Consider the following 54,214-nt stretch of genomic DNA (forward strand, 5'->3'; position numbering starts at 1 on the left):
CCGAGGAGCGCAGCGTTTCGCGGATCAGGGCTCGCAGCTGTTTGAGCGAAGCGAGTTCTGCGAGACCCCGCGAAACGTGAGCACCGCAGGTTGCCCCGTAGCGAAGCGAAGGGGTCGCAGACAGTGGGGTCGCCTTTTCTTTGCTTACTTTCTTTTGGCGAAGCAAAAGAAAGTAAGTCCGCCGCCGGGCGGAACTCCCGGCCTCGGAAAGCAAACCCACGCGCCAAGTTCAACGAGCCAGCAAGGCAGGCAAAGCCGAAGCCAACATAGCAACCCCAGACAACGTCAACAAGCTCAACACGATCTTGCGAAACGCCCCTTCACTGATCCCGATATACAACCGAGCCCCCAACAACACCGGCACCGCAACAGCCGCAGCGACCAACACCAGCAACGGCAAAACCGACCGCCCAATGCTCCCGCTCGCCACGTGCACAGCAAATGCCACAGCCAGCATCGAGAGGTTGAAGTTCTGGATCACAGCGCGCTGCGTGTCACGCTGGAAACCGCGCAGCGTGCACCACAACGTAGGCACGACACCCGAGAAGCCCCCGATGCCCGCCATCACACCGCCAATGGCACCCGCCACGCCGTCCGCCGCGCGACCGCCAAAAGTGATCTTCGGCAAGTGCTGCGACATCAGCATGGCCGGGCACCACAGCACCAGCAGCGTACCCAGGCATACCTTGAACAGCACGATGTCCAGGTGCGGCAGCAGCCAGACACCGAAGGGCACGCCGACCAGTCCGCCAAGCACGAAGGGCCAGAGGATGCGTTTATCGAAAGTCCGCCGCACCGTGAGCGCTGCAATCACCTGCCCCGTGAGGGCGCCGAACAGCGCGAGCACGGCGGCCAGCTGCGGCTCCAACGTCCAGGCCCACACAGACATCGCGACCATGCCGAAGGCAAAGCCCGACAGGCCCTGCACGAACCCCGCCAGCACAGCGCCGACGATCACATAGACATACAAGGCTTGCATGCGGCCGATGATAGGGGCCGCATGCAGGAGCTCTCACGCCCGGAGGATATCTATGCCGATGCAGGCACCAGCGCCGTGCGCCGCACGCGCCGCACATTGAAGGCGCTGGCGATCAGCACGCCCTGCACCAGCGCCAGCCCGACGATCACGCTCGTGTACTGGCCGGCGTCCATAAGGCGACCGAACACCAGCGGCGCCACGGCCTGGCCGATGTCCAGGCCCGCATACACCACGCCGTAGACGCGCCCGGTCGCATTGGGCGGCGTCGACTTCTTCACCAGCAGGTCGCGCGACGGCCCGGCGATGCCCGAGACGAAACCCATCGCGCCGAACAGCACCGGCACCATCACGGGCGGGAACTGCGCAAAGGCCAGCACCAACGCCAGCGCCGCCGCCACGCCGAAGCCCGCGCCCACGATGCGCTCGCAGCGCGAGGGGTCGGAGGCCAGGAAGCCGCCCACCACCATGCCGGCCGCACTCGCCACCATGTAGACCGTGAGGCACACCGCCACCAACGCCACGGGCACCGCGTGCAGATGGCCAGCCGCCACGGGCGCGAAGGTCTGCACCACGCTGATCACGGCGGCGTAGAAAAAGAAGAAGCCGAAGCACATCCACACGGCCGGGATGCGCAGGAAGTCGAACTCGCCGCCCACCGGCGCGGGCTCGCCGTGCCCCGTGGCCTTGTGCACGGCCGCAGCATCGAGCGCCAGCACGCTGCGGTAGATCCACAGGATCAGCAACACCACGATCGCCACCACGCCGGCCGAGGCCAGCGCCACGCGCCACGAGAACGCAATGGCGATCGGCACCACGAAGGCCGGCGCCAGCGCCCAGCCCAGGCTGCCGGTGATGCCGTGCACGCTGTAGGCATGGCCCAGGCGCGTGGGCGCGACCTTGCGGTTGAACAGCGTGTAGTCGACCGGGTGGAACACGCCGTTGCCGATGCCGCCGACCACGGCGCAGGCCAGCAGCATCCAGTAGCTCTGCGCCATGGCATAGCCGAAGGCCGCGAGCCCCAGCGCGCCCAGCCCGACGAACAGCACCGGGCGCGGGCCCAGCTTGTCGACGATGAAGCCCGAAGCCGCCTGCACGATGCACGAGACCACGAAGAACACCGTGAGCACCGCGCCCAGCTCGGTGTAGCTCACGTTGAACGCGTCCTTCAGCCACGGGAACAGCGGCGCCAGGATGAGCTGGCTGAAATGGCTCACCGCATGCGCCAGGCCGACCAGCCCGATCAGTTGGGCGTCGGTGCGCAAAGTGGTGGCGGGAACGGCTGTCGAGGAAGTGGATGACATGGATTGCTACAAAAAACCGGTGCGGGCACCGATGCTATGCGGCACCGACGCGGCAGAATGGCGATACAGCGACAACATTTGTCGAAACCATGCCAAGCGCCGTTCCCCCTCACGCTCCGCCCGCTCCCGAGCCAGCCACTCCCGCCAAGGCGCGCGGCACGCCCACCGCGCCGACCAACAGCGTGGGCCCGCTCACGCCGCACCTGTACGCCCCCGACGCGGTGCGTCCGCTGCGCGCCAAGGAACACTTTCTGAGCGCCGACACGCTGGTCGAACTGCACGAGCACCCGTGGCCGCAGCTCACGTTCTCGACGCGCGGCGTGATCCGTTTGAGCACACAGGATGGCAGCTACATCGTGCCGCCGTCGCGCGCGCTGTGGGTGCCGGCCAACATGCCGCACAGCATCACGCTGATCGAAGACGCCGAGCTGCGCACCGTCTACCTGCACGCCTGGATCGCGCCCACCTGGGAGAAGTGCGAGGTGCTCGAGATCAGCCCGCTGCTGCGCGCCCTGATGCTCGCGCTCGACACCACGCCCGATGGCCTGCCCCCGGCCGACCCGCACGCGCCGCAGCGCGAACGCATGATCGCGCCGCTCCTGGTCGACGAGGTCGAGCGCGCCACGCAGATCCGCATCGACGTGCCGCTGCCCTCCGACAAGCGCCTGCGCCAGCTGTGCGAGACGCTGCTGCGCAACCCGGCCGACCGCGCCACGCTGGCCGAGCGCGCCGCCGCCATCGGCGCCAGCGAGCGCACGGTGGCGCGGCTGTTCCGCGACCAGCTCGGCATGAGCTGGCAGCAATGGCGCCAGCAGGCCGTGATGGCGCACGCGCTGCCGCTGCTGGCGCGCGGCATGGCCGTGAGCCAGGTGGCGTCGGCCAGCGGCTACGCCACCGACAGCGCCTTCTGCGCCATGTTCAAGGCGGCCACCGGGCGCTCGCCCACCTCGTTCCAGCACCGCAAGCGACCGGCCACCCTTTGATGCCGCAGGGCATGGACCGGGCACGCCACGGTGCTCTGGCAAGATCGGCGACCGACACCGACACCATGCACTCACCGATCCCCCTGCACATCGCGGCCGAGGCCAGGCCTGCAACGTGGACCGCCGACATCTGGCTGCGCATCCGCCGCCATTTCCTGCTGAAGGCGGTCGGCACCACGGCCTTCACCTGGCTGTTCTTCATCGGCTACTTCCACCTGCTGCGCAACCCGGCCTTCCCGGTCACGGTGATGCCGCTGACGCCGCTGGACCACCTGATTCCGTTCCAGCCCTACACGCTCGGCGCCTACCTGTCGCTGTGGGTGTACGTGGGCTTCGCGCCGGGGCTGCAGCTCACGTTTCGCGAGCTGGTGGTCTACGGGCTGTGGATCGGCGCGCTGTGCCTGAGCGGCCTGGGCCTCTTCTACTTCTGGCCGACGCAGATCCCGCCGCTGGACATCGACGTCTCGGGCTACCCCGGCTTCGCGATGCTGCAGGGCGTGGACGCGGCGGGCAACGCCTGCCCCTCGATGCACGTGGCGGTCGCCATCTTCACCGCCGTGCGCCTGGCCGACGTGCTGCGCGCGGCGCGCACGCCGTGGCTGTTGCAGGCGATCAACTGGGCCTGGTTTGCCGCCATTGCCTATTCCACGCTGGCGGTCAAGCAGCATGTGGTGCTCGACGCGGTGGCCGGCGCGCTGCTCGGGCTGGCCTTCGCGCTGCCCTCGTTGCGCTGGCGCCCCGGCCCCCGTTGATCCTGGGCCGCCCCGAGGATTTCCCTAAGGTCGAAGCGGATATCATCAATCACCATTGATCACATTCAACACAGGCCGAACGAGGAAGGGATCGACCCCGTGGCCCGCCACCCGCAAGGGACAGGCAGCCCATCGATCAACGGCGGCACAAGACGACAGGCATCGCAGATGAGTTCGCTGAAGGAATTGCAGGACCTGATCCACGAGAAGTACGGCATCGAACCGTCCAAACTCGATCCGCACGCCTCGATGCGTGAAACCGGCGGACTCGATTCGCTGGCCCTGGCCGAATTCCTGTTCGCCATCGAAGACCATTTCGGCATCACCATGCCCGACGACGACGCGAGCATCGACACCTTGGCCGAGCTCGCGCAGCTGGTCGACAAGGTCCGGGCCGCCAAGACAGCGTGAGCACGCACGAAGTCGCCGTCACCGGGCTGGGCGTCATGGCGCCGCATGGCGACGCACCCGACGCGCTGTTCGACGCGCTGCTGCAGGGCCGCTCGGCCATCGCCCCGGTCTTTCCCGAACTCCCCAAACCCGCCGCCGCCGCCACGGTCGCCTTCGACGAAACGCGCTGGTTCACCAAGCTGCAGCTCGCGGGCGTCGACCGCGTGAGCCAGCTGGCCGTGGCCGCCGCCGACCTCGCCCTGCGCGATGCGGGGCTGACCCTGAGCGATGCCGGCATCGATGCCGAGCGCGTCGGCGTCTACGCCGGCTGCGGCATGGGCGGCGCCGCCGCGCTCGAAGCCGCCTACCGCGGCAACGGACGCGTCTCGCCGCTCACCATTCCCGCCTTCATGCCCAACGCGCCGGCCGCCCACGTGGCGATGCGCAACGGCGTGCTGGGCCCGGTGCTCACGTACTCGGTCGCCTGCGCCTCGTCGTCGGTGGCCATCGCCGAGGCCGCCAAGGCGGTGCAGCGCGGCGAGGTCGACATCGCCATCGCGGGCGGCAGCGAAGCGCTGATCGTCCCGGGCGTGGTGCTGGCCTGGCAGGCCATGCAGACGCTGGCTGGGTTCCAGCCCGGCGAAGCGGCCGGCGCGGTGCGCCCCTTTGCCACCGACCGCAGCGGCTTCGCACTGGGCGAAGGCTCGGCCTTCCTCATTCTCGAATCGGCCGAACGCGCCCGCGCGCGCGGCGCCCGCCGCTACGCCACGCTGGCCGGCTGGGGCCTGAGCAGCGACGCCACCCACCTCACCAAGCCCGACGCACCGGGCCAGGCCCGCGCCCTGCGCGCCGCACTGCGCCAGGCCGGCCTGCAGCCGCGCGACGTGGGCTACTGCAACGCCCACGGCACGGCCACGCGCATCGGCGACGTGGTCGAGCGCAACGCGCTGGCCGAGGTCTGGGGCGCCGACTTCGACGCCCTGCGCGTCAGCTCGACCAAGGCGCTGCACGGCCACATGCTGGGCGCGGCCGGGGCCATCGAGGCGCTGATCACCGTGCTGGCGCTGCACCGGCGCGAGCTGCCACCCAACGCGAACTGCGCCGAGGTCGACCCCGACTGCCGGATGAACCTCGTCGCCCCCGGCGACAGCGCCGCCCCCTCGCTCGAGGCCGCCATCAGCAACTCCTTCGCCTTCGGCGGCACGAACTCGGTGCTGCTGTTCCGCCGGGGCTGAACTGCGTGCTCTTGCGGGCCGTGCGCACCCTGCGGCGCTGTGCCCCGCGCGATAGAGACATTCCGGGCTCTCCGGTATGCTGGTGGGCGCTTCTCCCCCCATGTCCGTCCAAGGAGGCCACCATGCACGTTCGCTCCACATTCGTCGCCCTTGCCCTGCTCGCCGCAGGTGCCTCGGTGCAGGCCAACAACCTGCTCGACCAGCTGAAAGAACAGGCCGGCGCGGCGGTCAACTCGCAAGGCAGCGGCAACAGCGGCGCAGGCGGCTCCGCGCTCAGCAACCTCAGCCTCGGCGGCTTCAAGATGCCCGCCATCGGCTCCAGCACCATCGGCAGCGCGGCCGGCGTGCTCGAGTACTGCGTCAAGAACAACTACCTCGGCGGCGATGCCGCCTCCGTCAAGGACAAGCTGCTGGCCAAGATCACCGGCCAGAAGAAACAGGAAAACGACTTCGCGAGCGGCGCCAAGGGCCTGCTCAAGGGCGGCGACGGCAAGTCGCTCAACCTCAAGGGGCTGTCGTCGAAGGTCAAGGAAAAGGCCTGCGACTATGTCCTCAAAAACGCGACCTCACTGATCTAGGCTCTTTCTCTCTCTCCCGCTCTCCGCGCGCGGCGTGCCCGCCGTGCGCGCGCCCCGCTTCATGAATCCGGCTTCCCCTTCCTCTTCCCCCGCTCCGTCTCTTCGCCAGCGCCTCGCACGCTGGGTTCCCTGCCTCGGCTGGCCCCGCCCGTCCGCCGCGCTGCTGCGCAACGAGGCCATGGCCGGCATCACCGTCGCGCTGATGGTGCTGCCGCAGGGCGTGGCCTATGCGGCGCTGGCCGGCATGCCGCTGGTCACGGGCGTGTACGCGGCGCTGTTCCCGGCGCTCATCGCCGTGATGTTCAGCTCGTCGCAGCGGCTGTCGGTGGGGCCGACCGCGCTCACCAGCCTGCTGGTGGGCGCGTCGCTCGCGCCGCTGGCGGTGGCGGGCAGCGACGAATGGGTGGCGATGGCGGTGTGGCTCACGCTGATGTCGGGTGCGATCCAGATCGTGCTCGGCGCGGGGCGCTTCGGCTGGCTGCTGCGACTGGTCAATTCGCCGGTGCTGATCGGCTTCACGCAGGGCGCGGCGGTGCTGATCGCGATCTCGCAACTGCCCGCGCTGCTGGGCTTCACGGGCCGCACCATCCCGCAGGTGCTGCAGGGCGGACCGCTGCCCGACCTCACGGCCATCGCCTTCGGCCTGGGCAGCATCGCCGTGCTGTGGCTGGGCAAGCGCTGGGTGCCGCGCTTCCCGACCACGATGGCGCTGGTGGCCGGCGCGGCCGCCATCAGCTGGAGCATCAACTACGCGCTGCGCGGCGGCGCCGTGGTGGGTGCCCTGCCCTCGGGCCTGCCCTCGTTCTACTGGCCCGGGCTGCTGCCGGCGCACACCTTCAGCGCGCTGGTGCTGCCCGCGCTGATGATCACGCTGGTGAGTTTTCTCGAAACCGCGTCGAGCGCCAAGGTCGACAACGGCCGCGCCGGCACGCTGTGGAACGAAAACCAGGACCTGATCGGCCAGGGCCTGGCCAAGCTGGCCTCGGGCTTCACGGGGTCGTTCCCCACCAGCTCGTCGTTCTCGCGCTCGGCCATCACGCTCTACGCGGGCGCGCAGACCGGCTGGGCGACGCTGTTCAGCGTGGCGGTGGTGGCCGGTGCGCTGCTGTGGTTGATGCCGCTGCTGTACCACGTGCCGCAGGCGGTGCTGGCGGCGGTGGTGGTCACGGCCATCCTCGGGCTGGTGAAGCCGTCGAGCTTCACGGCGCTGTGGCGCATCTCGAAGTTGGAGGCCGGCATCGCCTTCGGCACTTTCGTGCTCACCATCGCCACCGCGCCGAGCATCTACTGGGGCGTGCTGGGCGGCCTGCTCGCCAGCCTGGCGCACTACATGTACCGCCACCTGCACCCGCGCATCATCGAAGTGGGCCTGCACCCCGACGGCAGCCTGCGCGACCGCCACCTCTGGAAGCTGCCGCCGCTCGCGCCGCAGCTGTATGCGGTGCGCATGGACGCCGAACTCGACTTCGCCTCCGCCTCCACGCTGGAGCGCGCGCTCACGGTCGCACTGGCCGAGCGCCCCGACCTGACCGACGTGTGCCTGTTCGCGCAGCCCATCAACCGCATCGACATCACCGGCGCCGAAGTGTTCGGCTCGATCCGCCGGATGATGGAATCCAAGGGCGTGCGCCTGCACCTGAGCGGCATGAAGCTGCCGGCCATGCAGGTGCTGGAACGCGCCGGCCTGCTCGCACCGGGGCCGATGCTCTTCAGCTACCGCACCGACGCCGAGGCGCTGGCCGCGCTGATGCCGCGCATCGACATGCCCGAAGAAGCCGAAGCCGCGGCCTGACCGCGCGCGCCTCTTCCCCCACACGGGCGCCATGAAAACCACCATCGAAGAACTGGTCGCCTTCCGCGCCGTGGTGGACACCGGCTCGATCACCGCCGCGGCCGACCAACTGGGCCAGACCGTGTCGGGCATCAGCCGCGCGCTGAGCCGGCTCGAGCAGAAGCTCGGCACCACGCTGATGCGCCGCACCACGCGGCGGCTCGAACTCACCGAGGAAGGCGCCGCCTTCCTGCAGCGCACGCGCGCCATCCTCGACGCGATCGACGACGCCGAGGAGCACATGGCCGCGCGCCGCCAGCAGCCGGCCGGCCGGCTGCGCGTGAACGCGGCCTCGCCTTTCATGCTGCATGCCATCGTACCGCTGGTGCCGGAGTTCCGCCGGCTCTATCCGCAGATCAGCCTGGAGCTCGACACCGACGACCTGCCCATCGACCTGCTGGAGCGGCGCACCGACGTGGCGATCCGCATCGGCCCGCTGCGCGATTCCACGCTGCACGCGCGCCCGCTCGGCACGCACCGGCTGCGCGTGCTCGCAAGCCCCGCCTACCTCGACGCCCATGGCAAGCCGCGCAAGGTCGACGAACTGGCCGGCCACGCGCTGCTGGGCTTCACCCAGCCCGAGTCGCTCAACCGTTGGCCGCTGCGCGGCGTGCATGGCGACGAATGGACCATCGCGCCCACCGTGGTCGCGTCGAGCGGCGAGACGCTGCGCCAACTGGCGCTGGCCGGCGTGGGCATCGTCTGCCTGTCGGACTTCATGACCGCCGCCGACCGCGCCAGCGGCGCGCTGGTGCAGGTGCTGCCCAAGGACACGGTCGACGTGCGCCAGCCGGTCAATGCGGTGTACTACCGCAACACGCAGCTGTCGGCGCGCATCACTTCGTTCCTCGATTTCCTGTCGCAGCGCATGGGCTGAGCTCAGCCCGGCGGCATCCGCTCGAACTTCGGCAGCGCCGGGTCGAGAAAGTCCCAGGCGTGCCCGCGCACCGCGTACGTGACCGCCTGCGGCCGGTAGCGCCCGGGGTCGTCCAGGCTGGCGGCATGCACGGTGAAGACGCCGGGCATCGCCGCGAAGGTCATGTACACGGGCGAGCCGCAGGTCGGGCAGAACGCGCGCGTCTTCATGTTGCCGCTGTCGCCCTTGAGGCTCCACAGCGTGGCCGCGCCGGTCTGCTTCACCTCGGCGCCTGCGAAGCTGAGGTACGAGCCGTGGCCCGTGCCGCTCTTGCGCTGGCAGTCCAGGCACTGGCAGTCGTTCTGGAACACGGGTTCCCCTGAAATCTCGTAGCGGATGGCGCCGCATGCGCAACCGCCGGTGTAGGCCGGGTTCATGGTTCTTGTCCTTTTCGAAGTGGTGCAGGGCAATCTAGCCGCGCGAGGGCTGGAGCGGGGAGTAACAAGATCGTCGTGAATCCGGAGCGGGCCAGAATCCGGCAGTCACGCAGCCCCATCCGAAGGAAATGCCATGCACGTCGATCTGGTGTCCGAAGCCCAACACGATTCGCTCATCGAGCTGCTGACCGAACTGCACGCCTTCTACAACGAAGGCGCGCGCGTGCCGCGCGAGCTGGTGCGCGAACACCTGCTGGGCAATCTCCTGGCGCCCGGCTCGCCGCACCAGCTCGTGGTGGCATCGACAGACGCGCGCACCGTGGTCGGGCTGGCCGCGATCACCTGGGTCTTCTCGCTGGTCGACTTCGCACCGGAACAACGCAGGCACTGCCAGCTCAAGGAGCTCTATGTGAAGTCGGGCCACCGCAGCGGCGGGGCGGGCCGCGCCCTCATGGCATGGGTGGCCGCGCACGCCGTCGCGCAGGGGTGCCACCGCATCGACTGGCCCGTGAAAGCGACGAATGCGCGGGGCATCGCGTTCTATGAAGGGCTCGGCGCGTTCCAGGTGGCCGAGCGGCTGAGCTACCGGCTGCTGCAGCCGGCCCTGGGCGAACTGGCGGCCTTCACGGCCCCTGCGTGACCGCCACCCGCTCGACCGCCGCCGACGCGATCTCGTAGCCGCTCACGCCCATGTCGGCCGATGCGTAGCGCGCCGCCTTGAGCGTGCCGCTCACGCGCACCGTGTCCATCGCGTGCAGCCCCTTCACGGGCGCAGGCGCGATCACGTGGACGATCTGGTTGGCGGGCGGCGGCGGGGTGTGGATGCAGGCGCCGAAGTACGGCACCAGCAAAAACTCGCGGATGCCGTCTTGCGTGGCATCGAGCGGCACCACGAAGCCCGAGAGCGTGGCGGGCTTGCCGTCGAGCGCGACGTTGACCGGCGCGTTGTCCCAGACGGCCCGCATCTCGTCGAGCATCTGGATCGCGCGCGGGTCGTTGTCGCGCAGCGCCTCGAGGCTGATGTTGCGGTAGCGCTGGGTCGGGTCCCACTCCTTGGGCACCAGCGCGTCCCAGGCCATCTCCTGCGCGGCCGGCGCGCTGGCCGCGCCCTGCCCCTGGGCCGCGTCCGGGCTGCAGGCGGACAGCAGGCTGCCCGCGACAGCCATCAGCAGCACCATTCCCGTGCGACGAACAAAAACACTCATGGCCCCGATTGTGCTTGCCGAAGGTGACACAGCGCTCGGGGCGGGCCGGAAGACCTGCCCTGAAACGAATGGGCACACATGGCAAAAAGGCGAGCGCCGCGCCAGAATGCCGCACCACGACCACGAGGAGATCCGCATGGCACCCACAGGATGGCTTGGATTGACGTCACTCGGCACGGTTCACACCGCGATCAGCCTGATCGCCGTGTTCGCAGGCATCTGGGCCCTCCTGCGCTACAAGGAAATCACCCTGCGCACCGGCCTGGGCCAGGTCTTCGTCTGGACCACGGTGCTGACCTGCCTCACGGGCTTCGGCATCTTCCAGCACGGCGGCTTCGGCAAGCCGCATGCGCTGGGCATCATCACTTTGGTGGCGCTGGCCGTCGGGGCACTGGCGGGATACGGACGGCTCGGGGCCAAGTCGCGCTACATCGAGGCCGTCGCCTATTCGGCGAGCTTTCTCTTCCACTGGATTCCGGCGTTCACCGAAACGCTGACGCGGTTTCCGCTGGGCGCGCCGCTGCTGCCCAACGCCGAGGCGCCCGAACTGAAGGCGATCACCGCGGTGCTCGGCGCGCTGTACGTGGTCGGCGTGACGCTGCAGATCAAGCGGCTGCGCGGCGACAAGCCCGTCAGTCCTGCACCCGCCCGCGCAGGCTCTTGATCTGCGAGCGCTGGCTCTTGCCTTCGAGCCGGCGCTGCTTCGAACCGTAGGTGGGCTTGGTGGCGCGCCGCACGCGCGGCGGCGTGGCCACGCTGTCGATCACCGCCTGCAGCCGCGCGAGCGCGTCGGCGCGGTTCATCTCCTGCATGCGGTGCTGCTGTGCCTTGAGCACGAACACGCCCTCCTGCGTGATGCGGCTGTCGCGCAGGGCGAGCAGCCGTTCCTTCACGTCCGCGGGCAGCGAGCTGGCATGGATGTCGTAGCGCAGGTGCACCGCGCTCGACACCTTGTTGACGTTCTGCCCACCCGCCCCCTGCGCACGGATGGCGCTGATCTCGACTTCGTCGGGGTCGATCAGGAGCGGGGGGCGGAGCATGCCCGCGAGTGTGCCTTCAAACGCGTTCAAACACGGCGGCAATGCCTTGCCCGCCGCCGATGCACATCGTCACCAGCGCGTAGCGGCCGCCCGTGCGGTGCAGCTCGGCGATCGCCTTCGTCGTGATGATCGCGCCGGTCGCGCCCACCGGGTGGCCCAGCGAAATGCCCGAGCCGTTCGGGTTCACCTTGGCGGGGTCGAAGCCCAGCTCCTTGATGACCGCGCAAGCCTGCGCGGCAAACGCTTCGTTCGACTCGATCACGTCGAAGTCGCCGACCTTCAGGCCCGTGCGCTCCAGCACCTTGCGCGTGGCCGGCACGGGGCCGATGCCCATGTACGCGGGTTCGACGCCCGCATGCGCGTAGCCGACAAGGCGAGCCAGCGGCTTCAGGCCCAGCGCCTTCACGCGGCCACCTTCGGCCAGCACCACGGCGGCGGCGCCGTCGTTGATGCCCGAGGCATTGCCGGCGGTCACGAGGCCGTCCTTCTTGAAGGCGGGCTTCATCTTCGACAGCGTGTCGACGGTGGTGTCGGCGCGCACGTGCTCGTCGGTGTCGAACAGCACGACGCCCTTGCGCGTCTTCACCTCGACCGGAACGATCTGATCCTTGAAGCGGCCCGCGGCAATGGCGGCGGCGGCGCGCTGCTGGCTGGTCACGGCCAGTTCGTCCATCTGCTCGCGCGTGATGCCGTAGCGCGCGGCCACGTTCTCGGCCGTGATGCCCATGTGGATCTTCTCCCACGGGTCGTGCAGGATGCCCAGCATGTAGTCGACCAGCACCGCGTCGCCCATGCGTGCGCCGTAGCGGGCCGAGGTGTCGAAGTACGGGCCGCGGCTCATCGATTCGGAGCCGCCGCCGATGGCGATGTCGCAGTCGCCCAGCGCAATGGCCTGCGCCGCCGACACGATGGCCTGCAGGCCCGAGCCGCACAGGCGGTTCACGTTGAAGGCCGGCGTCTCGATCGGGCAGCCCGCGTCGATGGCGGCCACGCGGCTCAGGTAGGCATCCTTCACGTCGGTGGGGATCACGTTGCCCATGACCACATGGCCGATGGCGTCGGCGGCCACGCCGCTGCGCTCGATGGCGGCCTTGACGGCGGTGGTGGCCAGCTGGGTGTTGGGCACGTCTTTCAGTGCGCCGCCGAAGGTACCGATGGCGGTGCGGGCGGTGCCGACCACGAAGATGTCGCGTTGGGTCATGGGATGGATCTCCTGGATTGAAAAAACGAAAACAGCGAATTCTTCAGCGGCCCGTGAAGGCCGCGGGCTTCTTGCCGAAAAAGGCATCGAGGCCGATGCGGAAATCGGCGGTGGCCGCGCACGACTGGAACGCGGCCGACTCGGCATCGAGCTGGCTCGCGAGGTCGCGGTCGAGCGAGCCGCGCATCAGCCGGCGCAGGTGGCCCAGCGCCACGGTCGGGCCCTTGGCCAGCCGCTGCGCGAGGGCCATGGCTTCGGACTCGAGGTCGGCGGCAGGCACCACGCGGTTGATGAGGCCCAGGCGTTCGGCGGCGGCGGTGTCGTAGGTGTCGCCGAGCATCGCGATCTCCAGCGCGCGGCGCATGCCGACCAGGCGCGGCAGCGCCCACGAGGCGCCGACGTCGCAGCTGGTGCCGACATTCACGTAGGCCAGGTTGAAACGCGTGCCCTCGGCCGCGAGCACGAAGTCGGCCTGCAGCATCAGGCTCAGGCCTGCGCCGGCCGCCACGCCGTGCACCTGCGCGATCAGCGGCGCGTCCATGGCGTCGAGCACGGTCAGGGCCTCGTGCAGCGGGCCGATGAGGTCGGCCGCGCCCTGCTTCGGGTCGGCGCTCAGCACGCCGAGGTCGCCGCCGGCCATGAAGCCCTTGCCCGCGCCGCTCAGCAGCACGGCGCGCACGCTCTTGTCGGCAGCCAGGGTGCGTGCGGCGGCGAGGAAGGCGGTGGCCATCGGCACGTCGATGGCGTTGAGCGCGGCCGGCCGGTTGAAGCGCAGCGTGGCCACCGCGCCTTCGCGGCCCACCAGCAGGGGCGAAGAAGAAGTCTCTGAAGTCATGGGTTCGCTTTCGTCGGGGCGCGCTGCAGCACGCCGTTGAGCAGCAGCTCGATGCCCTGGTCGGCGATCTGGTCGGGCGTGAGGTCGCCGTCGGGGCGGTACCAGCGGCCGATCCAGCTCAGCGCGCCGGCCAGCATGAAGGCCGCCATCTTCGGGTCACAGGGCGCCAGCGCGCCTTCGGCCACGCCCTCTTCGATGAGGCGGCGGAAATGCCCGTCGATGCCGGCCTTGAGGCGGCGCAGTTCCTTCTTGAGCGGATCGGGCAGCGGGTCTTCGCCGATGCGGATCACGCACATGCCGAAGTCCTGCGTGACCACGCCCGAGTAGATGCGCATGCAGGCCTTGAGCTGGTCGATGGCGCTGCCGCCCGCGGCGCGCACCTCGCCGATGCCGGTCTGCATGAGATCGAGCGCCATCTTCACGCACTCGAGCAGGATCTGGTCCTTGTTCTCGATGTAGTAGTACAGCGTGGGCTTGCTCACGTTGAGCCGCTCGGCAATGTCATCGAGCGAGGTCGCGTGGAAGCCGCGCTCGTTGAAGAGCTGGGCGGCCGTGCGCAACACGGCCATGCGCTTGACCTCGCGCTGCTGCGCACGGCGGTCGGCAGGCGCCCACGGGGAGGCTGAAGCAGGAACGGCGGTGGAACGGGGCATGGGGTTTGTGCGGGCGGGGAAAGTCCCGATGCCGCGAACTGCGGCGAACACGGACATTACCGGCCAGTAGGAATTTTACGGGCCAGTAGCATTTCGCTGCTGGACACAAACCCTGACCTTGCGGCGCGCCCCTTAGCCATGCCTGACGAGACTCGACGGGATACCTCCATGTCCGCACCTTCCGCCACGGCCCCGGTGCTGCAGGCCGAGGCGTTGACGCTGGCATTCGGCGGCGTGAAGGCGCTCACCAACGTCGGCTTCAGCGTGGCGCCCGGCTCCATCACCGCGGTGATCGGGCCCAACGGCGCGGGCAAGACCTCGCTGTTCAACACCATCTCGGGCTTCTACAAGCCCTCGCAGGGTCGCGTGCTGTTCGAGGGCGCCAACATCACCCGCCTGCCCGCCCCGAAGCGCGCCGCGCTCGGGCTGGCGCGCAGCTTCCAGAACATCGCGCTGTTCCGCGGCATGACCGTGCTCGACAACATCAAGCTCGGCCGCCATACCCACCTGAAGAGCAATGTGTTCGACGCCCTCTTCTACCTGGGCCGCGCGCGCCGCGAAGAGGCCGAGCTGCGCCGCGACGTCGAAGAACGCATCATCGATTTCCTCGAGATCGACCACATCCGCCACGCCTCGGTGGCCGCCCTGCCCTACGGCCTGCAAAAGCGCGTGGAAATGGCGCGTGCGCTGGCCATGCAGCCCAAGGTGCTGATGCTCGACGAACCCGTGGCCGGCATGAACCGCGAAGAAACCGAAGACATGGCGCGCTTCATCCTCGATGTGCGGCGCGAGTGGGGCATCACGGTGCTGATGGTGGAGCACGACATGGGCATGGTGATGGACCTGTCGGACCACGTGGTGGTGCTCAACTTCGGCCAGGTGATTGCGCAAGGCACGCCGGCGCAGGTGCAGGCCGACCCGGAAGTGATCCGCGCCTACCTCGGTGCAGGCGACGTGGGCGAGCTGCGTCGCCGGCTGCGCGGCGAAGCTGCCGTGGGAGCCGCCTGATGGATTGGGCCTACCTCTTCGAGATCGCGCTCACCGGCATCGCCGGCGGCGGCCTGTACGCGCTGGCGGCGCTGGCCTTCGTGCTGGTCTACAAGGCGACGCGCGTGGTCAACATCGCCATCGGCGAGATGCTGATGGTCGGCGCCTACCTGTTCTTCACCTTCGCCGCGAGCTTCTCGCTGCCGATCTGGATGGCGGTGCTGGGCTCGGTGATCGGCACCGGCCTGCTGGGCGCGGTGATCGAGCGCACCATGATCCGCCCGCTGCTGGGCGAGCCGCCGATCTCGGTGTTCATGGTGACGGTGGGGCTGGCGTCGATCCTCGTCGGGCTGGTCGAGATCATCTGGACCGCCGACCAGCGCCGCCTGCCCGAGTTCCTGCCCAACACGCCCGTGATGATCGGCGAGGCCTTCCTGGCGCCCAAGATCGCCTACGGCGCGCTGATCGCCGTGGCGCTGATCGGGCTGGTGCTGCTGCTGTTTCGCTTCTGGCGCGGCGGCGTCGCGCTGCGGGCCACGGCCTCGGACCAGGCCGCCGCGTACTCGATGGGCATCCACGTGCCGCGCGTGTTCTCGCTGGCCTGGGTGGCCTCGGCCATGATCGCGGCGGTGGCCGGCATCATCGTCGGCGCCATCGGCGGTATCTCGTCGTCGATGGGCGTGTTCGGGCTGTCGGTGCTGGTGGTGGTGATCGTCGGCGGGCTCGACAGCGTGCTCGGCGCGCTCGTCGGCGGCGTGCTCATCGGCCTCATCGAAGCGCTGGCCGGCTCTTACCTGGGCGGCGAATACAAGCTGCTCGCCACCTTCATCGTGCTGGTGTTCGTGCTGATGGTGCGGCCGTACGGGCTCTTCGGCACGCACGAGATCGAGAGGCTCTAGCCATGCGCATCGGCACCCTCAAGCAGACGTACATCGCCGACGCGGCGCTGTTCGATTCGCGCACGCAGAAGGTGTGGCTCGCGATCGGCGCGGCGCTGCTCGTGCTGTTCCCCTTCATGGCCAGCGACTACTGGCTGTACCTCGCGTGCCTCGTCGCCATCAACGTCGCGAGCGCCACGGGCCTGAACATCCTCACGGGCTACACGGGCCTCGTGAGCCTCGGGCAGGCTGCGTTCATGGGGCTGGGCGCCTACACCGTCGCGATCATGCAGACGCGGCTGGGCACGCCCTTCCTGCTGAACATCCTTGCGGGCGGCGTGGTCGCGATGCTCGGCGGGCTGGTCGTCGGCATCCCGTCGCTGCGCGTGAAGGGCCTGTACCTGGCCATCGCGACCATCGCCGCGTCGTTCATCACCCACTTCCTGTTCGCCAACCTCAAGCTCACGGGCGGCACCACGGGCATCTCGCTGCCGCCCGCGCAGCTCTTCGGCCTGCCGCTGGACACGTCGTTCCGCCTGTACTGGGTGATCGTTCCGGTGATGGTGCTCATGGTGCTCGGCGCGGCCAACCTGTTTCGCACGCGTGTGGGGCGCGCCTTCATCGCCATCCGCGACCGCGACATCTCGGCCGAGGTGCTGGGCATTCCGCTCTTGCGCTACAAGCTGCTGTCGTTCGGGCTGTCGTCGTTCTACGCCGGCGTGGCAGGCGGGCTGTGGGCCTACTTCTTTCGCGTGGTCACGCCCGAGAGCTTTCCGCTGCTGATGTCGATCTTCTTCCTGGCCGCCATCATCGTCGGCGGCATGGGCACCATCCTGGGCGGCATCTTCGGTGCCGTGTTCATGACCATGGTGCCCGAGCTGCTCAAGCTGGTGGTCGACCTGCTGCCGGGCGGCGTCGAGATGACCGTGTTCCTCTCGCCGGTGCGCACCGTCGTCTTCGGCCTGCTGATCGTCGGATTTCTGGTGTTCGAGCCGCACGGGCTCGCAGAAGTGTGGCGGCGCATACGCCGCTTTTTCCATCTATGGCCGTTCCGCAACTGAGCCCATTCCAACAGGAGACAAGCATGCCCAAGACACCGAAGAAGCTTCCCCCCCACCGCCGTGCCCTGCTGATCGCCGCGGGTCTCGCGGCCGCCGTGCCGTTCGCGAATGCGCAAGGCAATGAAGACATCGTCATCGGCGGCTCGATTCCCATGACCGGCGTGTTCGCCTTCGCGGGCGTGGGCATCAACGCCGGCATTGCCGACTACGTGAAGATGGTCAACGACGCGGGCGGCATCAAGGGCCGCAAGCTGCGCTACGTGCCGGAAGACACGGGCTACAAGGTCGACGTGTCGGTGGCGGCCTTCAAGAAGATCACGAGCCAGAACAGGGTCAACCTCTACTACGGCGACTCCACCGGTTTCTCCAAGACCATCAACCCCGAGCTGGACCGCGGCGGCCAGATTTTGATGGCGGGCGCCTCGTTCGCGACCGAGCTGAACGACCCGGCCAAGTACCCGAACCAGTTCCTGGTCGGCCCCGACTACACCGAGCAGATCGGCATCCTGCTGCGCCACATCGCCAAGGAAAAGCCGGGCGCGAAGGTGGCCTTCGTGTACTCCGACTCCGAGTTCGGCCGCGACCCCATCGAGGCCAGCGAAGCCGCTGCCAAGAAGCTGGGCCTGAGCGTGCCGGTGAAGCTCATGACGCCTGCAGGCAGCGTCGACGTGTCGACCGAGGTCATCAAGCTGCGCCGCGCCGCACCCGACTACACGATCTTCCACGGCTACATCCTGGCGCCCATTCCCGAGTTCGTGCAGCAGGGCAAGCAGATGGGCATGACCAGCAAGTGGATGGGCACCTTCTGGACCATGGACAGCTCCACCGTCATGAAGATGGGCGAAGGCGGCGACGGCTTCATGGGCGTCATGCCCTACCGCTACTACTACGACACCTCGGCCAAGGCGCCGATGCTCGACAAGATCCGCGCGCTGCGCCCCGAGTACCAGAGCACGGCCTACACGCAGGGCTTCCTCACGGCGATGCTGTTCACCGAGGCCGCCAAGCGCACGCTCGACGCCGGCAAGCCGCTGGACGGCAAGAACCTGAAGGCCGCGCTCAACACCATCAAGGACTTCGACACCGGCGGGATCATCGGCACGCCGATCACCATCAAGGGCAATTCGATTCCCGTGGGCCGCGTCTACAAGGCCGACATGAAGGCCCAGAAGATGGTGCCGGCGTCGGACTGGATCGCACTGAACTGATCGATCGACACGATGGACGCGCGCGCGGCACCGCCTGACCTCGTTCTGGAGGTCAACAACATCGAGGTGGTCTACAACAAGGTCGTGCAAGTCTTGCGCGGCCTGTCGCTGGCCGTGCCGCGCGGACAGATCGTGGCGCTGCTGGGCAGCAACGGCGCGGGCAAGTCGACCACGCTGAAGGCGGTGTCGGGCCTGCTCGCGCTGGAAGACGGCGAGGTCGAGGCCGGGCGCATCGTGTTCGACGGCGCACCGACCGAGCGGCTCGCGCCGCAGCAACTGGTGCGGCGCGGCCTGAGCCATGTGATGGAAGGCCGGCGCGTGTTCGAAGACCTCACGGTCGAAGAGAACCTGGTCGCCGCGACCTACGCGCTGACCGGGCGTACGGGCGTCGCGCCCACGTCGCGCAACTTCGACGACGTCTACGCCTACTTCCCTCGCCTGCACGAGCGCCGCAAGGGCCTTGCTGGCTATCTCTCGGGCGGCGAGCAGCAGATGCTCGCCATAGGCCGCGCGCTGGTGGCGCAGCCTCAATTGATCCTGCTCGACGAGCCTTCGCTGGGCCTCTCGCCCAAGCTGGTCGAGGACATCTTCACGATCATCGCGCGCATCAACGCCGAGCGCGGCACCTCGATGCTGCTGGTGGAACAGAACGCCAGCGTGGCACTGGCCATCGCCCACACGGGCTACATCATGGAAAGCGGCAAGGTCGTGATCGACGGCAGCGCCGAGCGCCTCGCGGCCGACCCCGACGTGCGCGAGTTCTACCTGGGCGTGGGCGGCAGCGGCGAATCGCGCAGCTTCCGCGAGCTGAAGCACTACAAGCGCCGCAAGCGCTGGCTGTCATGACGACCCCGACGATGAACGCGCTCCCTTCGCTCACGCTGCCGCAGATGCTGCGCGAGCAGGCACGCCTGCAGCCGCAGCGCATCGCGATCCGCCAGAAGGACTTCGGCATCTGGCATCCGCTGGACTGGGCCGGCTACCTGCAGCGCGCGAGCCGCTTCGGCCTGGGCCTGCACGCGATGGGCCTCGCGCCCGGCGGGCACCTGGGCGTGATCTCGGAGAACCGCGTCGAGTGGCTGCTCGCGCAGATGGGCGCGGGGCTCATCGGCGCCGTGACCGTGGGCGTGTACCCCACCAGCCCGAGCAACGAGGTCGCCTACGTGGTCGGCCACGCGGACATCGAGGTGATCGTCTGCGAAGACCAGGAGCAGACCGACAAGGTGCTCGATGCCCTCGACCAGCTGCCGCGCCTGCGCAAGATCGTCGTGATCGAGACCAAGGGCCTCGCGAGCTACCCGCCCGAGGTGCGCGAGCGCATCGCGACCTTTGCCGAAGTGGAACAGGCCGGCGCCGAGGTGCTGGCACGCGACGGCACCGCGCTCATCGACGCCGCGCTGCAGCGCCAGACGCTGGCCGACATCGGTTTGATGATCTACACCTCGGGCTCCACGGGCAAGCCCAAGGGCGCGATGATTTCGTACCGCAACATCCGTGGCGTCGTGCCCGGCATCGTCGATCGGCTCGGGCTCGACGGCAGCACCACGCACCTGTCGTACCTGCCGCTGTGCCACGTGGCCGAGCAGATGCTCACGGCCTTCGTGCCGCTGTACCTGGGCTCGCAGGTCAACTTCGGCGAATCGATCCGCACCGTGCAGGAAGACCTGCGCGAGGTGGCACCCACCATGTTCCTCGGCGTGCCGCGCATCTGGGAAAAGCTGCACGCGGGCATCAGCATCAAGATGCAGGAAACCGGGCGGCTGCAGCGCGCGCTGTTCCGCAAGGCCATCGAGGCCTGCGCGCCGCTGGCCGAGAAGCCGCGCAGCGCCTGGACGCTGGCCGAGCGCGGCCGCTTCGCCCTCGCCTACTGGACCGTGCTGCGCGCCCTGCAGAACTTCATCGGCCTGCGCCGCGCGCGCATCGCGCTCACGGGCGCGGCGCCGATTCCCGCGGACGTGGTCCGCTTCTTTCGCACGCTGGGCGTGCCGCTGGTCGAAGTGTATGGCCTCACCGAATCGACCGGCATGGTCTCGGGCCACCGCGCCGACGCCGTGACCATCGGCACCGTCGGGCCACCGACGCAGGGCACCGAGCATCGCGTGGGTAAAGCCGGCGAACTGCTGGTGCGCGGCGACATGGTGTTCGAGGGCTACTACAAGAACCCCGAGGCCACGGCCTCATCGATCCGCGACGGCTGGCTGCACACGGGCGACGTGGTGCGCGAGGAGGCCGGCGGGCAGCTGCGCATCGTCGACCGGCTGAAGGACATCATGATCACCGCCGGCGGCAAGAACCTCACGCCGTCCGAGATCGAGAACACCATGAAGGGCAGCCCCTTCATCAAGGAATGCATCGTGGTGGCGGACGGCCGCAAGTTCGTCGGCGCGCTGCTGCAGATCGACTACGAGACGGTCGGCAAATGGGCCGAGGCGCAGCGCCTGCCCTTCACGCATTTCCGCTCGCTGGTGGAAGAACCCAAGGTGCGCGCGCTGATCGAGGCCGAAGTGGCGCGCGGCAATGGGAAGCTGGCGCAGGTGTCGCAGATCAGACGTTTTCATCTGCTCACCAAAGAGTTGGACCATGACGACGGTGAAGTCACCGCCACCATGAAGGTGCGGCGCTCCAGCATCTACAAGGCCTACGCCAACGAGATCGAGGCGCTGTACAGCGCCTGATCGGGAAGAAAAAGGCTCAGTCGCCGCGCACGGGGCGGGCCCGCACGTCGGTCACATCGTCGGCCGGGCCCAGCACGACCGGGCTGCGCACCGATTCGCCGCGCGCACGGGCGCTGACCACGTCGGCCGCCGTGGGTTCGGCCGGCTGTTGTGCCGCATGGCGAAATCGGTCGAAACCCGAGCGCGGGTTGAAACGCATGACCCAGGGCGTCACGGGCTTGCCCGTGAGACGCCCCCAGGCGTAGCGCACACCCCACACCGCCGCCAGCAGCAGGGCCGCCACAGCCAGGCTGGCCGCGAAGACCAGCCCCAGGAGCAGAAGAATGACGCGAAGAATGAAGTTCATCATCCGACTTTAGGCCGATGCAGCCGCCGTTGGTTCCCCGCCCTTGCGGAACGAGAACTGGCCCGGCGACTGGATCGGGTCGGTTTCGACCTCGATCGTGTCCTTCGGCCCGAAGCTGCCGTCCAGCAACAGCTTCGAGAGCGGGTTCTCGATGCGCTGCTGGATCGCGCGCTTGAGCGGACGCGCACCGAACACCGGGTCGAAGCCGACCTTGGCAATTTCGGCCAGCGCCGCAGGCGACACCTGCAGGCCCAGGTCCATCTTCGCCAGGCGCGCCTGCAGCACCTTGAGCTGGATCGCGGCGATCGATTCGATGTTCTTCGCGTCGAGCGCATGGAACACGACGGTCTCGTCGATGCGGTTCAGGAACTCGGGGCGGAAGTAGTTCTTCAGCTCGTCCCACACCGCTTCCTTGATCTCCTCGCTCGGCTGGCCGACCATCGCCTGGATGATCGGCGAGCCGATGTTGCTGGTCATCACGATCACGGTGTTCTTGAAGTCCACGGTGCGGCCCTGGCCGTCCGTGAGGCGACCGTCGTCGAGCACCTGCAGCAGCACGTTGAACACGTCGGGGTGGGCCTTCTCGACCTCGTCGAGCAGCACCACGCTGTAGGGCTTGCGGCGCACGGCTTCCGTGAGGTAGCCGCCCTCTTCATAGCCCACGTAGCCTGGCGGCGCGCCGATGAGGCGGGCGACCGAGTGCTTCTCCATGAACTCGCTCATGTCGATGCGGATCAGGTGGTCTTCGCTGTCGAACAGGAAGCCCGCGAGCGCCTTGCACAGCTCGGTCTTGCCCACGCCCGTGGGGCCGAGGAACAGGAACGAACCCGTGGGGCGGTTCGGGTCGGACAGGCCCGAGCGCGAGCGCCGGATCGCGTTGGCGACCGCACCGATGGCCTCGTCCTGGCCGACCACGCGCTCATGCAGCTTGTCTTCCATGACGAGCAGCTTGTCGCGCTCGCCTTGCATCAGCTTGGCGACCGGGATGCCGGTGGCACGCGCCACGACCTCGGCGATTTCTTCCGAACCGACCTGCGTGCGCAGCAGCGTGGGCGCGCTGGACTTGCCCTTGCTCGCCTCGCTCTCTTCGGCTTCCTTCAGGCGCTTTTCGAGCGCCGGCAGCTGGCCGTATTGCAGCTCGGCGACCTTGTTGAAGTCGCCCTTGCGCTTCCACTCTTCGATCTGGAACTTGATCTTGTCGATGTCTTCGCGCACGTGCGCGCTGCCCTGGGCCTGGGCCTTCTCGGCCTGCCAGATCTCGTCGTAGTCGGCGATCTCTTTTTGCAGCTTGGTGATCTCGTCCTCGATGAGTCCGAAGCGCTTCTGCGAGGCTTCGTCCTTCTCGCGGCGCACGGCTTCGCGCTCGATCTGCAGCTGGATCAAGCGGCGGTCCAGGCGGTCCATGACCTCGGGCTTGGAGTCCATCTCGATCTTGATCTTGGCCGCGGCCTCGTCGATGAGGTCGATGGCCTTGTCGGGCAGGAAGCGGTCGGTGATGTAGCGGTCAGACAGTTCGGCCGCGGCCACGATGGCCGGGTCGGTGATCTGCACGCCGTGGTGCACTTCGTACTTTTCCTGCAAGCCGCGCAGGATCGCGATGGTGGCCTCGACGCTGGGCTCGCCCACGATGATCTTCTGGAAGCGGCGCTCCAGCGCGGCGTCCTTCTCGATGTACTTGCGGTATTCGTCCAGCGTGGTGGCGCCCACGCAGTGCAGCTCGCCGCGCGCGAGCGCGGGCTTGAGCATGTTGCCTGCGTCCATCGCGCCCTCGGCCTTGCCGGCGCCGACCATGGTGTGCAGCTCGTCGATGAAGACGATGGTCTGGCCTTCGTCCTTCGCGAGTTCGTTGAGCACGGTCTTCAGGCGCTCTTCGAACTCGCCGCGGAACTTGGCACCGGCCAGCAGCGCGGCCATGTCGAGCGACAGCACCCGCTTGCCCTTGAGCGACTCGGGCACTTCGCCCGCGACGATGCGCTGGGCCAGGCCTTCGACGATGGCGGTCTTGCCCACGCCGGGTTCGCCGATGAGCACGGGGTTGTTCTTGGTGCGGCGTTGCAGCACCTGGATGGCGCGTCGGATTTCCTCGTCGCGGCCGATGACCGGGTCGAGCTTGCCCAGGCGGGCGCGCTCGGTGAGGTCCAGGCAGTATTTCTTGAGGGCTTCGCGCTGGCCTTCGGCATCGGCGCTGTTCACGCCCTGCCCGCCGCGCACGGCCTCGATGGCGGCCTCGAGCGACTTGCGGCTCAGGCCGTTGTCCTTGGCGATCTTGCCGATGTCGGCCTTGCTGTCGGCCACGGCGAGCAGAAAGAGTTCGCCCGCGATGAACTGGTCATTGCGCTTGATGGCTTCCTTTTCGGTCGCCTGCAGCAGCTTGCCCAGCTCGGGGCCGACCTGCACGATGTCGTGACCCTGCACCTGGGGCAGTTTCTTGATGGCGCCTTCGGCGGCCTGCAGCAGCCCGGGCACGTTGACGCCGGCACGCTCCAGCAGGGCGCGCGGGCCGTCGTCCTGGCGCAGCATCGCGACCAGCAGGTGGGCCGGTTCGATGTAGGCGTTGTCGCTGCCAAGGGCGAGCGACTGGGCGTCGCTCAGTGCTTCCTGAAATTTGGTGGTGAGTTTGTCTTGTCGCATGGTGGTATTCCTGCATCCAAAATAGGGCTGTTCGGGCACGATTCAAGGTTGCGAATCGGATTTGCACCCTGGGCACGGGTATTGCACCGGGCCCCGCACCGTCCTGCCGTAGGCATTTCTCTCTTTCTTCGAATGGAGTCGATCATGGTTTTTTCAATGCAGCGCGTCCAACCGATGCGCCGCGCGTTCAGCGTGGGTCTCTTGGCTGCGGCCATGGGCATGGCCGGCCTGGCGCAGGCCCAGAGCGGCACGCCGGTGCGCCTCCTGGTGGGCTTTCCCGCCGGCGCGGGCACCGACGCCATTGCGCGCACCCTGGGCGAAAAGCTCAAGGACGTGCTGGGCGTGCCCGTGGTGGTCGAGAACCGCGCGGGCGCCGGCGGCCAGATCGCGGCGCAGGCGCTGAAGGCCGCGCCGGCCGACGGCCACACGCTGTTCCTGTCGCATGACCACTCCATCTCGATCCTGCCGCAGGTGGTGAAGAACCCGGGCTTCAATCCCGCGACCGACTTCGTGCCCGTGGCCGGCTTCGCCACCTTCGCCAACGTGCTGGCGGTGTCGGGCGGCACGCCGGCCAAGAGCATCGACGAGTACGTGAAGTGGATCCGCACGCAAAAGGGCGGCAAGGAGACCATCGGCGTGCCGGCGCCGGCGTCGATCCCCGAGTTCCTCGTGAAGATGATCTCGGACAAGTACAAGATCGACGTGCAGCCCGCGCCCTACCGCGGCAGCGCGCCCATGACGGCCGACATGCTGGGCAACCAGATCACGGCGGGCATCGCCTCGGTGCCGGACTTCATCGAGAACCACCGCGCGGGCAAGGTGCGCATCGTGGCGTCCATCGGCGCCAAGCGCCAGGCGCTGCTGCCGAACGTGCCGACCTTCACCGAGCTGGGCTTCGCGAACCTGGAAGACCTGCCCTACTACGGCATCTTCGCGCCCGTGGGCACGCCGCAGCCGATCATCGACAAGTACGGCGACGCGCTGCAGAAGGTGCTGGCCATGCCCGACGTGAAGCAGAAGCTCACCACCATGGGGCTGACGGTCGGCTACGAGCCCCAGGGCCAGTTCGCGGGCCGCGTGCGCAGCTACACGCAGACCTGGGAAAAGATCATCCAGGCGAGCGGCTTCAAGCCCTGACCCGCGCGGCCTGGCAAGGCCGTCACATGAGTGATCTTCGGCCCGGCGGGGCCCCTCTACGATGGGCCCTCGCCTTCCAACAACAAAGCCGGAGACACATCCCTCATGCGATTCACGACCCTCGCCGCCTCGCTGGCGGCCGCGCTGCTGCTTGGCGCCTGCGGCAGCACCGCACCCATTTCTCCTGCCGACGTCGGCGAGCTGCGCCCGGGTTCGGGCTACCTGAAGGGCTACCTGCCCGCCGCCGAGCTGCCCGACAGCCTCGCCCTGCTGCCGGCGCCTCCGGCCGAGGGCTCGGCCGCGCTGGCCGCCGACGGCGCCACCTTCCGCGCGCTCACGGCCCTGCAGGGCACACCGCGCGGCGCACTGGCGGTGCAGGACGCCAACCTCAAGTTCCCGAAGGCCACAGAGGTGTTCTCGTGCGCGCTGGGCATGCCGATCTCCGAGCAAGCCACGCCGAACCTGAACATGCTGCTGCGCCGCACGCTGGCCGATGCCGGCTCGGCCACCTACAAGGCCAAGAACACCTACAACCGCACACGCCCCTTCGTCGCGTTCAAGACCGGCAGCTGCACGCCCGCCGAAGAAGCCTCGCTGGCCAAGGACGGCTCCTACCCCTCGGGCCACTCGGCCGTGGGCTGGGCCTGGGCCTTGGTGCTGACGGAACTCGCGCCCGAGCGCGCCGATGCACTGCTGCAGCGCGGCCGGGCCTTCTCGCAGAGCCGCGCGATCTGCGGCGTGCACTGGCAGAGCGACATCGAGAACGGCCGGCTGGTCGGCGCGGCGACGGTGGCCAGGCTGCACACGAACCCGGTGTTCCAGGCGCAGATGGCGGGTGCCCGGTCGGAGATCGCGAAGGCACGCGCGGCGGGTGCCGTGCCCGCTCAGGACTGCAGTGCGGAAGCCAAGGCACTGGCGGCCTCGGCGCTGATCGCGCCCTGAGTCTCGAACGCGCCGCTCAGGTGGCGCTGTTCGAGGCCGCGATGCCCCAGCGCGCCAGCGCCTCGTCGTCGGTCACGCGGGCATCGACCCAGCGGGCGCCCTCGGGCGTCTGCTCCTTCTTCCAGAACGGGGCCTGCGTCTTCAGGTAGTCCATCAGGAACTCGCAGGCCTGGAAGCTCTGGCCGCGGTGGGCGGACACCACCGCCACCATCATGATCTGGTCCAGCGGCTGCAGCAGCCCCACGCGGTGGATCACGCGCGCGCCGAGGATGTCGAAGCGCTTGTGAGCCTCGTCGATCATGGCCTCGATGGCCTTCTCGGTCATGCCGGGGTAGTGCTCCAGCTCCATCGAGGCGATGGTGCTGCCGTCGTTGCGGTCTCTGACCGTGCCGATGAAGTTGCAGACAGCGCCGACGCGCGCGTCGGCCGCGCGCAGGGCGGCGATCTCGGCACCGGCGTCGAAGTCGGCCGTCTGGATGGAAACGCGAGGGAGCGAAGACATGCCCAAATTGTGGCACTGCCGCCCTACACTGCGCCGATGCCGGCCCCCACGTCGCAGCCCCTGACACCCGACGATGTCGAGATGCTGCGTCGCGTCGACCTTGCCGCGCGCACCCCGGCCGCCGGCTTGGCGGTGCTGGCCGTGCTGCTGGCGGGTTGCGCCCTCGTCTTCGTGGTGATCGGGCGGCTGCCCGGCGCCCCGGCGGGCCTGGCCCTGGCGATGAACGCGGCGGCGCTGGTCACCTTGCTGCTGGGCGTGTGGCTGTTCACCCATCGGACGCGGATCGACCGGCGCCTGGCCCAGGCCACCCGCGAGGCCCTGGCGAAGAACAGCAAGTTCACCGTGGCCGGCACCGTGGACCACGTGGCCGCCCTGCCCGGCGGCGCGCTGCGCTACACGGTCGACGGCCAGTTCCACATCGACGTCGTGCCGGTGCTGGGCCTGGACGCACCTCGCAGCCACGCCACGGGCCGGCCGCTGACGGCGGTGCGGCACCTGGCACAGGCGCCCGTCGAGATCGAATGCGTGGCGCGCGACAACGCCGTGCATCTGCTGCTGCGCACGCGTTATCCGATGGCGCGCCAGGCCACGCGCACCGAGCGGCCGGCCACCTCGCGCGACCGTCGGCGCGCCGGGCGCTCGGACCGCCGCTTCATGGGCGTCGTGCTGGCGGGCGGCGCGGTCCTGGCGATCGGGACGGCGTGGGCCGACGGTTTTCGCCCGGGCTTCGGCCTGTTCATGGCGGGGTACGCGGCCGCCATCTGCGCGCTGGTGTTCGCGGTCGGCGTGCTGCCGCAGCTGCTGCGCGCACGCCGGTTCACGCACCTGCACACAGTGAGCGGGCCGGTCACCGAAATCCTCACGGCCCAGGTGCCGCAGGGCAAGCACACGGCCGAGGTGCGCTGGTTCCGGGTCGATGGCCAGCTGTTCGGCGCGCTCGACCTCAAGACCGACGCGCAGCTGGGCAACCAGGTCACCGTCGAGTTCCTGGGCAATGCCCGCGCCGCCGAGGGCGGCCGTGTCGTGAGCCTGCAACGCAGCGCCACCGCACCGCCGGCCTAGGCGCGACAATGCAGCCCATGCCTTCGCGCCGCACGCCCAACCTCTCGCCTTCGTTCGAAGGCCAGGCACGCGCGCGCCAGGGCAACAAAGCCAAAAAACCAAAGCTCGTCTGACCGGAGCCGAGGTTCCGTCGTCGGATGAGCGACGGAACCTGCCAAGGCTTTGGCCCCTCTTGGGTTGCGCGCGCATCGGACGGTGGTTCTTTCCATCGGTCGATTCCTGAAAGGAAACCTGCGTGCCACATCAACAACCAACCGCCGACACCGCGACCGATTTCTCGGGCCTGTGGGTCGCCCTCGTCACCCCGTTCCGCGACGGCGCGGTCGACCACTCCGCCCTGGCGGCGCTCGTGCGCCGGCTCGCCGACGACGGCGTGACCGGCTTCGTGCCCTGCGGTTCCACCGGCGAAGCCGCCGCGCTCGACGAGGCCGAACAGCTCGCCGTGCTCGACACCGTGCTGACCGCCGCGGGTGGCCTGCCGGTCGTGATGGGCGTGTCGGGCTACCACCTGGGCAAGGCCACGGCGTGGGCGGGCAAGCTCTCGGAACGCCCGCTGGCGGGCCTGCTGGTGGCCGCGCCGCACTACATCCGCCCGTCACAGGCCGGCGTGCTCGAGTGGTTCCACGCCATCGCCGATGCCAGCACGGTGCCCGTGCTGGTCTACGACATTCCCTACCGCACGGGCGTGACCATCGCGCGCGAGACGATGCTGGCGCTGGCCGGGCACCCGCGCATCCGCGGCATCAAGGACTGCGGCGGCGACATGGCCAAGACACGCGCGGTGATCGCCGACGGCCGGCTGCAGGTGCTCACGGGCGAAGACCACCAGATCTTCGCCACCATGGCCGAAGGCGGCGTGGGCGCCATCGCGGCCAGCGGCCATGTGCAGACGAAGCGCCTCGTGCGGCTGGTGCGCCTGCTGGCCGAGAACCGGCTGGCCGAGGCGCGCGCCGAATGGCAGCCCCTGCAGCCGCTGCTGGAGATGCTGTTCGCCGAACCCAACCCGGGCCCGCTGAAGGCGCTGCTGGCGCATGCGGGCGAACTGCGTGACGAGCTGCGCTCGCCGATGACGCGCGCGTCGGACGGCCTGCGCGAGCGCCTCGTGGCGCTGGACGCGCGGCTCAGCCGCCCGTGACGGGCGGGAAGAACGCGACTTCGCAGTCGTCGCGCAGGGCGGCGGCTTCGTCGCTCATGGCCTGGTCGAGCGCCATGCGCACGGCCTTGCCGCGCGCGAGCGCGCTGGCGTAGGCGCCGCCGCGGGCGATGAGCTCGTCGCGCAGGGCGGCCAGCGTGCCGGCGGCCGTGTCGACGGTTTCGCCGCTGCTGGACAGTGCCTCGCGCACGGAAGCGAAGTAACGGATGCGGACCTTCATGGGGTGGTTCAGCCGAGCAGCGATGCGAGAGAAATGAAGTTCACGGTGTCGCCGGCCTGGATGGTCCGGCCCGCCGGGTTGTCGACCAGCCCGTCGCCCCAGACCATCGAGGTGAGCACGCCCGAACTCTGGTTGGCGAACAGGTCGAGCCCGCCCGCCGCGTTGCGCCGCACGCGCAGGAACTCGCGGCGCTTGTCGGCACGCGGCCAGTCGAAATCGGCACGCAGCGGCACGGCCACGGGTGCCACGCGCGTGGCCCCCTGCAGCGCGAGCAGGAAGGGCCGCACCAGCATCAGGAAGGTCAGGAAGCTCGACACCGGATTGCCGGGCAGCCCCGTGACATGGCAGGCGCCCTGCCCGTTCCTGCGCGCGATCGAGCCGTAGGCGAAGGGCTTGCCGGGCTTCATCGACAGCGACCACAGCTGCAGCTCGCCGAGCGACTGCAGCGCGGCACGGATGTGGTCTTCTTCGCCGACCGAGACGCCGCCGGTGGTGATGATCAGGTCACTGCTTTCGGCCGCATCGCGCAGCGCGGCGATGGTGGCCTCGCGGTTGTCGGGCACGATGCCCAGGTCGTTCACCTCGCAGCCCAGGCGGTGCAGCAGCGCGCGCATGAAGAAGCGGTTCGAGTTGTAGATCGCGCCGGGCTTCATCGCGTCGGGCGCGACCTCGCCGGGCATCACCAGCTCGTCGCCGGTGGAGAGCATGGCCACGCGCGGCTTGCGCGCGACCTGCAGTCGGTCGAAGCCGACGCTGGCAGCCAGGCCGAGCGCGGCGGGCGTGAGGCGTTCGCCGCGTTGAAGCACCACGTCGCCCGAGGCCACGTCTTCGCCCGCGCGGCGCACCCACTGGCCGGCCACGGGCGCGATGGCGATGCGCACGGCACCCAGGCCGCCCTCTTGCGGCGTGGCGGCTGTGTCTTCCTGCATGACGACCGCGTCGGCGCCTTCGGGAATCTGCGCGCCCGTGAAGATGCGCGCCGCCGTGCCGGCCGCGAGCGGCGTGCCGACGGTGCCGGCGGGAATGCGCTGCGTCACGGCCAGCTCGGTGCCGGGCGTGGCGCAATCGGCCGCGCGCACGGCGTAGCCGTCCATCGCGCTGTTGTCGCGCGGCGGCACGGTGAGGCCCGAGACGAGGTCCTGCGCCAGCACGCGCCCGTCGGCGTCGAAGGTGCCGACGCTTTCGGCCGGCAGCAGCGGCCGGGCCTTGGCGAGCAGCACCGCGATCGCTTCATCGAGCGGCATCAGCGGCGGGCGCAAGGACGAGGCGGCGAAGGGAACGGGAGAGGAATCAGCCATGGTGTCCGGGGTTGTAGTCGAAGCGCTCGCCGCTGTCGATCAACCACGTGGCAATGGCCTCGGCGTCGTTGAGGTCGAGCACCGGGCGCGCGGTGGCCTCGGGCAGGCCGTCCGGCGCATCGGTGGCGATGGCGGTGACAAAGGGGTCGTCGATGTAGAGCGCGGGGCGCGGCGCCTCGCCGTCGCCGCTCGGTCGCCAGACCTCGATCTTGAGCACGTCGCTGTGCCGGAAGCCCTCGACCAGTGCCCAATCGACCGCCGGATGCAACTCGGCGAGCAGCTGGTGCACCGTGAGCTCGACCGGCACCTCGAACTCGCGCATCAGCGCCAGCCGCTGGTCGGATGCGACGACCACCTCGAAGGCCCCGGCCTGCCGGTGGCGCCAGGTGTCCTTGCCGACGTGGTCGATGTCGAAGCGGTGGTGCGCATGCTTGACCACCGACACGCGCAGCCCGCGCTGCTTGAGCACGGGAATCAGGCGCTCCACCAGCGTGGTCTTGCCTGCGCCGGAATACCCGGCGAAGCCGACGACCTTCATGCCGCAGTAGCCCCGGTCAGTCGCAGTGCTGGGCGATGTAGGCCTTGACGGCCTCGGCATCGGCCGGCAGCTGGACCACCCGCTTGGGCAAGGCTTCGATGCCTTCGAACTTCTTCGGGCGCGCGGGCTCCTCGCCCAGCGCCTCGACCACCGTGGCCGCGAACTTGATCGGCAGCGCGGTCTCGAGCACCACCATCGGCACGCCGGGCGTGAGCTGCTCGCGCGCGGCCTTGAGGCCGTCGGCGGTGTGCGGGTCGATCAGCGTGGCGAAGCGCTTCTCGGTGTCGCGGATCATCGCGAGCCGGTCGGCGTGCGTGCTGCGGCCGCTGCGAAAGCCGAAGCGCTCGGCGGCCTGCTTGAACGCCGGATCGGCGCTCAGGTCGAAGCTCCCCGTCAGGCCCAGGTCGTCCACGAACAGCTGGCGCAGACGGGCGGGATCGCGGCCGACCAGGTCGAACACGAAGCGCTCGAAGTTGCTGGCCTTGCTGATGTCCATCGACGGGCTGGAGGTTTCATGCGTGTCGACCGCTGCGCGCACGCGGTACACGCCGGTGCGGAAGAACTCGTCGAGCACGTCGTTCTCGTTGGTGGCGACCACCAGCGTCTGGATCGGCAGGCCCATCATGCGCGCCACATGACCCGCGCAGACGTTGCCGAAGTTGCCCGAGGGCACGGTGAAGCTCACCGGCTTGTCGTTGCTCGCCGTGGCCTGGAAGTAGCCCGCGAAGTAGTAGACGACCTGCGCCAGCAGGCGCGCCCAGTTGATCGAGTTGACCGTGCCGATGCGGTACTTGCGCTTGAAGGCCAGGTCGTTCGACACGGCCTTGACGATGTCCTGGCAGTCGTCGAACACGCCGGTGATGGCGATGTTGTGGATGTTGGCGTCCTGCAGGCTGAACATCTGCGCCTGCTGGAACGGGCTCATGCGCCCGTCGGGCGAGGTCATGAAGACGCGCACGCCCTTCTTGCCGCGCATGGCGTACTCGGCCGCGCTGCCGGTGTCGCCACTGGTGGCGCCCAGGATGTTGAGCTCGGCGCCGCGGCGGGCCAGTTCGTACTCGAACAGGTTGCCCAAGAGCTGCATCGCCATGTCCTTGAAGGCCAGCGTGGGACCGTTGGACAGGGCTTCGAGGTACACGCCATCTTCGAGCTCGCGCAGCGGCACGATCTCGTCGGAACCGAACACTTCGGCCGTGTAGGTCTTCGCGCAGATCGCCTTCAGGTCGGCCGCAGGAATGTCGTCGATGTACAGCGAGAGGATTTCGAAGGCCAGCTCGGCGTACGGCAGCGTGCGCCACTTTGCGAGCGTGGCGGTGTCGACCTGCGGGTACGTTTCCGGCAGGTACAGGCCGCCATCGGGCGCCAGGCCTTCGAGGAGGATTTCGCAGAAGCGCTTGCGGTCGGCGTGGCCGCGGGTGCTCAAGTAGTTCACTTCAACTCTTCCTTGCGGATGCGCACGATGGGCTCGAGCACGGTCGGCAGCGCCTGCAGCTCGGCCATGACGTCATTGACGGTGCCTTCGCGCGCGTCGTGCGTGAGGATGATGAGGTCGGTCTGCGTCGAACCCTCGCCGCCCACTTCGTCGGCTTCGCGCTGCAGCACGGCGTCGATACTGATGCCGGCGGTGGCCAGCAGGCCCGTCACCTTGGCGAGCACGCCGGCCTGGTCGGCCACGCGCAGGCGCAGGTAGTAGCTGGTGACGACCTCGGCCATCGGCAGCACCTTCAGGTCGCTCATCGCGTCGGGATGGAACGCCAGGTGCGGCACGCGGTGCGCGGCGTCGGCGGTGTGCAGTCGGGTGATGTCGACGAGGTCGGCAATCACGGCGCTGGCGGTCGGCTCACTGCCGGCGCCCTTGCCGTAGTACAGCGTGGTGCCCACGGCGTCGCCGTGCACGACCACGGCGTTCATCGCACCTTCGACGTTGGCCAGCAGGCGCTTGGACGGCACGAGCGACGGATGCACGCGCAGCTCGATGCCCTGGGCGGTGCGCTTGGTCACGCCCAGCAGCTTGATGCGATAGCCGAGCTGCTCGGCGTACTTGATGTCCTGCGCGGCGAGCTTGGTGATGCCCTCGATGTGGGCCTTGTCGAACTGCACGGGAATGCCGAAGGCGATGGCGCTCATCAGCGTGACCTTGTGCGCGGCGTCGACGCCTTCGATGTCGAAGGTGGGGTCGGCTTCGGCGTAGCCCAGGCGCTGGGCTTCCTTCAGCACGGTGGCGAAGTCCAGGCCCTTGTCGCGCATCTCGGACAGGATGAAGTTGGTCGTGCCGTTGATGATGCCGGCCAGCCACTGGATGCTGTTGGCCGTGAGGCCTTCGCGCAGCGCCTTGATGATCGGGATGCCGCCGGCCACCGCGGCCTCGAAGGCCACCATCACGCCCTTGGCATGCGCGGCCGCGAAGATTTCGGTGCCGTGCACGGCGAGCAGCGCCTTGTTGGCCGTGACCACGTGCTTGCCGGCCGCGATGGCTTCGAGCACCAGCTGCTTGGCGATGCCGTAGCCGCCGATGAGCTCAATGACGATGTCGATGTCGGGGTTGGCGATGACTTCGCGCGCATCGGCGACCACCTTCACGCCTTCGCCGGCCACTTCGCGGGCGCGGGCGGTGTCGAGGTCGGCCACCATGGTGATCTCGATGCCGCGGCCGGCGCGGCGCTTGATTTCTTCCTGATTGCGCTGGAGCACCTTGAAGGTGCCGCTGCCGACCGTGCCTGCGCCGAGCAGGCCTACTTGGATGGATTTCATGGGAGGGGTCGCGTTCATGGTTTGGATGAGGTGAGAGACGGTGCTGCGGCGTCCACGAGGCGGCTGACGTAGCGCGGCAGGCTCCAGGCGCCGCCCGCAAAGCCGCGGCACATGCCGTCGCCGTTCGCACCGGTGCGCACGAAGGTCGTGCCGTTGAAGTGCCAGGTTTCGCTCGACCAGCAATCGCCGATGCCGCGGCCCTTCATGGAAGAGGTGACGCTGGCGTCCTTGTCGTCGAACTCGCCGCTCGCCTCGAGCGACACGGGCGCATAGGGCGGCTTGTCGTTGGCGGTCCAGAGCAGCGTGGTGTAGTTGTACGCGCCCACGCCACAGCCCAGCGCCAGGAGCACCTTGCGGTCGCTCAGGCGGTGAACCTCCACCGACTTGGCGTTGACCTGGTCCTGGTTGTTGCACCGCTCGCGCGCGTCTTTCAGGTCGAGCGATGGAAAGATGCGCGCGGCCAGCGTGTCGTCGCCAGCTCGCGCCTTCGGCGGCTTGACCACATGGACGACGGGCATGGGCACCGGCGGCAGCACGGAAGATTCGGGCTTGGCGCCCTTGCGCACCAGCGCACCCGGGGTGCCGACGCGGCCCTGCGCTTCGTCCATTTTCAGCAGCACGGCGTTGAGGCCGGCGAGCGACAGCGTCCACTTCTTGCCGCCGTTGGCAGTGACGGTAGCGTCGTCGCTCTTGAGCAGCTCGGGCAGCACGGCGCGGATCTGGCCCTGGTCGAAGCTGGCGGTTCCCGCGTCGAGGCCGGACAGGGCGGCCTTGCCGACCTTGAAGCGCAGCGGCCCCTTGGCACTGCCGTCATCGCCGATCTGCAGCTGGATATCGAGGGCCGTGTTCGGCCCAGCCGCGCGGGTGATCAGCATCGACACCTGCTGGTGCTCCCCGCCGTCCGCCTGGTAGCCGGCGGCGCGGCAGGTCAGCGTGTTGTCGCAGACCAGTTCCCAGTCGTTGTGCGAGAACGAGACCGGCTCTTTCTTCCCGGCCGCGCCGACAGACAGTGCGCCCAGCAACAGCGCGGCAGCGACGCAGGCGGATTTCATGGTCCCGTCTTGCGACGCAACCGGTACTGCTCCAGGAACTTGGCGATGCGGTTGATGGCCTCGCGCAAGTCGTCTTCGTGGGGCAGGAACACGATGCGGAAGTGGTCCGGCGTGGCCCAGTTGAAGCCGGTGCCCTGCACCAGCATCACACGGGTTTCCTTCAGCAGCTCGAGGAAGAACTGGCGGTCGTCCGCGATCGGATAGACCTCGGGGTCGAGCTTGGGGAACATGTAGAGCGCAGCGCTGGGCTTGACGCAGCTCACGCCGGGAATGGCGGTGATCAGCTCGTAGGCCAGGTCGCGCTGGCGGCGCAGGCGCCCGCCCTCGCACACGAGGTCATTGATGCTCTGGTAGCCGCCGAGCGCCGTCTGGATGGCCCACTGGCCCGGCACGTTGGCGCACAGGCGCATGTTCGAGAGCATGTTCAGGCCCTCGATGTAGTCGCGTGCGCTGCGCTTGTCGCCCGACACCACGAGCCAGCCGGCGCGGTAGCCGCACGAGCGGTAGCTCTTGGACAGCGAATTGAAGGTCAGCGTGAGCACGTCGGTCGACAGGCTCGCGATGGCCGTGTGCTTGACGCCGTCGTACAGCACCTTGTCGTAGACCTCGTCGGCGAAGATCACGAGGCCGTGCTCGCGGGCGATCTCGACGAGGCTCTTGAGCAGCTCGTCGGAATACAGCGCGCCGGTCGGGTTGTTCGGGTTGATGACCACGATGCCCTTGGTGCGCGGCGTGATCTTGGCGCGGATGTCGGCCAGGTTCGGCATCCAGCCGTTGTCCTCGTCGCACAGGTAGTGCACCGGCGTACCGCCCGACAGGCTCGTGGAGGCGGTCCACAGCGGGTAGTCGGGGGCCGGCAGCAGCAGCTCGTCGCCGTCGTTGAGCAGCGCGTTGGTGGACATGGCGATCAGCTCGCTGGCGCCGTTGCCCAGGTAGATGTCGTCGAGCGTGACGCCCGCGATGCCCTGCTTCTGGGTCTCGTGCATCACGGCCTTGCGCGCCGCGAAAACGCCCTTGCTGTCCGAGTAGCCCGCCGAGGTCGGCAGGTTGCGGATCATGTCCTGCTGGATCTCCTCAGGCGCATCGAAGCCGAACACGGCCAGGTTGCCGATGTTGAGCTTGATGATCTTCTGGCCTTCTTCCTCCATCTGCTTGGCGGCGTCCATGATGGGGCCGCGGATGTCATAGAGGACGTTGGCCAGCTTGGCCGATTTCTTGAGCTGCTTCAAAGGGGCCCTCCCGGGCGGGTTTACTCGAAGGTCAAAGGCCCCTGCGGGCCTCGTGTCACTAGGGAAAACCTATAATTTGACCACAGTTCCCAGTGCCCCGATGAAGCTCCAGCCCGACAAATCCGACGTCCAGACCCTCACCGCACACGGCCCCGGCTGGGTCGCGATCAACAACGAAAAGGTGGAGGGCAGCGTGGTCGTGGGTTCGCGTGGCGAACGCTTTGCCTGGGATTGCACGCGTTTCGACCAGCTGGGCCCCGAACAATTCGCGCAATTGGCGTCATTGGGCGCCGAATTGGTCATTTTCGGCAGCGGCAACCGCATCCGATTTCCCCAACCGGCCTGGCTGCAGCCCCTGATGGCGCAACGCACCGGCGTGGAGACGATGGACACCCCGGCGGCCTGCCGCACCTACAACATCCTGGCCGGCGAAGGCCGGCACGTCATCGCCGCCCTGCTCGTCGAGAGCCCGGCGGGTGGCTGAGAGAGGGGTTTTCGAGGTAAAATACCGGGTTGCGAACCGGCCAGCTACCCCAAGTTAGCAACGACCAATCCTCCGTTCATCGAGCAAGCCCGAAAAAGGCTGAGAGGGCTCGGAGAACGGAATCTAACGGAGAAAACAAGTTTCATGGCGATCGTTGTCAACAAACCCATTCCTGAATTCGACGCCAACGCCACGGGCGGCATCAAGGTTTCGAACACCTCGCACCTCGGCCACGTCATGGTCATGTATTTTTACCCGAAAGATAACACTCCGGGTTGCACGACCGAAGCGATGCAGTTCCGCGACCACTACAAAGACTTCGAAAAAGCCGGTGCCACGGTCTTCGGCGTGTCGCGCGACAACATGAAGTCGCACGACGAATTCAAGGCCAAGCTCGAACTCCCCTTCGAACTGATTGCCGACACCGAAGAAAAAATGTGCCACATGTTCGGCGTGGTCAAGAACAAGATCATGTACGGCAAGAAGGTCAAGGGCATCGAGCGCAGCACTTTCCTGATCGGCGCCGACGGCATCCTGAAGGCCGAATGGCGCGGACTCAAGGTTCCAGGCCATGTCGAAGACGTCCTCAAGGCCGTCAAGGCACTCAAGAAAGCCGCCTGATCGCGCCGCAAGGCACCGGGCGTGCGCTTTTGCATCAAGTCGTGGGAATTGCCCCACGCAGTGTGCAAAGAGCCTCTGGTGCGTCTTTTGCGGTGTGCATAATGGCCTCATGCCGTTGAGCTCCACGACCGCATCCTCCGAACGAAGCCGCCTGGGTCTACAGGCGGCTTTTTCGTTTTCCGGCCCTCCTCTTTCTTCCTTGCGAGCGACCTGACCCATGCCATTGCCTCCCGCCCCCACGAAACGCGCCGCATTGCTCTCGCCGGACGCGATCGACGCACCCGCCCGTCCCTCGCACAGAAACTCGCGCCGTTCCGGCGATTCGCGCGACGACGCCCCCGCCAAGAGCGGACCGCAGCCGCTGGAGCTGTTCGACAACCTCGGCACGGAAGGCGGCGGCGATGCGCCCACTGCACGCCCAGCGCGCCCGGCACGCCGCTCGAAAACCAAGGCTGCACCCGCCCCGGCACCCACGTCGGCACCGGTGAGCGCCCCGCAGCAGCAACAACCCGCGATGGTGCAGGTCGAGACGCGCGCGCCCACGCCTGCCCCGGCAGCCGCCTCGCCCGTCGCGGCGCCCCAGCAGGCCCCGGCACGCCCCAAGCGCAAGTCCACCGGCCCCGCCAAGCTGTTCGTGCTCGACACGAACGTGCTGCTGCACGACCCGATGTGCCTGTTCCGCTTCGAGGAGCACGACATCTTCCTGCCGATGATCGTGCTGGAAGAGCTCGACGGCCACAAGAAGGGCACGACCGAAGTCGCACGCAACGGCCGCCAGACCAGCCGCACGCTCGACGCACTGGCCGCCGCGCAGGACGCCGACATCGACAAGGGCCTGAAGCTGGACACCACCGGCCACCGTGAAGCCGGCGGGCGCCTCTTCTTCCAGACCGCCCCGCTCGACTACTCGCTCCCGATCAGCCTGCCCCAGGGCAAGGCCGACAACCAGATCCTGGGCGTGGTGCACGCACTGCGCGACGAGTACGCCAAGGACCGCCCGGGCAAGCCGAAGCAGGAAGTCGTGCTGGTGTCCAAGGACATCAACATGCGCGTCAAGGCGCGCGCGCTGGGCCTGGCCGCCGACGACTACCAGAACGACAAGACGCTGGAAGACGGCGACCTGCTCTACGCCGGCTCGCTCGCGCTCCCGCCCGACTTCTGGACCCGCCAGAGCAAGACGGTCGAAAGCTGGCAAAGCGGCAGCAACACCTTCTACCGGATCAGCGGTCCGCTGGTGCCCAACCTCTACATCAACCAATTCGTCTTCTTCGAGGCGCCCGGCGAACCGAGCATGTACGCGCGCGTCACCGAAATCCGCGACAAGACCGCGGTGCTCAAGACGCTCAAGGACTACAGCTCGGGCAAGAACGCGGTGTGGGGCGTGAACACGCGCAACCGCGAGCAGAACTTCGCGATGAACCTGCTGATGGACCCCGAGATCGACTTCGTCACACTGACCGGCACCGCCGGCACCGGCAAGACCCTGATGGCACTGGCCTCCGGCCTCACGCAGGTGCTCGACGACCGCCGCTACACCGAGATCATCATGACCCGCGCCACGGTGAGCGTCGGTGAAGACATCGGCTTCCTGCCCGGCACCGAGGAAGAAAAGATGGGCCCCTGGATGGGCGCGCTCGACGACAACCTCGAGTTCCTGGCCAAAGGCGACGGCGGCGGTGCTGGCGAGTGGGGCCGCGCGGCCACCAACGAGCTCATCCGCAGCCGCATCAAGGTCAAGAGCATGAACTTCATGCGCGGCCGGACCTTCCTGAACAAGTACGTGATCATCGACGAGGCGCAGAACCTCACGCCCAAGCAGATGAAGACGCTGATCACCCGCGCCGGCCCCGGCACGAAGATCATCTGCATGGGCAACCTCGCGCAGATCGACACGCCCTACCTCACCGAAGGCTCGTCGGGCCTGACCTTCGCGGTCGACAAGTTCAAGGGCTGGCCGCACGGCGGGCACATCACGCTGGCGCGCGGCGAACGCTCGCGACTGGCCGATTTCGCGAGCGACGTGCTGTAAATCCATCGGCTCCGGCCGACACAAGCCCGCGCATGCTCCCGGAGCATCGCGGGCTTTTTTTCGTCCGTCATGACAGGCTACTGACAAGACGTTGTCAGGAGGCGGCTCGCACCATCCAGGCTCCTCCCAACGCAACGAACGAAAGAGAGCACTTCATGACCACCCATGCCATCACCTGGTTCGAGATTCCGGTCGCCAACCTGGACCGCGCCCAGACCTTCTACGAAACCGTGCTCGCGCGCAAGCTGCGCCGCGAAGACTTCGGCGGCAACCCCCTGGCCGTGTTTCCCTACGACGACCCCGCCACCGGCGGCGCGCTGAAGCCCGGCGCCAACACCAGTGCGCAGGCCGGCAGCGGCATCCGCGTCTACCTCGACTGCATGCCCAGCATCGATGCCGTGCTCTCGCGCGTCGAAGCGGCCGGCGGGCAGATCGTGGCACCCAAGTCCGCGCTGCCACCGGGCATGGGCTTCATCGCCCACCTGCGCGACACCGAAGGCAACGAAGTCGGCCTGCACGCCCCGGCCTGAGACACCCATGGCACAACGCAACTGGATTGCGGTCGCCAGCGCCGAGCACGCCCGGCGCGGCCGGGACCACCGGCCGCTCGGGTTCATGCAGGTGGGCCACGGCAAGCTCGCGCCGCTCAAGCGCGTGGCAGCAGGCGACCGCGTGGCCTACTACGCGCCGGCCACGGTGTTCGGCGGCACGGACAAGCTGCAAAGCTTCGTGGCGCTGGGCATCGTGCAACCGGGCGATCCGTACGAGTTCGACATGGGCAACGGCTTCGTCCCGTGGCGCCGCGACGTGGCCTACGTCGCGGCGCACGAGGCGCCCATCGCCCCGCTGATCGAACGCCTCGCCTTCATCGAAACCCCGAAGCAATGGGGCTACAAGTTCCGCTTCGGCCTGTTCGACATCACCGACATCGACATGAAACTGATCGCGCAGACGATGAAGGCCGAACCGAAGGCGCTCCTGTTTTGAGCGCTTTCGCCCTCCTCATCCGCCACTTCCGGAGAAAAATCGCATGGACCCCATCCGCCAACACCACGACGCCTTCCGCGTCGCCGGCCTCACGGTACGCACCACCAACCGCGAAGAGATCGACCCCGCCACCGCACGCATCGGCGCGCTGTGGAACCGCTTCTTCGGCGAACAGACCTACGAGTCGACGCCGCACCGCACCAGCGACACGCGCATCTTCAGCGTCTACTCCGCCTACGAATCGGACGCGCACGGCGCCTTCGACATGACGGCCGGCGTCGCCGTCTCGGATGGCGCCAACAGCGTCGCCATCGAAGCCGGCGACTACCTCGTGTTCACCGGCCGCGGCGAGATGCCGCAGATGGTGATCGCCACCTGGCAGCGCATCTGGCAGTATTTCGAGGCGCACCCGGAAATCGTGCGCCGCTACCGCAGCGATTTCGAAGCCTACGAGGGGCCGGACGCCGTGGCGATCCACATCGGAGTCTCATGAGCACACGCAAGGGCTGGCGCGACAGGCTGGCCGGCTACCCGAACCTGCCGAACGTGAAGGCCATTCCCCCGGCCATGCGCGCGCGGCACGGCGAGGGCACCATCGCCACACCCTCGCCCGCCGAGGTCGAGGAGGCCATGCGCGGCGTGCCCGAAGGTCGGCTCGCGACCGTGCTCGGCATCGGCGAAGACATCGCGGCGCGCCACCAGGCCACCATCGGCTGCACCGTGACCACGGCCATCTTCGCCCACATGGTGGCCCATGCCACCGAGGAAGCCATGACGACCGGCGCCGGCCGCGCGCCAGGCACACCGTACTGGCGCACGCTCAAGATCGGCGGCGAGCTCAACCCGAAGTACCCGGGCGGCATCGAGGCCCAGATGTCGCGCCTCGAGGCCGAAGGCCACACGGTGGTCCAGCGCGGCAAGCGCTACTTTGTCGAGGACTTCGCCAGGAAACTCGTCGGAACGCGTTGATGCGACGCGCCGACCGCCTCTTCCAGCTCGTGCAGCTCATCCGCGGCCGCCGGCTCACCACGGCCGCCTTCCTGGCGCAGCGCCTGGAGGTGTCGGAGCGCACGGTGTACCGCGACGTGGCCGACCTGCAGCACCAGGGCGTGCCGATCGAGGGCGAGGCCGGCGTCGGCTACCGCCTCGGCGCGGGCTTCGAGCTGCCGCCGCTGATGTTCACGCAGGACGAGGCATCGGCGCTCGTGGCCGCCGCACGCATGACCCAGAGCTGGGTCGATCCGGCGATGGCGCGCAACATCGAAACCGGCCTGGGCAAGATCCTGTCAGTGCTGCCGCCGGCGGCGCGCGTCTCGGCGGAGGCGCTGGCGCTCTATGCACCTGCGCTCGGCCTCGACGACGCCCTGCGCACGCGGCTGCAGACGCTGCGCGAGGCCGTGCAGGCGCACCAGAAGCTGCGGCTGCACTACCGCGACGTCTCGGGCGACGCCAGCGAGCGCACGGTGCGGCCGCTGGGCTGCTTCTACTGGGGCAAGGTCTGGACGCTCTCGACGTGGTGCGAGCTGCGCAACGATTTCCGCGGTTTCCGGGTCGACCGCATGGAGGCGGTGGAGGTGCTCACCACGCGCTTCCAGGACGAGCCGGGCAAGACGCTGGCCGACCTGTTGCGGCAAGTGAAGGCCGAGGCGCAGCGCCACAAGGTGTGGGAGCAGAAGCCGCCGGCCTCGACATCCGAACCCGGCAGCGATGCCGGCTGACGAGCTGCCCTGCGGTCAGTACTCGTCGTTGTTGCTGTAGCCCACCAGGTTCTCGAACTTGGTGATCGGTTTCAGGAAGGCCAGCTTCACCGTGCCGGTCGGTCCGTTCCGGTGCTTGCTGATGATCACCTCGGCCACGCCCGGCTCCTTCGACTCCTTGTTGTAGTAGTCGTCGCGGTAGATGAACATGATGATGTCCGCGTCCTGCTCGATGGCGCCGGATTCGCGCAAGTCACTCATCATGGGGCGCTTGTCGGTACGCGCTTCCACGCCACGGCTGAGCTGCGACAGCGCGATCACCGGGCACTTCAGTTCCTTGGCCAGCATCTTCAGGCCGCGCGAGATTTCGCCCACGGCCGTGGCGCGGTTCTCGTCGCCCGAGCTGCTGGTCGACATGAGCTGCAGGTAGTCGACCACGATCAGGCCCAGGCGCCCGTACTGGCGCGCCAGCCGGCGCGCATTGGCGCGCAGTTCGCTGGACGAAAGGCCCGGCGTCTCGTCGATGTGCAGCGACACCGTGCGCAGCTTCTCGATGGCCTCGGTCAGGCGCGGCCACTCCTCGTCGCTGAGCTTGCCGGTGCGCAGGTGGCCCTGGTCGATGCGGCCGATGGAACCCACGATACGCACCGCCAGCTGGGCGGCGCCCATTTCCATCGAGAACACTGCCACCGGCAGCCCCTCTTCGAGCGCCACGTGCTCGGCGATGTTGATCGCCAGCGAGGTCTTGCCCATCGAGGGACGCGCGGCCAGCACGATCATGTCGCCCGGCTGCAGGCCCGAGGTCATTTTGTCGAAGTCGTTGAAGCCCGTGCGCACGCCCGTGATGTCGTTCGGGTTCTCGGCCATCTCGGTCACGCGGTCGAGCAGCTCGACCACCAGGGAATCCATGCTCTGGAAGCCCTGCTTCATCCGCGTGCCTTCTTCGCCGATGTTGAAGATCTTCTGCTCGGCTTCGTCCAGGATCTTGTCGACCGGCTTGCCCTGCGGATTGAAGGCGTTGGTGGCGATCTCGTCGGCGGCGGTCACGAGCTTGCGCAGGATGGAGCGCTCGCGCACGATCTCGGCGTAGCGCCGGATGTTGCTCGCGCTCGGCACGTACTGCGCGAGCGAGTTCAGGTAGACCAGCCCGCCGATGTCGTCGGCCTTGCCGAGGTTCTGCAGCTGCTCGAAGACCGTGATCACGTCGGCCGGCTTGCTGGCATTGATCAGCCCGCCGATGGCCGCGTAGATCAGCTTGTGCTCATGGCGGTAGAAGTCGCCGTCGACCAGCAGGTCGCCCATGCGGTCCCAGGCACCGTTGTCCAGCAGCAAGCCCCCCAGCACGCTGGATTCGGCCTCGATGGAATGAGGCGGAATGCGCAATTGCGCGATCTGGCGGTCGGCCGACGAATCATTGTCGGCATAGGAGAAAACGGCGGACATGGACTTCCCTTGCAACCCTGCATGCTAAGCCGCGCAGGGCGCGGCGTGTGTGGACAAGGTTGTTAATAAACAGTGAACTTCCGGTGCGGCGAGGTGGACAACTCGCGCGCAGAAAAGAAAAAGCCGCCCGAAGGCGGCTTTCTTGCGTCAGCGCACCGGGCGCTGCGAACGATCAGGCGGTTTCGCCGTAGACCGTGACGGTGATCTCGACGACCACGTCGGTGTGCAGCGAGACGCTCACGGTGTTGTCGCCGACGACCTTGATCGGGCCGTTGGGCAGACGCACTTGCGACTTGGCAACCTTGTAGCCTTGCTTGTTCAGCTCTTCGGCGATGTCGCCGTTGGTAACCGAACCGAACAGACGGCCGTCCACGCCAGCCTTTTGGGTCAGCTTGACGGTCGAGCCGGCGAGCTTCTCGCCCTGGGCTTGCGATTCGGCCAGCTTGGCGGCGGCAGCCTTTTCGAGTTCGACGCGCTTGGCTTCGAATTCGGCCTTGTTGGCAGCGGTGGCGCGACGGGCGCGGCCCGAGGGGATCAGGAAGTTGCGTGCGTAGCCGTCCTTGACCTTGACGATGTCGCCCAGGCCGCCGACGTTCAGAACCTTGTCCAGAAGAATGATTTGCATGGTGTGTGCTCCTTCTTAGACGCGGTGCTGGTCGCTGTACGGCACCATGGCCAGGAAGCGCGCGCGCTTGATGGCGGTGTTCAGCTGACGCTGGTAGATCGCGCGCGTGCCGGTCAGGCGTGCGGGGATGATCTTGCCGTTTTCGCTGATGAAGTCACGCAGCGTGTCGATGTCCTTGTAGTCGATTTCTTCGACGCCAGCGACGGTGAAACGGCAGAAGCGCTTGCGCTTGAACAGCAGCGACTGGGTGTTGCGCTTCGGGCGCTTGTCTTTGTTGAATTTCTTGAACGTGGCCATTGGGGGACCTCTTGTCGAAAATTAATCTTGCTGAAAATCCTGGATGTGCAGGACCGGATGCTTGCCGTTGCCCGGTGTCGCGAGAAACCCCTGGAATCGCCAGAGACTTCCCATCGACTGCGCTGCGAGCCGCTCGGCGATGGCGCCGAACGCAACGGCCTTGAGGGCCGTCTTCACCTGCCGGGGCTTTCCCGCCTCCTGGAGCGTCGACTCATGGTCGAGCTTCAGATCGAGGGCGGGCAGGCCGGCTGGCGTGTATCGCAGGGTTCCGAGTTCGGCGACAGAGGCGGTCAGCAGAAGCTGGTTGACCCCGGTCGCCGCAGCGGCAGCCGTCACGCCATCAGTTGTTGTTGGCGGCGTATTCGGCCTGCTGGGCCTTGCGGGCCTCTTCGCGCTCGACCGTCTTCATCATCGACGAAGGACCGGTGTCGGCCTTCTTCTTCTGAACGGTCAGGTGACGCAGCACGGCATCGTTGAACTTGAACGCGTGTTCCAGTTCACCCATCACGGCTTGTTCAGCTTCGATGTTGACGCACAGGTAGTGGGCCTTGTTGAGCTTGTTGATCTGGTAGGCCAGCTGACGGCGGCCCCAGTCTTCAACGCGGTGGACCTTGCCGCCGCCGGCCGTGATCAGGCCCTTGTAACGCTCCAGCATGGCCGGAACTTGTTCGCTCTGATCCGGGTGGATGAGCAAGATGATTTCGTAGTGACGCATGGCACTCCTTGTGGATTCTTCCGTGGAAGAGGAAAAGCCACCCGCAGCGTCGGGCGCGGTATGGCAAGGCAAAGCCGGCGATTATAGCCCTGTGTTGCGCAATCCGGCAAGGCACCTCAGTCGTTGAGGGCCTTGTCGAGGGCGGCGGCCTTTTCCGGGCCCACGGCGGCGCGGATCTTGGGGGCCAGTGCCAGGAGGTCTTCGTAGCTGGTCGTGCCTTCGACCTGGAGATTGAGCCGGAAGCCCATCAGGCCCAAGCTGCCGGTCAGCTGGGTGGCGATCGGGTACGCGTCCTTGTAGCGCTGCTGCCGGCTGCGGCCGGAAGATGCAGCCGGCGCCGGGGCCGCCGAAACTGCGGGCGCCGCGGCTGGCGGCTGGCCGTCCAGAGGCGCCAGCAGGCCCAGCGCGACCATCTGATCGACCTCCTCGCGCCCGATGCCCAGGCCTGAGCCCAGCACGTCGTCGATCGAGCGCTTGCCGTCGAACTGGATGAAGGCCGAGCGCTGGCGCGGCGTCAACGGCACCGAGCGGTCCTTGAGGACCTGCTGTCCGGCTTCCGTCTTGACAAGAATCATGGGGGTCTCCGGCGAAGTGCTGACACGGGCCCTGACGGGCCCGCATCACCTCAGGCAGGCAGCCGGATTGCGCCGCCTGCGAATGTCACGAGTCTGACACCGGAAACGCACTTTGTTTCATTTGCACAGGCGGGCACGGGGGAATCCCCCATGGGGATTTCCGCCATTCGCCGCGTTGCACCACGCGGCGGGGCCTGCCCGCCGCGCGCTGGCTCAGCCTCGTTGGGCCAGTTGCTGCCAGGTGTCGATCACGCTGTCCGGGTTCAGCGAGATCGATTCGATGCCCTGCTCCGCCAGCCACAACGCGAAGTCCGGGTGGTCGCTAGGGCCCTGGCCGCAGATGCCGACGTACTTGCCTTCGGCCTTGCAGGCCTTGATGACACGGCTCAGCAGTGCCTTGATGGCCGGGTCGCGCTCGTCGAAGTCGGCCGCCAGCAGCTCGAGGCCGGAGTCGCGGTCCAGGCCCAGCGTGAGCTGGGTCAGGTCGTTCGAACCGATCGAGAAGCCGTCGAAGAACTTCAGGAACTCTTCCGGCAGCACGGCATTGCTCGGCACCTCGCACATCATGATCAGCTTGAGCGCGTTTTCACCGCGCTTGAGGCCATGCTCGCCCAGCAGCGTGGTCACGCGCTCGGCCTGGCCCAGCGTGCGCACGAAGGGCACCATGATCTGCACGTTGGTCAGGCCCATGTCGTTGCGCACGCGCTTGAGCGCCTCGCACTCCATGGCAAAGGCCTCGCCGAAGTCGGCGCTCAGGTAGCGCGCCGCGCCGCGGAAACCCAGCATCGGGTTTTCTTCTTCCGGCTCGTAGCGGCTGCCGCCGATCAGCTTGCGGTACTCGTTCGACTTGAAGTCCGAGAGGCGCACGATGACGGGCTTAGGCCAGAACGCGGCGGCGATGGTCGCGACGCCTTCGGTGACCTTGTCAACGTAGAACGCACGCGGCGAGGCGTGGCCGCGGGCCACCGATTCGACGGCCTTCTTCAGGTCGTTGTCGACGTTCGGGTAGTCGAGGATCGCCTTCGGATGCACGCCGATGTTGTTGTTGATGATGAACTCCAGGCGGGCCAGGCCCACGCCGTGGTTCGGCAGCTGCGCGAAATCGAAGGCAAGCTGGGGGTTGCCCACGTTCATCATGATCTTCAGGTCGATCTCGGGCATCACGCCGCGCTGCACCTCGGTCACTTCGGTCTCGAGCAGGCCGTCGTAGATGAAGCCGGTGTCGCCCTCGGCGCAGCTCACGGTGACGAGCGTGCCGTCCTTCAGCAGGTCGGTGGCGTCGCCGCAGCCGACCACGGCCGGAATGCCGAGTTCGCGCGCGATGATGGCCGCGTGGCAGGTGCGACCGCCGCGGTTGGTGACGATGGCGGCGGCGCGCTTCATCACCGGTTCCCAGTTGGGGTCGGTCATGTCGGTGACGAGCACGTCGCCGGCCTGCACCTGGTCCATCTCGCTGATGTTGTGCACGATGCGCACGGCACCGGTGCCGATCTTCTGGCCGATGGCACGGCCTTCGGCCAGCACGGCGCCCTTGCCCAGCAGCTTGTAGCGCTGCTCGGCCTTGCCCTGCTGCTGGCTCTTCACCGTTTCGGGACGCGCCTGCAGGATGTAGAGGTGGCCGTCGGTGCCGTCCTTGCCCCATTCGATGTCCATCGGTCGGCCGTAGTGCTCTTCGATCACCAGCGCGTAGCGCGCCAGCTGCTCGACGTCGGCGTCGCTCAGCGAGTAGCGGTTGCGCTGCTCGGCCTTGACGTCGGTGGTCTTCACCAGCTTGCCGCTCGCCTTCTTCTCTTCGGGCGTGGCGAACTCCATCTGGATCAGCTTGGAGCCGAGGTTGCGGCGGATGACGGCCTTCTTGCCGGCCTTGAGGGTCGGCTTGTGGACGTAGAACTCGTCGGGATTCACCGAGCCCTGCACCACCGTCTCGCCCAGGCCGTAGCTGGAGGTGATGAACACGACCTGGTCGAAGCCCGACTCGGTGTCGATGGTGAACATCACGCCGGCGGCGCCGAGGTCGGAGCGCACCATGCGCTGCACGCCAGCCGAGAGCGCGACCACGTCGTGCTCGAAGCCCTTGTGCACGCGGTAGCTGATGGCGCGGTCGTTGTACAGGGAGGCGAACACCTCCTTCATCTTGTGCAGCACGTCGTCGATGCCGACCACGTTCAGGAAGGTTTCCTGCTGACCGGCGAACGAGGCGTCGGGCAGGTCTTCGGCGGTGGCCGAGGAACGCACGGCGAACGAGGCGGCGGGGTTGCCGGCGCTCAGCGTGGCAAAGGCCTCGCCGATGGCTTTTTGCAGGTCGGCCGGGAACGGCTGGGCCTCGACCATGGCACGGATTTCGGCGCCGGCCGCGGCCAGGGCGCGCACGTCTTCGGTGTCCAGCGCGGCAAGGCGCTTGCTGATCTTGTCGGCCAGGCCGTCGTGCGCCAGGAACTGGCGGAACGCGTGGGCCGTGGTCGCAAAACCGGTCGGCACGCGCACGCCCTGCGGCAGCTGCGAGATCATTTCGCCGAGGCTGGCGTTCTTGCCGCCAACCGACTCGACGTCGGTCATCCTCAGGTTTTCAAATGGCACGACCAGTGCGGTCGCCTCGAAAAGTGCAGACATGGGGAAGCTCCAGAAGTTGAAACCGGCGCTGCATGCAGACGGCGCAGCACGATCGTTGTCGTTGCTTTGGGTGCGGTCGCGGTGTGCATGGAAAGAATTCGAGGGGGTTGGGAAAGCGGATTCCCGATAATGGCCCGGATTGTAGGCGTGGCAGGTCGCGCGCGCCGCAGGACTCCGCCGCAAAAGCAACACCATGCATACACGCACCGTTTTCTTCGTCTCCGACGGCACCGGCATCACCGCCGAAACCTTCGGCAACGCCGTTCTGGCCCAGTTCGAGATGAAGCCGCGCCACGTGCGGCTGCCGTTCACCGACACGGTCGACAAGGCGCACCAGGCGGTGCGGCAGATCAACCACACGGCTGAAGTCGAGGGCGTTCGGCCCATCGTCTTCACCACGCTGGCCAACATGGACGTGCTGGGCGTGATCGAAACCGGCTGCAAGGGCATGCTGCTGGACATGTTCGGCACCTTCGTGCGGCCGCTCGAAATCGAGCTGGCCATGAAGTCGAACCACCGCATCGGCCGCTTCAGCGACGTCAGCAAGAGCAAGGCCTACAACGACCGCATCGCGGCCATCGACTTCAGCCTGCAGCACGACGACGGCCAGAGCCACCGTGACCTGGAAGGCGCCGACGTGATCCTGGTCGGCGTGAGCCGCAGCGGCAAGACGCCCACTTCGCTCTACCTGGCGATGCAGCACGGCCTGAAGGCGGCCAATTACCCGCTGATTCCCGAAGATTTCGACCGCCGCCAGCTCCCGCCGGCGCTGAGCCCGCACCGCAAGAAGATCTTCGGCCTGACGATCCAGCCCGAGCGGCTGAGCGAGATCCGCAACGAACGCCGGCCCAACTCGCGCTACGCCAGCCTCGAGAACTGCCGCCACGAAATCAGCGAGGCCGAGGCCATGATGCGGCGCGCCGGCATCCGCTGGCTCTCGACGACCACCAAGTCGATCGAGGAAATCGCGACGACGATCCTGCAGGAGCTGCGGCCGGAGCGGTTGGTCTACTGATTTGCTATCTTTTCAATAGCAAACACCATCCACCCGACGGGCTATCCGAACAGATACTGCGTGACGCCGTCCGCGCCGGTTACCGGCTGGCAGGGCATGCGCCACACGGCCTCGATCAGCGCGGGCTGCAGCACGTCGGCAGTCGCCCCCTGGCGCAGGCCGCCGGGCGCCCCCAGCACCACGACCTCATCGGCATAGCGCCGCGCCAGGTTCAGGTCGTGCAGCACGGCCACCACACCCACGCCCCGCGCCGCCCAGGCGCGCAGCAGACGCATCGCCGAATGCTGGTGCGCAAGGTCGAGCGCGGCGGTGGGCTCGTCGAGCAGCAGCCAGCGGCTCGCGCCGTCGGGGCGCGGATGCCAGAGCTGGGCCAGCGCCCGCGCCAGATGGACCCGCGCCTTCTCGCCGCCCGACAGCGTGTTGAGGATGCGCGGCGCCAGCGCCGTGACGTCGGTCAGGGCCATCGCCTCGGCCATGATCGCGTCCTCGTCGCGGGTCGGCGCGCGGCGGTGCGGGTAGCGGCCGAGCGCGACGATGTCCTGCGCCGTGAAGTCGAAGGCGACCGCGCTTTCCTGCGGCATCAGGGCCCGGCGCAATGCCAGCGTGGGCATGCCGTGGTCTGACAGAGGCCGGCCGTCGAGCATCGCCTTGCCCTGCGTCGGCTCGCGCTGGCCGGCCAGCACCGACAGCAGCGTCGACTTGCCCGCGCCGTTCGGGCCGAGGATCGCGGTCACGCGGCCCGGCGCCAGTTCGACCGATGCATTCGCCAGCAACGTCTTCGCGCCGATGCGCACCTCGACGCCGGCGCACGCCAGCGCCCCGTGTCCCGTCGCCGTCGTCATATGCGCCCCCTGAAATGCCGCAGCATCAACAGGAACATCGGCACGCCGATGAAAGCCGTGAGCACGCCCAGCGGCAGTTCGGCCGGCGCCATCACCGTGCGCGCCACCGTGTCGGCCGCGAGCACCAGCGCCGCGCCCAGCAGCGCCGAGGCCGGCAGCACGATGCGGTGGTCGGGCCCGGCCACCATGCGCACCCAGTGCGGCGCGATCAGGCCGATGAAACCGATGATCCCGGTCGTGGCCGTCACCGCGCCCACCGCCACCGCGGTGATGACGACGGCGCGCCGCTTGGTGCGCTCGACGTCCACACCCAGCAGCGCCGCCTGCGCCTCGCCGAGCGCGATGGCGTTCAAGGGCGAAGCGAGCGATGCCGCGGCCCAGCATGAAAGAAGCACCGCCGCCCCCACCAGCAGGACCGCGCTCCAGCGCGCGCCGCCCAGGCTGCCCAACAACCAGAACTGCAGGCTGCGCAGCTGCTCGTCGGTCGCCATCACGCTCAGCAGGCCGAGGCCGGCGCCGGCCAGCGCGTTGATCGCGATGCCCGCCAGCAGCATCAGCGCCATGCGCGTGCCGCCTTCGCTGCGCGACAGGCCGTAGATCAGCAAGGTCACGACGAAGCCGCCGCCGAAGGCCATGAGCACCAGCGTCCAGCTGCCGAGCGTGCGCGGCAGCATCGGCCAGAACGAAGCGCCCAGCACGATGGTGACGCCGGCCGCCAGCGCTGCGCCGCTGCTGATGCCGATCAGCCCCGGGTCGGCCAGCGGGTTGCGGAACAGCCCCTGCATCAGCGTGCCCGCCATGCCGAGCCCCGCGCCCGCCGCCACGCCGAGAACGAGGCGCGGCAAACGGATGTTGAGGAACACGAGGTGCTCGGGCGACTGGCCGCTTGCACCCTGCCCCAGCGAGGTCAGCACGTTCCACAGTTGCGAAAGACTGATGGCGTAGGCACCCGACACGGCGCCCACCGCGAAGGCCGCGACGAGCAGCACCGCGCTGCCGCAAAGCACGGCACGCGCCCCGAAGCGCTGACTCATTGAGTAGCCTTCGCGCTTCGCGCTGCGGTATTCGCCTTGGGAGCGGCCCGGCGGCTCATGCCAGCGCGGCCCGGAATTTGTCGTGCAGCTCGCCGATGGCGGCCGGCAGGCGCGGGCCGAAGCCCAGCAGCAGCAAGGCGTCCTGCGTGATCAGCGCGCGCTTCTTGTAAGCCGGCGTCAGCGCCAGTTCGGGCCGCTCCCAGAACTTGTCGACGCCGCCGTGCGCCTCGATGCTCTGCGTGCTCGTGAGGATGATGTCGGGCGCCGCGCTGGCCATGGCCTCGGCCGTCATCGGCCGGTAGCCGTGGAAGCCGCCCAGCGCATTCACGCCACCCGCAAAGCCGATCACCGCATGCGCCGCGGTCTTCTCGCCGGACACCTGCGGACTCGCACTGTGTGATAGCACGAACAGCACCTTCGGCTTGCGCCCCTTCGCGCCGCCGATGCGCTGCAGCACCTGTGCCCATTCGGCATCGAGCCGAGCCTGCAGTTCGCGCGCCTGCACCTCCTTGGCAGCGGCGCGGCCCACGGCCTGCACCTTGCGCTGCACCTCGCCCCAGCTGTGGTCGGCTTCGATGATCTCGACCTTCACGCCGGCCGTGCGAATCTGGTCGAGCACGACGGTCGGACCCGACTCGTTGGTCGCGATGATCGCGTCGGGCTTCAGCGAGAGCAGCCCTTCGGCCGACAGCTGACGCATGTAGCCCACCTTGGGCGTGGCACGCGCCGCAGCGGGAAACAGGCTGGTCGTGTCGGTGCCGACCAGCTGGCCTTCGGCGCCGAGCGCATAGACCACCTCGGTGATCGCGCCACTGACCGTGACCAGCCGCGGCAGGCGCTTGCTGTCCTGCGCGAACGCGGGCCACGCGCCCGCGCCGAGCGCTGCAGCAGACAGCAGGCGCAGCGCATCACGACGACGCGGCACGGAAGAAGAAGAAAGAAAAGAGAGATCTCGTTGTTCAGTCATGGGATCACGGACAGCGAAAGGGAAAAACGCGCGTCAGCCGCGCCGGGGAATGTTGTGTGCGATGCGCCAGAGCACGCCGCTCGGGTCGGTCAGCGTGAAATCGACCATGCCCCACGGGCGCTCGGCGGGCGGCGTGGCCTGCACGGCGTAGCGTTCGGTCAGCCGCTGCGCCTGCACGCGGTCCCACCAGGCCAGCGCGTCATCGACGAGCAGATGCATCATGAAATTCTCTGCATGGGTCTGGACGTAGAAGTCCTGCAGCAGGAAGCTGCTCTCGCCACAGAAGAAGTAAGCAATGCCGCCCTCGTTCGAGGCCAGCGTGAAGCCCAGGTCCTGGTAGAAGGCAATGGAGAGCGCGAAGTCCTTCGCCGGCACGAAGGCCTTGATCTCGACCACGCCCGGAAAGGTGCCAGCACTCATCGCGCTGGCGCTTCCGAGGTGGCCAGGCGCGAGAGCTTGGCCACGATCTCGCGCCACTCCGCGCGCTCTGGCACGCCCGGCTTGCGCGCACCGAAGAACATCGCCATCAGTTCGCCCTCGCCATCGAAAGCCTCCACCGAGGTCACGATGCCGTCGCTGGTCGGCTTCTGGACGATCCACACGCTCGCGATGCGGTCTTCGCGCAGGTGCAGGTTGAAGCCGGGGTCGAGCACGTTGAGCCACTGCATGCCGTGCATCTCCATCGGCTCGATGCGCACGACCGGGCCGGAGTGGATCTGGATGCAGCCGGGGCTGCCGACGAACACCATGATCGGCGTGCCGTCGAACGCGGCCTCGAGCAGCAGCTCGCGCACCGCGCCGGTCTCGGCCCGCTGCGTGAACTCGCCTTCGGTGAGGCGAAAGCTCTGCTGGCGCTCCACGTCGAACTTGTTGAGCAGGCCGAAGAATTCGTGCGTGTCCTGCATGCCGCGCCAGGCGTCGGCCAGTGCGACCGCATCGATGGCGCCGTCGTCGCGTGGCGCCGCCTTCTTCTCGGCGGGCACGAACTGCACCGGTGCGTCGGGTGCGGCGGTGTAGGTGTCGATGACCGACTGGAACGCATCGCGGTCGGTCGCATCGCGCACGAAGATCTTGTGCACTGCCACGCCCTGCGGGCTGAAGAACTGCAGGCTCAGCGACGGCGGCACGCCGGCATTGGCCGCCGCCTCGCTGACCGCGAACCCTGCATGCCAGCGGCTGAAGAACAGGCGCAGGTCGATGACCTCGCCCAGCGCGAGCCCCATCGCGTCGCTGCCGGACACTTTCTCGTAGACGCCGGTCTTCTCGTGCACCGTGGTCTCGTTGCGCGTGAGCGCCAGCACGGGGCCACACAGCTCCAATGCCTGCAGCAGCTCGACCCACGGGCCCTTCAGCCGCGTCGCGCGCAGCGCCTTGTCGTGTGCGCCCGTGTGCGCCGCGATGGCGGCGCCTTCGCTCAGGCCCATGGCCGCGGCCGCGTCCTTGTGGCGCATGCCCTTGGCGCGCAGTTCGGCGAAACGGGTGCGGATGTCTTCGGCATTCATCGGGTGTCCTTTTGTTTGGAGAGAAGTGGCGGTGCGGCTCAGAAGTCCGCCACAAGCGAGACGTTGAAGCTGCGGCCCGGCTGGGTGTAGGCGTCGCGGATGGCCGAGGTGGTCGTTACGCCGCGCACATCGCTCCACATCCAGTAGCGCTTGTTGGTGAGGTTGGTCACCGACGCGTTCAGGCGCAGGTCCTTGCGGATGCGCCACTGCGCGCTGATGTCCAGCGTGGTGGCCGCCGGCGTGCGGAACTGCAGGCCCGTGGTCACTTCGCTGCGATCGACGTCTTCCCACTCTTTGGCGCCATGATGAACCGCATCGAGGCGCACGCTCCAGGCCGGTGCCTGGTACTTGAGTCCGGCGCTGAACTTCTGCGGATCAATCGAATTAAGCGGCCGGTTGTTGGTGCGGTCGCGGCCTTGCGTGCGGCCGTAGGCGAAGGGCACGGAGAAGCCGTTGCCGTTCTCGGTGAAATCGAGCTCGCCCTTGATCTCGAAGCCGCTGATGCGCGCGCGCCCGACGTTGACGGTCTGGTAGATCAGCGGGTCGATGCGCGGAATGCCGCGCCCGCCCACGAGCTTGTCGTTCTCGATGAGGTCCTTGTAGTCGCCGGTGAAGGCGGCCACGTCGAAGCTCAGGAGGCCGGTGCGACCGCGCACGCCCAGCTCGATGTTCTGGCTCTTCTCGGGCTTGAGGTTCGGGTTCGGGATCGTCTTGTAGCCCGAAATCACGTTCTCGAAGAAGTTGTTCACCTGGAATGCGTTGGGCGCCTTGAAACCCGAGGCGTAGTTGCCATACACGCTGAACTGCGGCGTGGCGCGGAACAGC

59 protein-coding genes (1 of these 59 cut by a window edge) are annotated in these 54,214 nt (G+C 68.0%); 28 read left to right on the top strand and 31 right to left on the bottom strand.

The features are described from left to right. Window positions 1–229: 229 nt before the first annotated feature. Both AC07YS_RS21885 and AC07YS_RS21890 read right to left on the bottom strand, forming a co-directional pair. Window positions 230–979 carry a sulfite exporter TauE/SafE family protein gene (locus tag AC07YS_RS21885; protein WP_495268029.1) on the bottom strand — a complete coding sequence of 250 codons (750 nt, stop codon included), beginning with the start codon at window positions 977–979 and terminating at the stop codon, window positions 230–232. Window positions 980–1,029: 50 nt separating this feature from the next. Next, complete coding sequence (locus AC07YS_RS21890; RefSeq protein ID WP_495268028.1) at window positions 1,030–2,280, bottom strand: MFS transporter; 1,251 nt, start codon at window positions 2,278–2,280, stop codon at window positions 1,030–1,032. A gap of 89 nt (window positions 2,281–2,369) precedes the next feature. On the opposite strand from AC07YS_RS21890, the gene AC07YS_RS21895 reads away from it, so the two are divergent. The 7 genes from AC07YS_RS21895 (at window position 2,370) to AC07YS_RS21925 (ending at window position 8,926) form a co-directional block, all read left to right on the top strand. After that, window positions 2,370–3,263 carry an AraC family transcriptional regulator gene (locus tag AC07YS_RS21895; RefSeq protein ID WP_235926665.1) on the top strand — a complete coding sequence of 298 codons (894 nt, stop codon included), beginning with the start codon at window positions 2,370–2,372 and terminating at the stop codon, window positions 3,261–3,263. Between the two features lie 65 nt (window positions 3,264–3,328). Continuing rightward, a complete protein-coding gene (locus AC07YS_RS21900; RefSeq protein ID WP_095950754.1) occupies window positions 3,329–4,015 on the top strand; it encodes a phosphatase PAP2 family protein in 687 nt (228 codons plus the stop codon). A 168-nt stretch (window positions 4,016–4,183) separates the two neighbouring features. Beyond that, complete coding sequence (locus tag AC07YS_RS21905) at window positions 4,184–4,426, top strand: acyl carrier protein (RefSeq protein WP_062472943.1); 243 nt, start codon at window positions 4,184–4,186, stop codon at window positions 4,424–4,426. Continuing rightward, window positions 4,423–5,640 carry a beta-ketoacyl-[acyl-carrier-protein] synthase family protein gene (locus AC07YS_RS21910; RefSeq protein ID WP_495268027.1) on the top strand — a complete coding sequence of 406 codons (1,218 nt, stop codon included), beginning with the start codon at window positions 4,423–4,425 and terminating at the stop codon, window positions 5,638–5,640. The genes AC07YS_RS21905 and AC07YS_RS21910 overlap by 4 nt, the downstream gene beginning before the upstream one ends. Before the next feature lie 122 nt (window positions 5,641–5,762). Continuing rightward, window positions 5,763–6,218 (top strand): DUF2501 domain-containing protein, encoded by a 456-nt coding sequence (locus tag AC07YS_RS21915; RefSeq protein WP_159272495.1) that lies wholly within the window; start codon window positions 5,763–5,765, stop codon window positions 6,216–6,218. 61 nt (window positions 6,219–6,279) lie between these two features. Further along, window positions 6,280–8,010 carry a SulP family inorganic anion transporter gene (locus tag AC07YS_RS21920; RefSeq protein ID WP_062473056.1) on the top strand — a complete coding sequence of 577 codons (1,731 nt, stop codon included), beginning with the start codon at window positions 6,280–6,282 and terminating at the stop codon, window positions 8,008–8,010. 31 nt (window positions 8,011–8,041) lie between these two features. Beyond that, entirely contained in the window at window positions 8,042–8,926 is an 885-nt protein-coding gene (locus tag AC07YS_RS21925) for a LysR family transcriptional regulator (protein WP_095744724.1), read from the top strand. Between the two features lie 2 nt (window positions 8,927–8,928). Here AC07YS_RS21925 and AC07YS_RS21930 read toward each other — a convergent pair whose 3' ends face one another. Further along, window positions 8,929–9,342, bottom strand: coding sequence for a GFA family protein (locus AC07YS_RS21930; protein WP_139706799.1), 414 nt, complete (start codon window positions 9,340–9,342; stop codon window positions 8,929–8,931). Window positions 9,343–9,475: 133 nt separating this feature from the next. On the opposite strand from AC07YS_RS21930, the gene AC07YS_RS21935 reads away from it, so the two are divergent. Beyond that, window positions 9,476–9,982 carry a GNAT family N-acetyltransferase gene (locus tag AC07YS_RS21935; protein WP_495268026.1) on the top strand — a complete coding sequence of 169 codons (507 nt, stop codon included), beginning with the start codon at window positions 9,476–9,478 and terminating at the stop codon, window positions 9,980–9,982. Here AC07YS_RS21935 and AC07YS_RS21940 read toward each other — a convergent pair. Continuing rightward, on the bottom strand, window positions 9,966–10,547 hold the full coding sequence (locus AC07YS_RS21940; RefSeq protein WP_159272505.1) for a DUF3299 domain-containing protein: 582 nt from the start codon (window positions 10,545–10,547) through the stop codon (window positions 9,966–9,968). The two genes, AC07YS_RS21935 and AC07YS_RS21940, sit on opposite strands and share 17 nt — an antisense overlap. Window positions 10,548–10,683: 136 nt before the next feature. On the opposite strand from AC07YS_RS21940, the gene AC07YS_RS21945 reads away from it, so the two are divergent. Continuing rightward, the gene (locus AC07YS_RS21945; protein ID WP_492743423.1) at window positions 10,684–11,211 is read left to right on the top strand and encodes a DUF2306 domain-containing protein; all 528 of its coding nucleotides are present in this window, start codon (window positions 10,684–10,686) and stop codon (window positions 11,209–11,211) included. Here AC07YS_RS21945 and arfB read toward each other — a convergent pair. From arfB to AC07YS_RS21965, 4 genes are read right to left on the bottom strand one after another with little or no spacing between them, the layout of a single operon-like run. Beyond that, on the bottom strand, window positions 11,180–11,587 hold the full coding sequence (gene arfB, locus AC07YS_RS21950; RefSeq protein WP_159272509.1) for an alternative ribosome rescue aminoacyl-tRNA hydrolase ArfB: 408 nt from the start codon (window positions 11,585–11,587) through the stop codon (window positions 11,180–11,182). The two genes, AC07YS_RS21945 and arfB, sit on opposite strands and share 32 nt — an antisense overlap. A gap of 16 nt (window positions 11,588–11,603) precedes the next feature. Beyond that, complete coding sequence (locus AC07YS_RS21955) at window positions 11,604–12,788, bottom strand: acetyl-CoA C-acyltransferase family protein (protein ID WP_159272511.1); 1,185 nt, start codon at window positions 12,786–12,788, stop codon at window positions 11,604–11,606. Between the two features lie 43 nt (window positions 12,789–12,831). Then, window positions 12,832–13,623, bottom strand: a complete 792-nt coding sequence (locus tag AC07YS_RS21960) for an enoyl-CoA hydratase/isomerase family protein (protein WP_495268025.1) — start codon at window positions 13,621–13,623, stop codon at window positions 12,832–12,834. Continuing rightward, window positions 13,620–14,276: a TetR/AcrR family transcriptional regulator gene (locus AC07YS_RS21965; protein ID WP_235926668.1), complete on the bottom strand. Its 657-nt coding sequence runs from the start codon at window positions 14,274–14,276 to the stop codon at window positions 13,620–13,622. Before AC07YS_RS21965 ends, AC07YS_RS21960 begins: the two co-directional genes overlap by 4 nt. 168 nt (window positions 14,277–14,444) lie before the next feature. On the opposite strand from AC07YS_RS21965, the gene AC07YS_RS21970 reads away from it, so the two are divergent. From AC07YS_RS21970 to AC07YS_RS21995, 6 genes are read left to right on the top strand one after another with little or no spacing between them, the layout of a single operon-like run. Beyond that, window positions 14,445–15,284 carry an ABC transporter ATP-binding protein gene (locus tag AC07YS_RS21970; RefSeq protein WP_495268024.1) on the top strand — a complete coding sequence of 280 codons (840 nt, stop codon included), beginning with the start codon at window positions 14,445–14,447 and terminating at the stop codon, window positions 15,282–15,284. Further along, complete coding sequence (locus tag AC07YS_RS21975) at window positions 15,284–16,162, top strand: branched-chain amino acid ABC transporter permease (protein ID WP_495268023.1); 879 nt, start codon at window positions 15,284–15,286, stop codon at window positions 16,160–16,162. The genes AC07YS_RS21970 and AC07YS_RS21975 overlap by 1 nt, the downstream gene beginning before the upstream one ends. Before the next feature lie 2 nt (window positions 16,163–16,164). After that, window positions 16,165–17,202, top strand: a complete 1,038-nt coding sequence (locus AC07YS_RS21980) for a branched-chain amino acid ABC transporter permease (protein WP_495268022.1) — start codon at window positions 16,165–16,167, stop codon at window positions 17,200–17,202. A gap of 23 nt (window positions 17,203–17,225) precedes the next feature. Beyond that, window positions 17,226–18,410 (top strand): ABC transporter substrate-binding protein, encoded by a 1,185-nt coding sequence (locus tag AC07YS_RS21985; RefSeq protein ID WP_495268021.1) that lies wholly within the window; start codon window positions 17,226–17,228, stop codon window positions 18,408–18,410. Window positions 18,411–18,422: 12 nt separating this feature from the next. Then, on the top strand, window positions 18,423–19,256 hold the full coding sequence (locus tag AC07YS_RS21990) for an ABC transporter ATP-binding protein (RefSeq protein WP_139706119.1): 834 nt from the start codon (window positions 18,423–18,425) through the stop codon (window positions 19,254–19,256). A gap of 11 nt (window positions 19,257–19,267) precedes the next feature. Next, window positions 19,268–21,085 carry an AMP-dependent synthetase/ligase gene (locus tag AC07YS_RS21995; protein WP_495268050.1) on the top strand — a complete coding sequence of 606 codons (1,818 nt, stop codon included), beginning with the start codon at window positions 19,268–19,270 and terminating at the stop codon, window positions 21,083–21,085. Between the two features lie 16 nt (window positions 21,086–21,101). Here AC07YS_RS21995 and AC07YS_RS22000 read toward each other — a convergent pair whose 3' ends face one another. Both AC07YS_RS22000 and clpB read right to left on the bottom strand, forming a co-directional pair. Continuing rightward, window positions 21,102–21,431 carry a hypothetical protein gene (locus AC07YS_RS22000; RefSeq protein WP_223301262.1) on the bottom strand — a complete coding sequence of 110 codons (330 nt, stop codon included), beginning with the start codon at window positions 21,429–21,431 and terminating at the stop codon, window positions 21,102–21,104. Between the two features lie 9 nt (window positions 21,432–21,440). Continuing rightward, a complete protein-coding gene (gene clpB, locus AC07YS_RS22005) occupies window positions 21,441–24,062 on the bottom strand; it encodes an ATP-dependent chaperone ClpB (protein ID WP_159272522.1) in 2,622 nt (873 codons plus the stop codon). A gap of 156 nt (window positions 24,063–24,218) precedes the next feature. Between clpB and AC07YS_RS22010 the strand changes: the two genes are divergently transcribed. Beyond that, on the top strand, window positions 24,219–25,199 hold the full coding sequence (locus tag AC07YS_RS22010; protein WP_495268020.1) for a Bug family tripartite tricarboxylate transporter substrate binding protein: 981 nt from the start codon (window positions 24,219–24,221) through the stop codon (window positions 25,197–25,199). A 105-nt stretch (window positions 25,200–25,304) separates the two neighbouring features. After that, complete coding sequence (locus tag AC07YS_RS22015; protein ID WP_495268019.1) at window positions 25,305–26,141, top strand: acid phosphatase; 837 nt, start codon at window positions 25,305–25,307, stop codon at window positions 26,139–26,141. A 16-nt stretch (window positions 26,142–26,157) separates the two neighbouring features. Here the strand turns inward: AC07YS_RS22015 and AC07YS_RS22020 are convergent, their stop codons facing one another. Next, a complete protein-coding gene (locus AC07YS_RS22020) occupies window positions 26,158–26,643 on the bottom strand; it encodes a molybdenum cofactor biosynthesis protein MoaE (protein ID WP_495268018.1) in 486 nt (161 codons plus the stop codon). 36 nt (window positions 26,644–26,679) lie between these two features. Between AC07YS_RS22020 and AC07YS_RS22025 the strand changes: the two genes are divergently transcribed. Then, window positions 26,680–27,705, top strand: a complete 1,026-nt coding sequence (locus AC07YS_RS22025; protein ID WP_495268017.1) for a hypothetical protein — start codon at window positions 26,680–26,682, stop codon at window positions 27,703–27,705. A 235-nt stretch (window positions 27,706–27,940) separates the two neighbouring features. Next, window positions 27,941–28,840 carry a 4-hydroxy-tetrahydrodipicolinate synthase gene (dapA, locus tag AC07YS_RS22030; RefSeq protein ID WP_495268016.1) on the top strand — a complete coding sequence of 300 codons (900 nt, stop codon included), beginning with the start codon at window positions 27,941–27,943 and terminating at the stop codon, window positions 28,838–28,840. Here dapA and AC07YS_RS22035 read toward each other — a convergent pair. The 7 genes from AC07YS_RS22035 to AC07YS_RS22065 are packed head-to-tail and all read right to left on the bottom strand — an operon-like array spanning window position 28,827 to window position 35,946. Then, window positions 28,827–29,078 (bottom strand): MoaD/ThiS family protein, encoded by a 252-nt coding sequence (locus tag AC07YS_RS22035; RefSeq protein ID WP_070059592.1) that lies wholly within the window; start codon window positions 29,076–29,078, stop codon window positions 28,827–28,829. The genes dapA and AC07YS_RS22035 overlap by 14 nt on opposite strands. 8 nt (window positions 29,079–29,086) lie before the next feature. Next, complete coding sequence (locus AC07YS_RS22040; protein ID WP_495268015.1) at window positions 29,087–30,376, bottom strand: molybdopterin molybdotransferase MoeA; 1,290 nt, start codon at window positions 30,374–30,376, stop codon at window positions 29,087–29,089. Then, entirely contained in the window at window positions 30,369–30,914 is a 546-nt protein-coding gene (gene mobB / locus AC07YS_RS22045) for a molybdopterin-guanine dinucleotide biosynthesis protein B (RefSeq protein WP_095744706.1), read from the bottom strand. Before mobB ends, AC07YS_RS22040 begins: the two co-directional genes overlap by 8 nt. A gap of 16 nt (window positions 30,915–30,930) precedes the next feature. Then, on the bottom strand, window positions 30,931–32,346 hold the full coding sequence (gene thrC / locus AC07YS_RS22050) for a threonine synthase (protein ID WP_495268014.1): 1,416 nt from the start codon (window positions 32,344–32,346) through the stop codon (window positions 30,931–30,933). Continuing rightward, window positions 32,343–33,665: a homoserine dehydrogenase gene (locus AC07YS_RS22055; protein ID WP_495268013.1), complete on the bottom strand. Its 1,323-nt coding sequence runs from the start codon at window positions 33,663–33,665 to the stop codon at window positions 32,343–32,345. Before AC07YS_RS22055 ends, thrC begins: the two co-directional genes overlap by 4 nt. Window positions 33,666–33,679: 14 nt before the next feature. Further along, window positions 33,680–34,717 (bottom strand): DUF1176 domain-containing protein, encoded by a 1,038-nt coding sequence (locus tag AC07YS_RS22060; protein ID WP_495268012.1) that lies wholly within the window; start codon window positions 34,715–34,717, stop codon window positions 33,680–33,682. Continuing rightward, complete coding sequence (locus AC07YS_RS22065) at window positions 34,714–35,946, bottom strand: pyridoxal phosphate-dependent aminotransferase (RefSeq protein ID WP_095950778.1); 1,233 nt, start codon at window positions 35,944–35,946, stop codon at window positions 34,714–34,716. Before AC07YS_RS22065 ends, AC07YS_RS22060 begins: the two co-directional genes overlap by 4 nt. A 100-nt stretch (window positions 35,947–36,046) precedes the next feature. On the opposite strand from AC07YS_RS22065, the gene AC07YS_RS22070 reads away from it, so the two are divergent. The 8 genes from AC07YS_RS22070 (at window position 36,047) to AC07YS_RS22105 (ending at window position 41,785) form a co-directional block, all read left to right on the top strand. Then, window positions 36,047–36,430: an Mth938-like domain-containing protein gene (locus AC07YS_RS22070; RefSeq protein ID WP_062472996.1), complete on the top strand. Its 384-nt coding sequence runs from the start codon at window positions 36,047–36,049 to the stop codon at window positions 36,428–36,430. A 144-nt stretch (window positions 36,431–36,574) separates the two neighbouring features. Beyond that, window positions 36,575–37,051, top strand: a complete 477-nt coding sequence (locus AC07YS_RS22075; protein WP_062472998.1) for a peroxiredoxin — start codon at window positions 36,575–36,577, stop codon at window positions 37,049–37,051. 217 nt (window positions 37,052–37,268) lie between these two features. Then, the gene (locus tag AC07YS_RS22080; protein ID WP_495268011.1) at window positions 37,269–39,080 is read left to right on the top strand and encodes a PhoH family protein; all 1,812 of its coding nucleotides are present in this window, start codon (window positions 37,269–37,271) and stop codon (window positions 39,078–39,080) included. Between the two features lie 155 nt (window positions 39,081–39,235). Beyond that, entirely contained in the window at window positions 39,236–39,610 is a 375-nt protein-coding gene (locus tag AC07YS_RS22085; RefSeq protein WP_095950780.1) for a VOC family protein, read from the top strand. 7 nt (window positions 39,611–39,617) lie between these two features. Beyond that, entirely contained in the window at window positions 39,618–40,067 is a 450-nt protein-coding gene (locus AC07YS_RS22090) for an EVE domain-containing protein (protein WP_070059600.1), read from the top strand. A gap of 43 nt (window positions 40,068–40,110) precedes the next feature. Beyond that, the gene (locus AC07YS_RS22095; protein WP_307694206.1) at window positions 40,111–40,560 is read left to right on the top strand and encodes a GyrI-like domain-containing protein; all 450 of its coding nucleotides are present in this window, start codon (window positions 40,111–40,113) and stop codon (window positions 40,558–40,560) included. Beyond that, window positions 40,557–41,036 (top strand): MGMT family protein, encoded by a 480-nt coding sequence (locus AC07YS_RS22100; protein ID WP_139706141.1) that lies wholly within the window; start codon window positions 40,557–40,559, stop codon window positions 41,034–41,036. Before AC07YS_RS22095 ends, AC07YS_RS22100 begins: the two co-directional genes overlap by 4 nt. After that, a complete protein-coding gene (locus AC07YS_RS22105; RefSeq protein ID WP_070059603.1) occupies window positions 41,036–41,785 on the top strand; it encodes a helix-turn-helix transcriptional regulator in 750 nt (249 codons plus the stop codon). Before AC07YS_RS22100 ends, AC07YS_RS22105 begins: the two co-directional genes overlap by 1 nt. A 15-nt stretch (window positions 41,786–41,800) precedes the next feature. On the opposite strand, the gene dnaB is transcribed toward AC07YS_RS22105, so the two are convergent. The 7 genes from dnaB to ppsA all read right to left on the bottom strand — a co-directional run bounded on the left by dnaB (window position 41,801) and on the right by ppsA (window position 48,029). After that, window positions 41,801–43,207: a replicative DNA helicase gene (dnaB, locus tag AC07YS_RS22110; protein WP_062473012.1), complete on the bottom strand. Its 1,407-nt coding sequence runs from the start codon at window positions 43,205–43,207 to the stop codon at window positions 41,801–41,803. A gap of 172 nt (window positions 43,208–43,379) precedes the next feature. After that, complete coding sequence (rplI, locus tag AC07YS_RS22115) at window positions 43,380–43,832, bottom strand: 50S ribosomal protein L9 (protein ID WP_056583114.1); 453 nt, start codon at window positions 43,830–43,832, stop codon at window positions 43,380–43,382. Window positions 43,833–43,847: 15 nt separating this feature from the next. Next, entirely contained in the window at window positions 43,848–44,129 is a 282-nt protein-coding gene (gene rpsR, locus AC07YS_RS22120; protein WP_007830781.1) for a 30S ribosomal protein S18, read from the bottom strand. Window positions 44,130–44,150: 21 nt separating this feature from the next. Beyond that, the gene (gene priB / locus AC07YS_RS22125; RefSeq protein WP_062473014.1) at window positions 44,151–44,465 is read right to left on the bottom strand and encodes a primosomal replication protein N; all 315 of its coding nucleotides are present in this window, start codon (window positions 44,463–44,465) and stop codon (window positions 44,151–44,153) included. Between the two features lie 4 nt (window positions 44,466–44,469). Continuing rightward, window positions 44,470–44,844 carry a 30S ribosomal protein S6 gene (gene rpsF / locus AC07YS_RS22130; RefSeq protein WP_062473016.1) on the bottom strand — a complete coding sequence of 125 codons (375 nt, stop codon included), beginning with the start codon at window positions 44,842–44,844 and terminating at the stop codon, window positions 44,470–44,472. Between the two features lie 116 nt (window positions 44,845–44,960). Beyond that, window positions 44,961–45,419, bottom strand: coding sequence for a hypothetical protein (locus AC07YS_RS22135; protein ID WP_495268010.1), 459 nt, complete (start codon window positions 45,417–45,419; stop codon window positions 44,961–44,963). Between the two features lie 213 nt (window positions 45,420–45,632). Continuing rightward, a complete protein-coding gene (ppsA, locus tag AC07YS_RS22140) occupies window positions 45,633–48,029 on the bottom strand; it encodes a phosphoenolpyruvate synthase (protein ID WP_062473021.1) in 2,397 nt (798 codons plus the stop codon). Between the two features lie 193 nt (window positions 48,030–48,222). On the opposite strand from ppsA, the gene ppsR reads away from it, so the two are divergent. Further along, window positions 48,223–49,044 carry a posphoenolpyruvate synthetase regulatory kinase/phosphorylase PpsR gene (gene ppsR, locus AC07YS_RS22145; RefSeq protein WP_062473023.1) on the top strand — a complete coding sequence of 274 codons (822 nt, stop codon included), beginning with the start codon at window positions 48,223–48,225 and terminating at the stop codon, window positions 49,042–49,044. A gap of 41 nt (window positions 49,045–49,085) precedes the next feature. On the opposite strand, the gene AC07YS_RS22150 is transcribed toward ppsR, so the two are convergent. The 6 genes in view from AC07YS_RS22150 to AC07YS_RS22175 are tightly spaced (at most 55 nt apart) and all read right to left on the bottom strand, a layout consistent with a single transcriptional unit that may run on beyond the window. Further along, on the bottom strand, window positions 49,086–49,886 hold the full coding sequence (locus AC07YS_RS22150; RefSeq protein ID WP_495268009.1) for a heme ABC transporter ATP-binding protein: 801 nt from the start codon (window positions 49,884–49,886) through the stop codon (window positions 49,086–49,088). Then, entirely contained in the window at window positions 49,883–50,920 is a 1,038-nt protein-coding gene (locus tag AC07YS_RS22155; RefSeq protein WP_495268008.1) for a FecCD family ABC transporter permease, read from the bottom strand. The genes AC07YS_RS22150 and AC07YS_RS22155 overlap by 4 nt, the downstream gene beginning before the upstream one ends. Window positions 50,921–50,975: 55 nt before the next feature. Further along, window positions 50,976–51,887 (bottom strand): heme/hemin ABC transporter substrate-binding protein, encoded by a 912-nt coding sequence (locus tag AC07YS_RS22160; RefSeq protein ID WP_495268007.1) that lies wholly within the window; start codon window positions 51,885–51,887, stop codon window positions 50,976–50,978. A 33-nt stretch (window positions 51,888–51,920) separates the two neighbouring features. Further along, entirely contained in the window at window positions 51,921–52,307 is a 387-nt protein-coding gene (locus tag AC07YS_RS22165; RefSeq protein WP_495268006.1) for a VOC family protein, read from the bottom strand. After that, window positions 52,304–53,389: a hemin-degrading factor gene (locus AC07YS_RS22170; protein WP_495268005.1), complete on the bottom strand. Its 1,086-nt coding sequence runs from the start codon at window positions 53,387–53,389 to the stop codon at window positions 52,304–52,306. Before AC07YS_RS22170 ends, AC07YS_RS22165 begins: the two co-directional genes overlap by 4 nt. A 38-nt stretch (window positions 53,390–53,427) precedes the next feature. Then, a protein-coding gene (locus AC07YS_RS22175) for a TonB-dependent hemoglobin/transferrin/lactoferrin family receptor (protein WP_495268004.1) crosses the window boundary here: on the bottom strand, window positions 53,428–54,214 show its 3' end. It continues 1,430 nt past the right edge of the window; only the last 787 of its 2,217 coding nucleotides appear in the window; its start codon lies beyond the right edge, outside the window; it ends in the stop codon at window positions 53,428–53,430.

The sequence above is a fragment of the Variovorax sp. GW458-11-26-14-LB1 genome (assembly GCF_059423965.1).

Coding starts and splice junctions, on each gene's coding strand:
- AC07YS_RS21885 (WP_495268029.1), bottom strand. CDS start 979: ATGCAAGCCTTGTATGTCTATGTGATCGTCGGCGCTGTGCTGGCGGGG.
- AC07YS_RS21890 (WP_495268028.1), bottom strand. CDS start 2,280: ATGTCATCCACTTCCTCGACAGCCGTTCCCGCCACCACTTTGCGCACC.
- AC07YS_RS21895 (WP_235926665.1), top strand. CDS start 2,370: ATGCCAAGCGCCGTTCCCCCTCACGCTCCGCCCGCTCCCGAGCCAGCC.
- AC07YS_RS21900 (WP_095950754.1), top strand. CDS start 3,329: ATGCACTCACCGATCCCCCTGCACATCGCGGCCGAGGCCAGGCCTGCA.
- AC07YS_RS21905 (WP_062472943.1), top strand. CDS start 4,184: ATGAGTTCGCTGAAGGAATTGCAGGACCTGATCCACGAGAAGTACGGC.
- AC07YS_RS21915 (WP_159272495.1), top strand. CDS start 5,763: ATGCACGTTCGCTCCACATTCGTCGCCCTTGCCCTGCTCGCCGCAGGT.
- AC07YS_RS21920 (WP_062473056.1), top strand. CDS start 6,280: ATGAATCCGGCTTCCCCTTCCTCTTCCCCCGCTCCGTCTCTTCGCCAG.
- AC07YS_RS21925 (WP_095744724.1), top strand. CDS start 8,042: ATGAAAACCACCATCGAAGAACTGGTCGCCTTCCGCGCCGTGGTGGAC.
- AC07YS_RS21930 (WP_139706799.1), bottom strand. CDS start 9,342: ATGAACCCGGCCTACACCGGCGGTTGCGCATGCGGCGCCATCCGCTAC.
- AC07YS_RS21935 (WP_495268026.1), top strand. CDS start 9,476: ATGCACGTCGATCTGGTGTCCGAAGCCCAACACGATTCGCTCATCGAG.
- AC07YS_RS21940 (WP_159272505.1), bottom strand. CDS start 10,547: ATGAGTGTTTTTGTTCGTCGCACGGGAATGGTGCTGCTGATGGCTGTC.
- AC07YS_RS21945 (WP_492743423.1), top strand. CDS start 10,684: ATGGCACCCACAGGATGGCTTGGATTGACGTCACTCGGCACGGTTCAC.
- arfB (WP_159272509.1), bottom strand. CDS start 11,587: ATGCTCCGCCCCCCGCTCCTGATCGACCCCGACGAAGTCGAGATCAGC.
- AC07YS_RS21955 (WP_159272511.1), bottom strand. CDS start 12,788: ATGACCCAACGCGACATCTTCGTGGTCGGCACCGCCCGCACCGCCATC.
- AC07YS_RS21960 (WP_495268025.1), bottom strand. CDS start 13,623: ATGACTTCAGAGACTTCTTCTTCGCCCCTGCTGGTGGGCCGCGAAGGC.
- AC07YS_RS21965 (WP_235926668.1), bottom strand. CDS start 14,276: ATGCCCCGTTCCACCGCCGTTCCTGCTTCAGCCTCCCCGTGGGCGCCT.
- AC07YS_RS21970 (WP_495268024.1), top strand. CDS start 14,445: ATGTCCGCACCTTCCGCCACGGCCCCGGTGCTGCAGGCCGAGGCGTTG.
- AC07YS_RS21975 (WP_495268023.1), top strand. CDS start 15,284: ATGGATTGGGCCTACCTCTTCGAGATCGCGCTCACCGGCATCGCCGGC.
- AC07YS_RS21980 (WP_495268022.1), top strand. CDS start 16,165: ATGCGCATCGGCACCCTCAAGCAGACGTACATCGCCGACGCGGCGCTG.
- AC07YS_RS21985 (WP_495268021.1), top strand. CDS start 17,226: ATGCCCAAGACACCGAAGAAGCTTCCCCCCCACCGCCGTGCCCTGCTG.
- AC07YS_RS21990 (WP_139706119.1), top strand. CDS start 18,423: ATGGACGCGCGCGCGGCACCGCCTGACCTCGTTCTGGAGGTCAACAAC.
- AC07YS_RS21995 (WP_495268050.1), top strand. CDS start 19,268: ATGAACGCGCTCCCTTCGCTCACGCTGCCGCAGATGCTGCGCGAGCAG.
- AC07YS_RS22000 (WP_223301262.1), bottom strand. CDS start 21,431: ATGAACTTCATTCTTCGCGTCATTCTTCTGCTCCTGGGGCTGGTCTTC.
- clpB (WP_159272522.1), bottom strand. CDS start 24,062: ATGCGACAAGACAAACTCACCACCAAATTTCAGGAAGCACTGAGCGAC.
- AC07YS_RS22010 (WP_495268020.1), top strand. CDS start 24,219: ATGCAGCGCGTCCAACCGATGCGCCGCGCGTTCAGCGTGGGTCTCTTG.
- AC07YS_RS22015 (WP_495268019.1), top strand. CDS start 25,305: ATGCGATTCACGACCCTCGCCGCCTCGCTGGCGGCCGCGCTGCTGCTT.
- AC07YS_RS22020 (WP_495268018.1), bottom strand. CDS start 26,643: ATGTCTTCGCTCCCTCGCGTTTCCATCCAGACGGCCGACTTCGACGCC.
- AC07YS_RS22025 (WP_495268017.1), top strand. CDS start 26,680: ATGCCGGCCCCCACGTCGCAGCCCCTGACACCCGACGATGTCGAGATG.
- AC07YS_RS22035 (WP_070059592.1), bottom strand. CDS start 29,078: ATGAAGGTCCGCATCCGTTACTTCGCTTCCGTGCGCGAGGCACTGTCC.
- AC07YS_RS22040 (WP_495268015.1), bottom strand. CDS start 30,376: ATGGCTGATTCCTCTCCCGTTCCCTTCGCCGCCTCGTCCTTGCGCCCG.
- mobB (WP_095744706.1), bottom strand. CDS start 30,914: ATGAAGGTCGTCGGCTTCGCCGGGTATTCCGGCGCAGGCAAGACCACG.
- AC07YS_RS22055 (WP_495268013.1), bottom strand. CDS start 33,665: ATGAAATCCATCCAAGTAGGCCTGCTCGGCGCAGGCACGGTCGGCAGC.
- AC07YS_RS22060 (WP_495268012.1), bottom strand. CDS start 34,717: ATGAAATCCGCCTGCGTCGCTGCCGCGCTGTTGCTGGGCGCACTGTCT.
- AC07YS_RS22070 (WP_062472996.1), top strand. CDS start 36,047: ATGAAGCTCCAGCCCGACAAATCCGACGTCCAGACCCTCACCGCACAC.
- AC07YS_RS22075 (WP_062472998.1), top strand. CDS start 36,575: ATGGCGATCGTTGTCAACAAACCCATTCCTGAATTCGACGCCAACGCC.
- AC07YS_RS22080 (WP_495268011.1), top strand. CDS start 37,269: ATGCCATTGCCTCCCGCCCCCACGAAACGCGCCGCATTGCTCTCGCCG.
- AC07YS_RS22085 (WP_095950780.1), top strand. CDS start 39,236: ATGACCACCCATGCCATCACCTGGTTCGAGATTCCGGTCGCCAACCTG.
- AC07YS_RS22090 (WP_070059600.1), top strand. CDS start 39,618: ATGGCACAACGCAACTGGATTGCGGTCGCCAGCGCCGAGCACGCCCGG.
- AC07YS_RS22095 (WP_307694206.1), top strand. CDS start 40,111: ATGGACCCCATCCGCCAACACCACGACGCCTTCCGCGTCGCCGGCCTC.
- AC07YS_RS22100 (WP_139706141.1), top strand. CDS start 40,557: ATGAGCACACGCAAGGGCTGGCGCGACAGGCTGGCCGGCTACCCGAAC.
- AC07YS_RS22105 (WP_070059603.1), top strand. CDS start 41,036: ATGCGACGCGCCGACCGCCTCTTCCAGCTCGTGCAGCTCATCCGCGGC.
- dnaB (WP_062473012.1), bottom strand. CDS start 43,207: ATGTCCGCCGTTTTCTCCTATGCCGACAATGATTCGTCGGCCGACCGC.
- rplI (WP_056583114.1), bottom strand. CDS start 43,832: ATGCAAATCATTCTTCTGGACAAGGTTCTGAACGTCGGCGGCCTGGGC.
- rpsR (WP_007830781.1), bottom strand. CDS start 44,129: ATGGCCACGTTCAAGAAATTCAACAAAGACAAGCGCCCGAAGCGCAAC.
- rpsF (WP_062473016.1), bottom strand. CDS start 44,844: ATGCGTCACTACGAAATCATCTTGCTCATCCACCCGGATCAGAGCGAA.
- AC07YS_RS22135 (WP_495268010.1), bottom strand. CDS start 45,419: ATGATTCTTGTCAAGACGGAAGCCGGACAGCAGGTCCTCAAGGACCGC.
- ppsA (WP_062473021.1), bottom strand. CDS start 48,029: ATGTCTGCACTTTTCGAGGCGACCGCACTGGTCGTGCCATTTGAAAAC.
- ppsR (WP_062473023.1), top strand. CDS start 48,223: ATGCATACACGCACCGTTTTCTTCGTCTCCGACGGCACCGGCATCACC.
- AC07YS_RS22150 (WP_495268009.1), bottom strand. CDS start 49,886: ATGACGACGGCGACGGGACACGGGGCGCTGGCGTGCGCCGGCGTCGAG.
- AC07YS_RS22155 (WP_495268008.1), bottom strand. CDS start 50,920: ATGAGTCAGCGCTTCGGGGCGCGTGCCGTGCTTTGCGGCAGCGCGGTG.
- AC07YS_RS22160 (WP_495268007.1), bottom strand. CDS start 51,887: ATGACTGAACAACGAGATCTCTCTTTTCTTTCTTCTTCTTCCGTGCCG.
- AC07YS_RS22165 (WP_495268006.1), bottom strand. CDS start 52,307: ATGAGTGCTGGCACCTTTCCGGGCGTGGTCGAGATCAAGGCCTTCGTG.
- AC07YS_RS22170 (WP_495268005.1), bottom strand. CDS start 53,389: ATGAATGCCGAAGACATCCGCACCCGTTTCGCCGAACTGCGCGCCAAG.